This is a genomic window from Methylomonas montana, assembly GCF_030490285.1.
Lineage (GTDB): Bacteria > Pseudomonadota > Gammaproteobacteria > Methylococcales > Methylomonadaceae > Methylomonas > Methylomonas montana.
The window spans coordinates 3,159,287-3,216,957 of record NZ_CP129884.1 but is presented as its reverse complement, the minus strand read 5'-3'; the positions used below and the strand labels follow the sequence as shown (position 1 = coordinate 3,216,957).

Annotated in this window: 53 protein-coding genes (2 of these 53 running past the window's edge); 36 read left to right on the top strand and 17 right to left on the bottom strand. The window is 53.0% G+C overall.

Going from position 1 to position 57,671, the window contains the following annotated elements:
• The 5 genes from QZJ86_RS14800 to QZJ86_RS14780 all read right to left on the bottom strand — a co-directional run.
• Window positions 1-201, bottom strand: the start of a protein-coding gene (locus QZJ86_RS14800) for a VOC family protein (RefSeq protein WP_301671220.1). Its footprint begins 237 nt before the window's first position; 201 of the gene's 438 nt are visible here — the first part of the coding sequence; it begins with the start codon at window positions 199-201; its stop codon lies off the left edge, out of view.
• Window positions 202-240: 39 nt separating this feature from the next.
• Window positions 241-630: a VOC family protein gene (locus QZJ86_RS14795; RefSeq protein WP_301671217.1), complete on the bottom strand. Its 390-nt coding sequence runs from the start codon at window positions 628-630 to the stop codon at window positions 241-243.
• Window positions 631-702: 72 nt separating this feature from the next.
• The gene (locus QZJ86_RS14790; RefSeq protein ID WP_301671215.1) at window positions 703-1,143 is read right to left on the bottom strand and encodes a hypothetical protein; all 441 of its coding nucleotides are present in this window, start codon (window positions 1,141-1,143) and stop codon (window positions 703-705) included.
• 57 nt (window positions 1,144-1,200) lie between these two features.
• Entirely contained in the window at window positions 1,201-1,779 is a 579-nt protein-coding gene (locus tag QZJ86_RS14785) for a hypothetical protein (RefSeq protein ID WP_301671213.1), read from the bottom strand.
• Between the two features lie 25 nt (window positions 1,780-1,804).
• Window positions 1,805-2,950, bottom strand: a complete 1,146-nt coding sequence (locus QZJ86_RS14780) for a methyltransferase family protein (protein WP_301671211.1) — start codon at window positions 2,948-2,950, stop codon at window positions 1,805-1,807.
• A gap of 169 nt (window positions 2,951-3,119) precedes the next feature.
• On the opposite strand from QZJ86_RS14780, the gene QZJ86_RS14775 reads away from it, so the two are divergent.
• The 14 genes from QZJ86_RS14775 (at window position 3,120) to QZJ86_RS14710 (ending at window position 16,246) form a co-directional block, all read left to right on the top strand.
• Window positions 3,120-3,839, top strand: coding sequence for a response regulator (locus QZJ86_RS14775; RefSeq protein ID WP_301671209.1), 720 nt, complete (start codon window positions 3,120-3,122; stop codon window positions 3,837-3,839).
• Window positions 3,836-5,224 carry an ATP-binding protein gene (locus QZJ86_RS14770; RefSeq protein WP_301671207.1) on the top strand — a complete coding sequence of 463 codons (1,389 nt, stop codon included), beginning with the start codon at window positions 3,836-3,838 and terminating at the stop codon, window positions 5,222-5,224. Before QZJ86_RS14775 ends, QZJ86_RS14770 begins: the two co-directional genes overlap by 4 nt.
• A gap of 412 nt (window positions 5,225-5,636) precedes the next feature.
• The gene (locus QZJ86_RS14765; RefSeq protein ID WP_301671205.1) at window positions 5,637-6,332 is read left to right on the top strand and encodes a cytochrome b; all 696 of its coding nucleotides are present in this window, start codon (window positions 5,637-5,639) and stop codon (window positions 6,330-6,332) included.
• A 103-nt stretch (window positions 6,333-6,435) separates the two neighbouring features.
• Entirely contained in the window at window positions 6,436-6,798 is a 363-nt protein-coding gene (locus QZJ86_RS14760) for a c-type cytochrome (RefSeq protein ID WP_301671203.1), read from the top strand.
• A gap of 68 nt (window positions 6,799-6,866) precedes the next feature.
• Window positions 6,867-7,904: a DmsE family decaheme c-type cytochrome gene (locus QZJ86_RS14755; protein WP_301671201.1), complete on the top strand. Its 1,038-nt coding sequence runs from the start codon at window positions 6,867-6,869 to the stop codon at window positions 7,902-7,904.
• 20 nt (window positions 7,905-7,924) lie between these two features.
• Window positions 7,925-10,648 (top strand): MtrB/PioB family decaheme-associated outer membrane protein, encoded by a 2,724-nt coding sequence (locus QZJ86_RS14750; RefSeq protein WP_301671200.1) that lies wholly within the window; start codon window positions 7,925-7,927, stop codon window positions 10,646-10,648.
• Between the two features lie 447 nt (window positions 10,649-11,095).
• Window positions 11,096-11,821 carry a TorF family putative porin gene (locus QZJ86_RS14745; RefSeq protein WP_301671199.1) on the top strand — a complete coding sequence of 242 codons (726 nt, stop codon included), beginning with the start codon at window positions 11,096-11,098 and terminating at the stop codon, window positions 11,819-11,821.
• A 110-nt stretch (window positions 11,822-11,931) separates the two neighbouring features.
• Complete coding sequence (locus QZJ86_RS14740; RefSeq protein WP_301671198.1) at window positions 11,932-12,492, top strand: RNA polymerase sigma factor; 561 nt, start codon at window positions 11,932-11,934, stop codon at window positions 12,490-12,492.
• 3 nt (window positions 12,493-12,495) lie between these two features.
• Window positions 12,496-13,152, top strand: a complete 657-nt coding sequence (locus QZJ86_RS14735; protein WP_301671197.1) for a zf-HC2 domain-containing protein — start codon at window positions 12,496-12,498, stop codon at window positions 13,150-13,152.
• Window positions 13,149-14,360: a S8 family peptidase gene (locus QZJ86_RS14730; protein WP_301671196.1), complete on the top strand. Its 1,212-nt coding sequence runs from the start codon at window positions 13,149-13,151 to the stop codon at window positions 14,358-14,360. Before QZJ86_RS14735 ends, QZJ86_RS14730 begins: the two co-directional genes overlap by 4 nt.
• 24 nt (window positions 14,361-14,384) lie before the next feature.
• The gene (locus tag QZJ86_RS14725; RefSeq protein WP_301671195.1) at window positions 14,385-14,555 is read left to right on the top strand and encodes a hypothetical protein; all 171 of its coding nucleotides are present in this window, start codon (window positions 14,385-14,387) and stop codon (window positions 14,553-14,555) included.
• Between the two features lie 117 nt (window positions 14,556-14,672).
• Window positions 14,673-14,834 carry a hypothetical protein gene (locus QZJ86_RS14720; RefSeq protein ID WP_301671193.1) on the top strand — a complete coding sequence of 54 codons (162 nt, stop codon included), beginning with the start codon at window positions 14,673-14,675 and terminating at the stop codon, window positions 14,832-14,834.
• Between the two features lie 28 nt (window positions 14,835-14,862).
• Window positions 14,863-15,582: a YebC/PmpR family DNA-binding transcriptional regulator gene (locus tag QZJ86_RS14715; protein ID WP_301671191.1), complete on the top strand. Its 720-nt coding sequence runs from the start codon at window positions 14,863-14,865 to the stop codon at window positions 15,580-15,582.
• Window positions 15,583-15,655: 73 nt separating this feature from the next.
• A complete protein-coding gene (locus QZJ86_RS14710) occupies window positions 15,656-16,246 on the top strand; it encodes an LOG family protein (protein WP_301671189.1) in 591 nt (196 codons plus the stop codon).
• 481 nt (window positions 16,247-16,727) lie between these two features.
• Here QZJ86_RS14710 and ppgK read toward each other — a convergent pair whose 3' ends face one another.
• The 3 genes from ppgK to QZJ86_RS14695 form a co-directional block, all read right to left on the bottom strand.
• On the bottom strand, window positions 16,728-17,471 hold the full coding sequence (gene ppgK, locus QZJ86_RS14705; RefSeq protein ID WP_301671187.1) for a polyphosphate--glucose phosphotransferase: 744 nt from the start codon (window positions 17,469-17,471) through the stop codon (window positions 16,728-16,730).
• Window positions 17,472-17,623: 152 nt separating this feature from the next.
• Entirely contained in the window at window positions 17,624-17,824 is a 201-nt protein-coding gene (locus tag QZJ86_RS14700; RefSeq protein WP_301671186.1) for a hypothetical protein, read from the bottom strand.
• A 61-nt stretch (window positions 17,825-17,885) separates the two neighbouring features.
• Window positions 17,886-18,071, bottom strand: coding sequence for a hypothetical protein (locus tag QZJ86_RS14695; protein ID WP_301671185.1), 186 nt, complete (start codon window positions 18,069-18,071; stop codon window positions 17,886-17,888).
• A gap of 359 nt (window positions 18,072-18,430) precedes the next feature.
• On the opposite strand from QZJ86_RS14695, the gene QZJ86_RS14690 reads away from it, so the two are divergent.
• The 7 genes from QZJ86_RS14690 (at window position 18,431) to QZJ86_RS14660 (ending at window position 26,531) form a co-directional block, all read left to right on the top strand.
• Window positions 18,431-19,561: a hypothetical protein gene (locus QZJ86_RS14690; protein ID WP_301671184.1), complete on the top strand. Its 1,131-nt coding sequence runs from the start codon at window positions 18,431-18,433 to the stop codon at window positions 19,559-19,561.
• Entirely contained in the window at window positions 19,558-20,016 is a 459-nt protein-coding gene (locus QZJ86_RS14685; RefSeq protein ID WP_301671183.1) for a hypothetical protein, read from the top strand. Before QZJ86_RS14690 ends, QZJ86_RS14685 begins: the two co-directional genes overlap by 4 nt.
• On the top strand, window positions 20,013-22,661 hold the full coding sequence (locus QZJ86_RS14680) for a hybrid sensor histidine kinase/response regulator (RefSeq protein WP_301671181.1): 2,649 nt from the start codon (window positions 20,013-20,015) through the stop codon (window positions 22,659-22,661). The genes QZJ86_RS14685 and QZJ86_RS14680 overlap by 4 nt, the downstream gene beginning before the upstream one ends.
• Window positions 22,662-22,689: 28 nt before the next feature.
• Entirely contained in the window at window positions 22,690-24,474 is a 1,785-nt protein-coding gene (locus tag QZJ86_RS14675; RefSeq protein WP_301671179.1) for a sigma-54-dependent Fis family transcriptional regulator, read from the top strand.
• A 390-nt stretch (window positions 24,475-24,864) separates the two neighbouring features.
• Window positions 24,865-25,650, top strand: a complete 786-nt coding sequence (locus tag QZJ86_RS14670) for a PhzF family phenazine biosynthesis protein (protein WP_301671177.1) — start codon at window positions 24,865-24,867, stop codon at window positions 25,648-25,650.
• Window positions 25,647-26,177, top strand: a complete 531-nt coding sequence (locus QZJ86_RS14665) for a GNAT family N-acetyltransferase (protein ID WP_301671175.1) — start codon at window positions 25,647-25,649, stop codon at window positions 26,175-26,177. Before QZJ86_RS14670 ends, QZJ86_RS14665 begins: the two co-directional genes overlap by 4 nt.
• A 12-nt stretch (window positions 26,178-26,189) precedes the next feature.
• The gene (locus QZJ86_RS14660; protein WP_301671174.1) at window positions 26,190-26,531 is read left to right on the top strand and encodes a hypothetical protein; all 342 of its coding nucleotides are present in this window, start codon (window positions 26,190-26,192) and stop codon (window positions 26,529-26,531) included.
• Here the strand turns inward: QZJ86_RS14660 and dctA are convergent.
• Both dctA and QZJ86_RS14650 read right to left on the bottom strand, forming a co-directional pair.
• On the bottom strand, window positions 26,528-27,820 hold the full coding sequence (gene dctA, locus QZJ86_RS14655) for a C4-dicarboxylate transporter DctA (protein ID WP_301671173.1): 1,293 nt from the start codon (window positions 27,818-27,820) through the stop codon (window positions 26,528-26,530). The two genes, QZJ86_RS14660 and dctA, sit on opposite strands and share 4 nt — an antisense overlap.
• Before the next feature lie 226 nt (window positions 27,821-28,046).
• On the bottom strand, window positions 28,047-29,384 hold the full coding sequence (locus tag QZJ86_RS14650; RefSeq protein ID WP_301671172.1) for a peptide MFS transporter: 1,338 nt from the start codon (window positions 29,382-29,384) through the stop codon (window positions 28,047-28,049).
• A 269-nt stretch (window positions 29,385-29,653) separates the two neighbouring features.
• Here QZJ86_RS14650 and QZJ86_RS14645 point away from each other — a divergent pair, with 269 nt between their 5' ends.
• The 3 genes from QZJ86_RS14645 (at window position 29,654) to QZJ86_RS14635 (ending at window position 33,176) form a co-directional block, all read left to right on the top strand.
• The gene (locus QZJ86_RS14645; protein ID WP_301671171.1) at window positions 29,654-31,402 is read left to right on the top strand and encodes an NAD-dependent malic enzyme; all 1,749 of its coding nucleotides are present in this window, start codon (window positions 29,654-29,656) and stop codon (window positions 31,400-31,402) included.
• Window positions 31,402-31,965, top strand: coding sequence for a YgjV family protein (locus tag QZJ86_RS14640; protein ID WP_301938993.1), 564 nt, complete (start codon window positions 31,402-31,404; stop codon window positions 31,963-31,965). Before QZJ86_RS14645 ends, QZJ86_RS14640 begins: the two co-directional genes overlap by 1 nt.
• Before the next feature lie 395 nt (window positions 31,966-32,360).
• A complete protein-coding gene (locus tag QZJ86_RS14635; protein WP_301671170.1) occupies window positions 32,361-33,176 on the top strand; it encodes a hypothetical protein in 816 nt (271 codons plus the stop codon).
• 73 nt (window positions 33,177-33,249) lie between these two features.
• Here the strand turns inward: QZJ86_RS14635 and QZJ86_RS14630 are convergent, their stop codons facing one another.
• The gene (locus QZJ86_RS14630) at window positions 33,250-34,248 is read right to left on the bottom strand and encodes an MDR/zinc-dependent alcohol dehydrogenase-like family protein (RefSeq protein WP_301671169.1); all 999 of its coding nucleotides are present in this window, start codon (window positions 34,246-34,248) and stop codon (window positions 33,250-33,252) included.
• A gap of 102 nt (window positions 34,249-34,350) precedes the next feature.
• On the opposite strand from QZJ86_RS14630, the gene QZJ86_RS14625 reads away from it, so the two are divergent.
• From QZJ86_RS14625 to QZJ86_RS14615, 3 genes are all read left to right on the top strand, one after another.
• Window positions 34,351-35,859, top strand: a complete 1,509-nt coding sequence (locus QZJ86_RS14625) for a phenylacetate--CoA ligase family protein (RefSeq protein ID WP_301671168.1) — start codon at window positions 34,351-34,353, stop codon at window positions 35,857-35,859.
• 174 nt (window positions 35,860-36,033) lie between these two features.
• Complete coding sequence (locus QZJ86_RS14620; protein WP_301671167.1) at window positions 36,034-41,157, top strand: PAS domain S-box protein; 5,124 nt, start codon at window positions 36,034-36,036, stop codon at window positions 41,155-41,157.
• 164 nt (window positions 41,158-41,321) lie between these two features.
• A complete protein-coding gene (locus QZJ86_RS14615; protein WP_301671165.1) occupies window positions 41,322-42,986 on the top strand; it encodes a methyl-accepting chemotaxis protein in 1,665 nt (554 codons plus the stop codon).
• A gap of 84 nt (window positions 42,987-43,070) precedes the next feature.
• Here QZJ86_RS14615 and creD read toward each other — a convergent pair whose 3' ends face one another.
• A complete protein-coding gene (gene creD / locus QZJ86_RS14610; protein ID WP_301671164.1) occupies window positions 43,071-44,453 on the bottom strand; it encodes a cell envelope integrity protein CreD in 1,383 nt (460 codons plus the stop codon).
• A gap of 451 nt (window positions 44,454-44,904) precedes the next feature.
• On the opposite strand from creD, the gene QZJ86_RS14605 reads away from it, so the two are divergent.
• The 9 genes from QZJ86_RS14605 to QZJ86_RS14565 all read left to right on the top strand — a co-directional run bounded on the left by QZJ86_RS14605 (window position 44,905) and on the right by QZJ86_RS14565 (window position 53,613).
• Window positions 44,905-45,843 (top strand): AraC family transcriptional regulator, encoded by a 939-nt coding sequence (locus QZJ86_RS14605; RefSeq protein ID WP_301671162.1) that lies wholly within the window; start codon window positions 44,905-44,907, stop codon window positions 45,841-45,843.
• A gap of 147 nt (window positions 45,844-45,990) precedes the next feature.
• Complete coding sequence (locus QZJ86_RS14600; protein ID WP_301671160.1) at window positions 45,991-47,496, top strand: alginate export family protein; 1,506 nt, start codon at window positions 45,991-45,993, stop codon at window positions 47,494-47,496.
• 11 nt (window positions 47,497-47,507) lie between these two features.
• Window positions 47,508-48,749: an ABC transporter substrate-binding protein gene (locus QZJ86_RS14595; RefSeq protein ID WP_301671158.1), complete on the top strand. Its 1,242-nt coding sequence runs from the start codon at window positions 47,508-47,510 to the stop codon at window positions 48,747-48,749.
• The gene (locus tag QZJ86_RS14590; protein WP_301671156.1) at window positions 48,746-49,570 is read left to right on the top strand and encodes an ABC transporter permease; all 825 of its coding nucleotides are present in this window, start codon (window positions 48,746-48,748) and stop codon (window positions 49,568-49,570) included. The genes QZJ86_RS14595 and QZJ86_RS14590 overlap by 4 nt, the downstream gene beginning before the upstream one ends.
• 106 nt (window positions 49,571-49,676) lie before the next feature.
• Complete coding sequence (locus tag QZJ86_RS14585; protein ID WP_301671155.1) at window positions 49,677-50,216, top strand: OsmC family protein; 540 nt, start codon at window positions 49,677-49,679, stop codon at window positions 50,214-50,216.
• A gap of 12 nt (window positions 50,217-50,228) precedes the next feature.
• A complete protein-coding gene (locus QZJ86_RS14580; RefSeq protein WP_301671154.1) occupies window positions 50,229-51,419 on the top strand; it encodes an acyl-CoA dehydrogenase family protein in 1,191 nt (396 codons plus the stop codon).
• A gap of 20 nt (window positions 51,420-51,439) precedes the next feature.
• A complete protein-coding gene (locus QZJ86_RS14575; protein WP_301671152.1) occupies window positions 51,440-52,297 on the top strand; it encodes an ABC transporter ATP-binding protein in 858 nt (285 codons plus the stop codon).
• A 331-nt stretch (window positions 52,298-52,628) separates the two neighbouring features.
• Complete coding sequence (locus tag QZJ86_RS14570; protein WP_301671151.1) at window positions 52,629-52,964, top strand: DUF1508 domain-containing protein; 336 nt, start codon at window positions 52,629-52,631, stop codon at window positions 52,962-52,964.
• A gap of 49 nt (window positions 52,965-53,013) precedes the next feature.
• Window positions 53,014-53,613 (top strand): hypothetical protein, encoded by a 600-nt coding sequence (locus tag QZJ86_RS14565; protein ID WP_301671149.1) that lies wholly within the window; start codon window positions 53,014-53,016, stop codon window positions 53,611-53,613.
• Between the two features lie 270 nt (window positions 53,614-53,883).
• Here QZJ86_RS14565 and creC read toward each other — a convergent pair whose 3' ends face one another.
• The 5 genes in view from creC to QZJ86_RS14540 are tightly spaced (at most 4 nt apart) and all read right to left on the bottom strand, a layout consistent with a single transcriptional unit that may run on beyond the window.
• Window positions 53,884-55,320, bottom strand: coding sequence for a two-component system sensor histidine kinase CreC (gene creC, locus QZJ86_RS14560; protein WP_301671148.1), 1,437 nt, complete (start codon window positions 55,318-55,320; stop codon window positions 53,884-53,886).
• Entirely contained in the window at window positions 55,317-56,015 is a 699-nt protein-coding gene (gene creB / locus QZJ86_RS14555) for a two-component system response regulator CreB (RefSeq protein WP_301671147.1), read from the bottom strand. Before creB ends, creC begins: the two co-directional genes overlap by 4 nt.
• A 4-nt stretch (window positions 56,016-56,019) precedes the next feature.
• Window positions 56,020-56,436, bottom strand: coding sequence for a DUF350 domain-containing protein (locus QZJ86_RS14550; protein WP_301671146.1), 417 nt, complete (start codon window positions 56,434-56,436; stop codon window positions 56,020-56,022).
• 2 nt (window positions 56,437-56,438) lie between these two features.
• On the bottom strand, window positions 56,439-57,569 hold the full coding sequence (locus QZJ86_RS14545) for a glutathionylspermidine synthase family protein (RefSeq protein WP_301671145.1): 1,131 nt from the start codon (window positions 57,567-57,569) through the stop codon (window positions 56,439-56,441).
• A gap of 2 nt (window positions 57,570-57,571) precedes the next feature.
• Window positions 57,572-57,671: the 3' end of a hypothetical protein gene (locus QZJ86_RS14540; RefSeq protein ID WP_301671144.1), read on the bottom strand. The gene runs 1,100 nt beyond the window's last position; the window shows 100 of its 1,200 coding nt (coding positions 1,101-1,200); its start codon lies off the right edge, out of view; its stop codon occupies window positions 57,572-57,574.

The following is a 57,671-nucleotide window of genomic DNA, read 5'->3' as shown; positions in this document are numbered from 1 at the left end:
TTTTTCAAGAACCGACCCGAGCATGATCATGCCGTCACCCAATGTCAGTTGTGCATGAGCAATCGTACCATCGTCGTTCGGATAGACGGTTTGCTTCTCGAATCCGAAAGTCGCACAGAGCCATTCAATGGCTGCGAGCGCATCGCGATAGCGCAGACACGGGAAAATAGTTGCCTTTGTAGTGTTCATTTTTATTGACATTGGTTTTGCCTTCATTAATTTGAGAGTAAATAGTTTTTGTTACACTTGATAGAGTTGTATCAGATTGCCGCAGGTATCGGAAAAAATCGCAATCGTTACCGGTCCCGTCTGCGTGGGTTCGACCGTGAATATCACCCCCCGCCCTTTTAATCTTTCAAACTCGGCATGAATATCCTCGACTTCAAACGCGGTGATGGGTATGCCTTGTCTGAAAATCGCTTCCTGATACGTCTTGGCCACTGGATTTACATTGGGTTCGAGTACGAGTTCGACATCGACATCGTCAGGCCCATCCGGAGAAACCACTGTCAGCCATTTAAACTTGCCAGCCGAAATTTCGTTGCGCTTGATAAAACCCAAAACCTCGGTATAAAACACTAACGCCTTGTCTTGATTGTCTACAAATATACTGTTTAATTTGATTTTCATACTCTCTCCTAGCTCGTCGTACATGGTTTTCCGAGACAATTTAATTTTTCGTCAGCATCGCCATCGCCAACATCAAGTTTTATCGTTTTTTGCATCGGTTGGACAGGCGCGTTCCGAACCATCGATGTCGTTGAGAACCCGGTTGTTTACACCGCTACCTTGAACTGTCGGATGCACATCAGACGGCAGATGGATTACCGTGCCGGTCCCGGATAGACGAATAAGCTGCACTGACGCTCCGGCTAAGCCTGTAATGTGGTGGTTGACTCCAGAAACCCTTAAGTTCCTGATGGCACTTCCGCAAGGAATTTGGATGGTATTGGCGTCGCCCGAGACAATGAGATCGAACAAGCCAGGGCGAAAAGCAGAAACGCTTTGCCCGTTTCCATCTATCTTGATGAGCTCAACACCATCGGCTCCAGTCTTGTCGTGAAAGGAACAACCGGCGCAGCCCAAACCCGAGATCGTAAATGTTGCCGCAGCAACGAATCGCGTCAATCGTTGTAAATTCATTTTGTATCTCCTTGATCCATTATTTTTAAAGCAAGGTCTCGTGCTATCGCTGGCTTGTCATTTGCACTGCTCGGTCGGCTCGCGATAGGCAAATACATAGGGTTCATCGAAACAGGCGATCAAGCGATCGACCACATCCAGATTCGGCACTATTCCCTGAAATTTCGGCCCTCTGGCAATCGCCTCCCGCAATTCGGCCAGTTTCTGACGATCCCGTTCCAGGAACGCGATGGTGGCGCCGACATGCGCGTTCCATTTGACTGGCGCGTCAGGCGACTCTTGCTCGAAGAGCGCCGTCTTGAAACGAGCCCGCGCTAGGTCTTTATCACCCGCTACCGTGTAGAGCTGGCCAGCGTGGAATTGCAGATTCACTCGCTGCCATTTCGTAAGCCCTTTAGTCTCTTGTTGGTAGCGATCGATGAGTCTGGCGGCTTCCCTATACTTTCCGGTGTCGGCAATTTTCCGCCAGCCGCTGCCTGGGTGCTGGTCAAAGGCCTCATAGCCAAGCTGCAGTTCATCAGACGATTCATTTTTTTCCTGACCGCGGGAAACGGAAGGATTAAGAACCGTCGCGATAAACACAGACAATATCAGTACGCCAGGGATCGAAAGCTTGGGCAAAATCCTCAAAATCATGGCTAATATCCGTTTGTTCCAGCTTTTAAAATAACGGCGTCGAAATATCGCCCCAGCGCACATGCGCCGGCGGGGAAACGGCGGCGGTAATGGTGCCGGTTTCTATATTGACTTCTACCAGCCGCAAGGGATCTAAACCATACGCGGATCGAACGATCGCTTTTCCCGAGGCATGGGCTTCGTGGCTGCGGACCCGGCTAAAGAGCACCTTATAGCGGCGCCGGTCGAAGTCATCCGGGGTATCGTGACCACCGCGCACCGATTTGGTCTCCAGCGGCAGATCGGCCAGATGCCATGCCTTGGGCACTACATGAATCAACAGAGGCGTTTCACTGCTGCTTGATGTAATTTGCCGGATACCGGCCTCATTCAGCGCCGTTTGATAGGCCGCAAGCAATTCGTGGTCACTCAGGCGTGCGGGCGAAAGCACGGCAGCCTGGGCTTGATAATGGGCCGTAATGCTCGCCAGCGAATATTCCCGTAAACCAAAGGCGAGTGCCAGGCTAATGATGATGCCGGCGATGGCGCCCAGTGCGGCACGACGGAACGGCATCCACTGATTCGCTATCCCGACGGTCGCGAACAATTTCCAAGGCTGAAGAACAGGCAGAAATCGCTCGGTATGAATTTCGTATTCCCGGTAGCGCTCGCCGAAACCGGCTACGCAGCGGCGTTCTTCCAGGGCTGCCAGAGACCGGTATAGAAACAGCATCAGCACATAGGCGATCAACACCAAAAAGCGCGGCCAAAGCAGCAAGGCACCCAGACCAAGCAACGCCAATCCGACATATTGCGGATGCCGACTGTAGCGATAAAGGCCGGTCGTAACGAGTCCGCAACGGCGAAGTTTAGCGGTATAAATCTGAATCGCGGCGGCCAAAAACACAACTATCCCGATCAGCATACAGATTCCACCTATCCAGGGAAGCGCATTGAGTATGGCACTTCGGGTCGTGGAGATATGCGGCAGGAAAAACTGAGTAAGCCAGGCAGTGCCTGTCCATTGATCGAGGAAGTTCAATGCCGGGCCATAAAGCGCATAAAAATACAATGCTGCCGGACTGATCATGAACAGAATTTCCAAGCCAATCGCAAGATAAAACAAGCATGCCGCGGGTTTAAACAGGTTTACAATGAAATTGGTTAAATCGGATTTAGGGTTAGTCGTCATCGCTGATGTCCTCCGTTCTGGATGAGTAATAGCGTAATCGCCTTGTGTAACTGAACGGTTTCAACAGCCAAGGATTTTTGTTACGCTGAATTTCAGAATCCTGTTTTGTAATACTCTGTTACAAAATTTTTCCTCAGTATTGAGGACACGCCTATATGATGCATCCATCATGATCCAGTCTCCTCATATTCTGATTGTCGACGATGATCGCGAGCTCCGACAGTTGCTAACGGCATTCCTGACTCGGCACGAGTTTAGGGTGGATGCGGCGGCGGATGGACGCGCGATGGACAAGCTGCTGGAAACGGCGCGCTTCGACCTGATAGTGCTCGACCTGATGCTTCCCGGTGAAGACGGTCTGGGGTTGTGCCGACGGTTACGGAGTACATCGAGTGTCCCCATCATCATGTTGACGGCGCTGGCCGAAGAGATAGACCGCATCATCGGGCTGGAAATGGGTGCCGACGATTATCTCGTCAAACCGTTCAATCCACGCGAACTGCTGGCCCGCATCAGGGCCGTGTTGCGTCGCACCGGCAGCGCGTCGGGCGTATCCCGAAGTGGCGGAAAAACGCTGGTGTTCGAGGGTTGGCGGATCGATCTGTCCAAGCGTGAACTGTATTCTCCCGAAGGCGCGCTGATGCCGTTGACTGGCGGCGAATTTGATCTATTAGTCGCCTTCGCGGAACGGCCACAGCGGATATTGAATCGCGAACAGTTACTGGATTTGACGCGGGGACGTGTGGCCACTGCCTACGATCGTAGCATCGATGTCCAATTGAGCCGTTTACGGCGCAAAATCGAAGCCGATCCGAACGAGCCCGCGCTGATCAAGACCGTGCGCGGCGGCGGTTACGTATTTCAACCGAATGTCGTGCGCGAACCATGAAACGAAACGGCTGCCTTCGCCTGCTGCCCGACACCATTACCGGCAGAATCATCGGGCTGTTATTTGCCGGCCTAATTCTGACGGCGACCGGCAGTGCATCGGTTTATATGCTGGATATTTTCCATGGCAAGGGTTGGGATGAGACAGCCCACAACCTGCACCGCATCGCCGCGATCGTTTCGATCATGGACCAAGCACCGCCGGATGCCCGTCCGGCCTGGCTTTCGCCTTTGAGCGAAACCGGCTTGTCGGTGGCCTGGTCTTCAACTAAAACCCCGCCGCCGCTGCGTCAGGACAGCATGACTCGCCATCTGGCGCGGGATGTAAGGGTATTTTCGAAAATTCAAGGTGTTGATCGGGTCCAAACAGGTTACCCGGCCGACGCACCTTCATCTGCTATATCGATAATGCCCGAAACAGCGCCGGCCGAGGCATGGATAGAGTTGTCGGACCATACCTGGCTACATTTCGTGATCGAGAACGAACAGATAAGTGGACTGTGGACATTGCGGCTGGTGCTGGCCTCAGGTCTTCTGATTGGGGGCATCGCGGGACTTGGTGTGTGGGCCGCACGGAAGGTAACGGCCCCGTTGGCACAGTTTTCCCTGGCTGCGGAACGGCTCGGCGCAAACGTGGATGCGCCGCCGCTAAACGCCGAAGCAGGACCCGAGGAGATTCGCCAGGCCGCTCGCGCCTTCAACAGCATGCAAAATCGTATTCGCCGTCTGATCGAAGACCGCACTTTAATGCTGGCTGCCCTTTCCCACGATCTCAGGACCGCGCTGACGCGATTGCGGTTTCGGACGGAGTTCATCGCTGATCCGCAGCAACGCCAGAAAGCGATCGGGGATCTCGACGAGATGCAAGCGATGTTGGTTTCGAGCTTGTCGTTCGCGCGTGATGACGCGGCATCCGAAGCCGTCGCGCTGATTGATCTGGCCATGCTCGTGCAAAGTCTTTGCGACGACCTCCAGGATGCAGGAAGGGCCGTCAGTTATGACGGGCCCCTGCATATGAATTATCGCGGCCGTCCGGTGAGCATGCGTCGGGCATTGGCCAATCTCATCGATAACGCCCTGACTTACGGAAAAGAGGCCAGCGTGTCTCTCGCTGAAGATCAGGATACCGTTGAAATCACTGTCGGCGACCGAGGGCCAGGAATCCCGGCAGCGATGCGCAGCCGTGTGTTTGCCCCGTTTTACCGGCTGGAGTCCTCGCGTAGCCGCGATACCGGCGGCACGGGTCTTGGTCTCACGGTGGCACGTACCGTCATACACTGCCATGGCGGCGACATTCGATTGGAAGACCGGTCAGGCGGTGGGCTCCTGGTAAGAATCGCTCTTCCAGCTTCGACTGTTGTCAACACCCATCGCGTCGAATCTTGAGTATTATGTTCGTTTTGAGTCAGGGGTAGAGTGGCGGGCAAATTTCGTCCGTTATTGTGCGCACTTATAAAAAGAGTGGTTGTCTTTTGCAAGGGCAAACTTAATACACCTGGCTCGCTTTATGATTAGGCCCGTCGCAGGGTTACTGGATATTCGGCGCAACTTCGTGCGATCTTGTTCCTATTTCCCTAATGGTTTAGCCACACGGACTGATTAACCCTTGTTGAATACCGTCCAGCTATTTCCTTCCGCAGATTATTTTTTAAACGCTTTGAACCTTTTTGACTTTCCCGCCATTAACAGGTGACGGTTGCTCTCGGCGACTTGGCCCGAATCAATGTTCGAGTGACGGGTATCCAGGAATTAAAGCATTACGAATAACAAATAATTTGTCGAAAATGGAGATAGCCTTATGTCAAGATCAGGCAGCACAGCGGTGGAGAATGCTGGGCGAATGGGAAATACAGCTAAACGCTACACTTCAGATTCTTCCGATAAACCAGCTCAAGCCAAAAACACTGCTCATTCGCTTAAGGTTTCAGGGACAGAAGCCGTCAAACATCCTAAGGCTACCATTGCTTTACATTGGGGTACTGTGCTGGCACTTATTGTTGGTGTTAGTGCCATGTTCCTTCGTGAGTATGTAGAAAACAAGGCTTCTCGAATCGAACTGCTTGAACTGCATCGCCAGCTAGGGATGTTAGTTTTTGCGGGTGTGTTTTTGCGTTTAAGCGTCAGATATTGGATTGGTTTGGCGAAACCGGTCGAAGCCATGTCGTTCTTCATGCGATTGTGCGCGGGTTTGTGCCACTTGATGCTTTATGCCTTACTTTTGGTCTTGCCTTTGCTGGGGTGGGCGATTACCAACGCTCATAACACCGATCTTGCTCTGTTTGGTCTGTGCAACCTGCCGCGTTTGTTAGCCGATGATCCTGATCTAGCTGATGAACTAACCGATTATCATCTTTGGGCATCCTGGGCATTATTGGCTGTTTTGTTACTCCATATTGGCGGGGCTTTGTTTCACCATTACATCTTAAAAGACAAGGTATTGTTTGCCATGTTACCTGGCCGCCAAATGCATACCCAGGACGCGCGCCAGAAATAAAAACTCTTTGCGGGCTTTTCACTCCTGCAACTGATAAAGCCTGACCTGTAACTCCCCATTGTTACTTTATCGATCACGAGGAAATTTTGTGAATCTAGCTAAGTTGTTATTTTCCGCCACTTTAGTTTTCGTGGCTCATGTTTGTCCGGCATTGGCCTTTGATGAAGAAGCGGCAAAAGCATTGGCTGAAGAAAGCAAATGTTTCAAATGCCATGCCGTCGAAAAGAAGAAAGACGGTGCTGCTTACCGCGACATCGCAGCCAAATATGCGGAAAAGTATAAAGGCAAACCGTATGCCGAAGCAGAGGCCAGGGCTATCGAACACATTACTTCGGGCGAGATGGTCAAGTTTGACGATGGCCATGAAGAAAAGCACAAGAAAGTGAAATCAGAGGACGCCGAAGCGATCAAAAACCTAGTCGGTTGGATTCTGTCCTTGCCTGGCGGGACCTATAAACCAGAATAAAGAAAACGGTATTCCGGGGAAGTGTCGACGGTAAAGCTGGCCGTCGCCGAATCAAGGGGATTTAATTTATGAAATTGTCACGGCTACGATTGTCTCTGTTTTTGTGGTTGTTATTGTTGAATGTCTGCGCAGCATTTGCGGCGGAAAATGTGAATGACAATGTATTTGTCAAACCCGCTAATCAGCTAAATCTGCCGAATCTAGAGTCTGCTCAAAGTAAACCGGATCATTCTCTTGAAAGAGACAAGATATGTACCCGCTGTCATGACGAAACCGATAAGCCGAAAGTATTGCCGATTTACCAGACCCCTCACGGCGTTCGCGCCGATGTCAGAACGCCTTCGTGTCAGTCTTGCCACGGCGAAAGCGATGCTCACGTAAAGAACCAGGGCAACGGCGAGACGAGGCCAAAAACTGAAGTCGTCTTTTCCGGTGCCGACAAATCTCCTGCCGATCTGCTCAATAACACCTGCATGAGTTGCCATCAGAGTGGGCTTCGGACCCATTGGACCAGCAGCCAGCATGAAACCAACGGCGTGGTTTGCTCTTCTTGTCATAGCGCTCATACACCCAAGGACAAAGTCTTGGAGAAAACCGCCGGCACCCAATCCGAGGTTTGCTATACCTGCCATAAGACCCAACGCGCGGAGACAAGGCTTTTTTCCAAGCATCCCTTGCTGTTCGCCAAAATGGCATGCTCCTCGTGCCACAATCCACACGGCTCGAATGGGCCCAAAATGCTGGTGAAGAACTCGGTTAACGAGACTTGCTACACCTGTCATGCCGAGAAGCGCGGCCCCTTTCTTTGGGAGCATCAACCGGTCACTGAAGATTGCAGCAATTGCCATACACCGCATGGGTCGAATAATCCTCCGCTACTGAAATCCAGGTCGCCTTGGCTGTGCCAGGAATGTCATAGCGGTAATCATTCCGCGCAAATCAACAGCGGTGCCAACCTGCAAGAGGGCGATCTCACCACGATAAATGGACTCAGTCCGTTGGCCAACGCGGCTAGCCGCGCCCAGATGGCGGGGCGCAACTGTGCGAATTGTCATGTGATGGTTCACGGTTCAAATCACCCCGCGGGTTCGTCGTTCTTGCGCTAAAGGCTTGGAGTTGAGTAACCATGAAGATCAAAAATACAGCGGTTTTCACTTGGTCTGCCGTAAAAAGTATCGGCACAATCATGGCATTAGTTGGCACGCCTTTTATCATTTTGGCGGCAGAGGATGAGGATCCAGAGGTAAAAGAGCAGACTCGCCCGACTAGCAAGATAGAAGCCGGCGTACTTTATAACAGTGATGATTCTTTTAAGGCGGGCGAATATAACGGTCTTCATAAAGAAGGCGCCTATGGCATTGGCAATATCGATTTACGTGGCGGAGCCGGGTTTGACAGCGATAGTACTCGCCGCTGGCGGATCAATGGCACTAACCTGGGACAGCAAAACCGCAATGTCACCAGCGAATATGGATGGCAAGGCAAGCTGAAGCTGAAATTTGAATACGACGAGTTACTGCGTAACCGCTCGGATAGTTATCGAACGCCTTATTCCGGAGACGGGGCCGGTAACTTCATTTTGCCAGATGCTTGGCGAGTGCCATTGCTGCCGCAGCTAAACACTACTACTGGCAATGCTCGTGGTTTGTCGGCAGATGTCACTCAATCGAGTATCTTGGCGCCGACTTTGGCTAATCCGAATGCTTTACTGGCGCCAATAACAGCGCAGTCGAATGCCGCCGCCGCGATTCAAAACAACGATTTGCCGCTGTTCCGCGACGTGAACCTCTATACCAAACGGCAGAAATATGACGGCGGATTGAGTTATTTCATCACGCCGGAATTGGAATTTACGGCCAGCGCCAGACGCGATGACCGCAACGGCTACCAGCCGATGGGTTTTGACAGCAAAGCCATTACTGGCGAACGGGTTAGCATTCTCCCCGATCCCATCAACCAGACTACCGATCAGTACAACGCCAACTTGAGCTATACCGGCGAGAAGGGGTTTATGCAGATCGGCTACTACGGGTCGTTGTTCTATAACCACATAAACGCTGTACGCTGGCAGGATTGGGGGCCGTCGGCGAGCGGGCTTAGCGGCACGCCTTCGCAAACTCGCTTCGATACCATGAGTACGGCGCCGGACAATCAGTTTCATCAGTTCAATATGAATGGCGGCTACACATTCTCACCGACAACCAAGTTGGTCATGGGCGGAAGCTATGGGCGATCAACGCAAAATGATGCCTTTCTGACCGATACCAGTACCGTGCTGATGCCGGTGTCGTCTTTAAACGGGCTGGTCGAAACATCGACATTCAACCTTAAACTAACGAATAAGCCCAGCAAAGACCTGAGTTTGGCTGTTGGTTACAAGTACGATAACCGCGACAATAAAACGCCCATCAATACCTACGCTTATTACGCCGCAGGTGAGCCGGCCGCCGGTAGCGCGAATGCTGCGTTTATCAATGCGCTGGGAATCGGTGCTTTGGGCAGCAACATCAACATCAATGCCAATATGCCTTACAGCAAAATGTCCAACCAGATTACGCTGAACGGCAACTATCATTTGGCAAAAAGCCACTGGCTAAATGCCGGTTACGAGTGGGAGAACATCGATCGAAGTTGCACAGGTGCATGGTATAACTGTGTGAACGCCTCCAACTCGAATGAAAACACCGGTAAGTTGCAGTGGCGCTGGAACATGACCACAAGCCTTAATACCAAGATTGACTACGCGTTTTCCAAACGCTCGGTGAACTATGACGAAAACGCCTGGCTGGCGATGGTGCCAATGGCCAACGTGGTACCGACTGGCGCGACGGTGTTGCCAAACGGTTTACCCGCGACAGCCTATAACACCATGGCCTACTATGGCTTGACCGGTTATGGCCCTGCATCAGGATTAAACCCGCAGCCGCTTGCCGGCAGCCCGCTGGCACTGTTTTTTACCAACAACAATGCATTGTCGCCCGGCCTGTATGGTAATCGGGATCGCATCAGCGAATTGTTGGGCATGAGGCGCTTCAACATGGCAAACCGCGATCGTCATAAACTGCGCTCGGCCGTAAACTGGCAAGCTACCGAGAGGCTGTCTTTCCAGGGCAGTCTTGATTTCAGCCACGACGATTATCCCGATTCGACATACGGATTACAGAGCTCCAGGGAGTGGGATTTTAATTTTGATGCTTCATATGCCTTGAGCGATAGCTTTAGCGTCGGCCTGTTTTATAGCCATCAGAACCAACTATCCAATACGGCGGGCAATTCTTATACGGCAAACTCCAACGCTGCGAATGTCAATGGCGCAACCCAGTTGGCTGGTAGCAGCAGTTGCAATAACTACACGACGCTGTTGCAGCGCAATCTCAACAACAAAATCGATCCGTGCTTGAACTGGTTTTCAGACATGCAAAATGACGTCGATGTTTTGGGGCTTTCATTGGCTAAAAACGGCTTGTTGTCTGGCAAACTGTCCTTAACAGGAAATCTGGTATTTAGTTGGGCTCAAACCAATGTCGACATCAACGGTGGAAACTACGCCAACAATCCAGCGCTTGCGGCCGGCAGCCCCGCTTCAAGTACGGCGGCGTTTTTTATTCCGGCAACGAAACTGCCGGCGGTAAGCACCGACACAGTAGAATTGCAGTTGACCGCCCAATATGCCATCGATAAGTCCTCATCAATTCGTGCGATGTATTCATACCTCCATCTAAATTCCAGCGATTATGCCTATCAAGGCATGCAGCCGGGTGGCTTAGCCGCGGTTTTACCAACCTACGAATCGGCGCCGGCGTACTCGATACATGCGATTGGCTTGGCTTTCAACTACAGCTTCCAGTGAGTTTTCTTGAGTAGCTTACATAGAACATTAAATGTTTAGAATGAAGCGAAGCCGGTGATAGGGCAACTGCTGCCCAAGGAAAACCATAACTGCTACGTTAGTGGTATGGTGGACAATTTGACCTGTCTCTCGCTAGACATAGTGGCTGTCATTCTTGGCGAATTGTGGGTTAATCCTTCGCCAAAATGGAACGCACAAAAAACAAAATGTGACACTACACAGAATGGTCAGGCTGTTTTTCTTTCTGTTGCATACCTGAGCCTTTCCTTATTCTCTCCAGGCATCCCGCAATAAATTAACGATTTGTCATGCAGATGGGGTATGTTCTTGACAATGTCAAATAACTCTTTGCTGTTACAATTAGGAGAATACCGAACAGTAAATGCCTAAAAGGATGCATGGACAGCTATCTTTTCTGTACTCTACTTAAGCCGACTTAACCGCAAAATGAAAAATCCTGGTTATTGGCTAAGCCTTTTTTTGTTATCAGTCCCAGTTATTTCCTGCGTCGAGGCGGACTGGCATGGTGACGTCAAATTAATTAGTGAATACATTTACCGAGGCTATTCCAAAAGTCGCGGAAATCCGGTCGTTCAAGCACATTTGGAGTATCAAAACTCGGCTGGCTGGTTTAGCGGTGTGGAACTATCTCAGGTACGTTTTGACGATATTCTAAATCGCGACAGAGCCGAAATGGAATTGCAGCCTTATCTGGGCTGGAGCCAGTTACTTGCAGGTGATTGGCGTGGCGAAGTATCGGCGCGGGGCTATGTTTTCGATAACAAACTGTTCAACCATCGTGCCGAGTACGCTGAATTATACGGATCATTGCATTACCAAGACTGGTTGACTGTGCAAATAGCATTTGCGCCGGATGCGTATCAGCGCGAAGTCGATACGCTGAATTACGAGCTAAATCTACGTCACGATTTACTGGATAATCTGCAGCTATCCGCTGGAGCAGGTTACTATCGGGCTGGGGCGTTATTGGGACAAAATTATTTTTACTGGAACGCAGGGGTATCCTGGTTTGCGACCAATTACCTGGCTTTTGACTTGCGCTATGTAGATTCCAGTTTGCATGAGCATTACGAGGCTGAACCCTATCTCGACGAGTTTTATCTGCGTCAACAGGATAATCAATATCTATTTTCGATGACGCTAGGATTCTAAAAAAATTTCTTTCTCATTGAACCGGCAAAAGGATTTAAGGCATACAGTGGAACAGACAACGCAAAACTTCGCTGACTATGCTGAAACTTGTCAAATCGCAGCCTTTTTCTATGTCAACCAAAGCCGTAAGCGGAGTTGACGAATATGCATTGCTTGGCGCCATCGTCGATGGCGATGCGAAGGCCTTTGAGGCTTTTTACAAGCTTTATTATTCAAGGCTATTGCGCTTTATCCTGCGTACCACCCGCCAACCAGAATTGGTCGAAGAACTGATCCAGGAAACCTTGCTGCTGGTCTGGCAGCAACCACAACGCTTTACCTACAACAGCAAGATATCGACTTGGGTATTCGGCATTGCCTATCGTAAAGCCTTGAAAGCGATGAGTAAAAACGCAAAACGCTTCAATGATCTGGATATGGACGAATTGAGCGAAACCATCGATGACCCTATGGCTGATCTGGCGCAGAATATCGAAAATCAGGATTGGTTGAATATCGCCTTGGCGCATCTATCCGCCGACCAGCGTGCGGTAATAGAACTAACATTTTTTCACGGCATGTCCTATCAGGAGATTGCGCAGATTCTCGACTGTCCCGAAAATACGGTCAAAACCCGCATGTTTCATGCCCGCAAAAAACTGCATGCCTTTGCAACTGCAATGGAGCACTAATTCATGCCAACTACGACCGCTAGCGATCTGCATCGCGAAATTCAACAATTGTTGCCCTGGTATATTAACCAGACTTTGTCGTACGAGCAGCATCAACAGGTTGAGCAACACCTGAAGCAATGCCTGGTGTGTCGCCGTGAATGGCTGAATTTACAAAAGTTGGCAGAGCAAATTATTGCCCCCAGCGACCTTGAAGTCTCCGCAGAAGCTTCATTCGCTCGGTTACGTATGCGGTTGGGCAAACACTGCCAAGCTAAATCAGTATCAAGTACACCGATTCCGACATCTCTGCCTAGTCGACGTTATCAACGTGCCGCAATCGCCAGCCTGAGTCTGGCGGCTTCGCTGCTGTTGTTAATTGGCTTAAGTATTTGGCCTACAGAGAAAGCCATGGTCAATTTTGAGTACACCACCTTGTCGGCCAGTCAACCGATTCAGAGCGAGCACGCCCTGTTAAAAGTGGTGTTTGCCAAAGAGATGTCGAGTGAGGTGATGGATGAGTTGCTGGCACGAATTCAGGCGCAAAAAATCGGCCAAGCCAATAGTATGGGGGCTTTTACCATCAAATTGGATACAGCCAGCCACTTGACGACCGATCAGGCTTTGGCATTATTACGTAGCCACCGTGGTGTTCTACTGGCCGAACCGGTACGGCAATGAGTCGACTGTTTTCTACGTTCATTCTGTTATTGCTGGCATTGGTGGCTGGTTGTGCTGCGAGAACCGATTTAACCAAACTCGGCGATCAAGCTGACGAAGAACGCTGTCTGTTAGTAACTTTTGTAGACCGAAGTATCAATCGAGATCTGTCCGGTAACACTCAAGACTCTTACCGGGTGCACGGCCAATACAGTAATTCCAGTTGGAGCGAACGTCAGGCACAACAATTAGCCGAACGTTATCGATTGAACTATATCGTTCAGTGGCCAGTGACTGAGCTGGGCGTCAGTTGCGTGGTATATGAAGTACCGGCTAATGTATCGCTGCAGCAAACACTGGAGGCCCTGAAAGAGGATCGGAATGTTGGCTTGGTTCAACCGATGCAGAATTTTAAGGTGTTAAGCGAGCCGCAATCCAGAGCCCCTAATTACAGCGACCCCTATCTTAAACTACAAAGCGGATTTCAAGCGCTAGGCATCGCCGAACGCCATAAAACCAGCACTGGTCGAGGTGTGCGTATCGCTGTGATCGATACTGGCGTCGACTTGGAACACCCAGATTTAAAAGGCCAAATCAGCTACTCGGAAAACCAGGCGCCAGAGCCTGTGGATCACGATCTGGCCGATTGGCATGGCACTGCGGTTATAGGAGTATTATCGGCTCGGCCTGACAACGGCATCGGCATAGCCGGGATTGCGCCGGATGCCGAGATTCTGGCATTCCGCGCCTGTTGGCCGGAACAATCAGGCGCGTTAACGGCACATTGCAACAGTTTTACCCTCGCATTAGCGCTGAATCAAGCCTTGCGAATGGACAGCCAAATCATCAATCTCAGCCTGGCCGGGCCAGAAGATCCGTTACTCAAAATGTTGATTGAAAAAGCCCTCAGCAAGGGCGTGATGGTCGTCGCGGCGATATCGCCAGATGCCCAAAAAAATAGTTTTCCGGCTTCTATGCCCGATGTGATTGCCGTCGGTTGTGGTGGCGAGCAAGTGGCGAAAGCCGTGTTTGCACCGGGGCGGGACATACTGACCACGGTGCCACACCAGGCCTATGATTTCATGACGGGCAGTTCGTTTGCTACTCCGCACGTTGCCGGCATGATTGCGTTGATGTTGCAACAACACCCTGGATGGCGTAGCGCCGACATTCGTCAACAATTGCACCGCGAACTTAGCGCTGGCCTCAGCGAGCAAAAAATCAACTGAGTCCTCATCGCCAGCGCAACTGCAATGCATGCCGATAAAGTCCATAGTAAAACCTCAATGTTGAACCTTGCGTCAAGGATGGATGGAAAAATAAAGAAAAATATCGATGAGGCCGTTGTAGGTAGCGATCAGGCGATAGATTTCGTAAAAGTTTCTGCAGTGCTTCTTAAAAAAATCATCAAGCTTACTTTTTAAGCCCTATCGATGCCCTTGAAGGCCGAAATTGTCTGCGCGTTGCGATAATGGGGGCAAATATCAAACGAGATTTTTACCTGTCTTGTCCTGCAATCGTTAGATTTTGGCTTGGGCGATATGCGTCTGGCCCTGATATCCGCGGTTTCCAGTGATTACAGATGGCGTTTTGCCCATGACGCCAAAGCGGTGTTGCGCATGGCGGCCATCTTCAACGGCATCACTATCAACCAACTCATCAATTCCCTATGTAAAGACTTGTCTGTAAAATTCGCGGTTTAATCTTCGCTTTCAATGGAGCAATCAACAAATGGGTAGAGCCTATCAAAACCGTAAAGTGTCCATGGCTAAAACGGCGGACGCCAAGACAAAGGTCTATAGCAAATACGGCCGCGAAATCTATGTGGCCGCTAAAGCGGGAGGCATCGACCCGTCAGGAAACTTGGCCTTGCGCGGGTTGATTGATCGAGCCAAGAAAGACCAAGTGCCTTCCCATGTCATTGAAAAAGCCATCGACAAGGCTAAGGGCGGTGGTGGCGAAGATTTTGCGCCGGCGCGCTACGAAGGCTTTGGGCCGGGCGGTTGCATGGTGATTGTCGATTGCTTGACCGATAACCCTAACCGTACTTTCGGCGATGTGCGCCTGTGTTTTACTAAAACAAAATGCAAAATCGGTACGCAAGGTACTGTCAGCCATATGTTCGACCATGCCGCGATCCTGGCGTTTAAGCACGACGATGAGGATGCGGTGCTGGAAGCATTGCTGGCGGCCGATGTGGATGTGAACGATATCGAAAGCGACGATGGCAAAATCACCGTCTTTACCCCCCAAGCCGATTACTTTAAGGCCAAGCAAGCGCTAAGCGACTTGTTGGGCGAAATCGATTTCGAGGTGGACGAGATTCAATTTTTGCCGAAAGGCGCCACCACGATTAGCGGCGACGATGTAGCCTTGTTTGAAAAATTTCTGGACATGTTGAACGAACTGGACGATGTCCAGAGCGTTTACCACGATGTCGAGGGTGTTTAGGTAGTGGCAGGGCATTGAGCCGGATGCGTCGCTCACCACGCCTAATCGCAGAATTGGCCTTTGAATAATCATTATGCAGCCCATTAACAGTATTTGCGTCTATTGCGGTTCCAGCCCCGGACGGCGGGAAGCATACGCCACGGCGGCGTTCGGACTGGCCGAAGCGCTCGTCAGTCGCAACATCAGATTGGTGTACGGCGGCGCCGGCATCGGCATTATGGGGATGGTGGCCGATCGGGTGTTGAAGCTCGGTGGGCAAGTCATCGGCGTGATACCGAAGGCTTTGGCGCATAAAGAAGTCGCCCATCCTAATCTCACCGAACTGCATGTCACGTCATCCATGCATGAAAGAAAGATGCGGATGGCCGAGTTATCCGATGGCTTCATCGCGTTGCCCGGCGGCATCGGCACACTCGAGGAATTATTTGAGATCTGGACTTGGGCGCAGCTGGGTTTTCACGATAAGCCCTGCGGATTGCTGAACGTGGCCGGTTATTACGATGCCTTGATCCAGTTTTTAGATCACGTCCTGGCGGAGCAATTTGTTAAACCCCACCATCGCGGCATGTTGATAATGGAAACCGACCCGAATCTTTTGCTTGATCGCTATAGCAATTATCAGCCGCCTGCTGTAAAACATTGGCTTAGTGAGGATGAAACCTGATTGATGGTCGTGCCAATGACGTTTGCAAGCGTGGGAAACTGCTTTTGTAAAATCCGATTGAACGGATCGGCCAATAAACAGTGATTATTTTAGGCAGTCTAGTGGTAAACTGTCGTTCAGCGATTACCCCTCATTCGTTGCCGATGCTTTTTAGCAGTCCATCCGCACCTTGCAAAGATTGATTCCACGCTTTTTTCCCTTTCGACATAACGTTTTCAGCCAAACACATGGTGACTTAAGTCGTATGGGAGATTTTTTAAACACCTCAATTTAAGGTTTATATGACCACATTACATACCCCACCACCACCGCGTTCCGACTGGCATTACGATGCTTACTTCCTAGAACAATTGGCTAAGCTCAAAAAGAAAGATACCGTTCAAGGCTCAACCACTCGTTCTTTCGACATGGGCGAAAAACCGAATCGGCTTCTGACACTACGCCAGCGGACAGTTAATCCATAAGCGAGTTTTAACGCACCTCAACTTATTTTAGATTTTGCATACAATGCCGCGCCGACAATACCCGCCTGATTTAAAAAAGCGGCAGGTTTCACCGGGGCTTCCACTGATAATTGCTCTTTAAACTTATCGAACTTCTTACTGGCGCCACCGCCAAGAATGATTAGATCGGGCCAAAATAGTTTTTCCATCAGAGTCAGGTAAGCGTTGAAACGATTACCCCAGGATTTCCAGCCTAAGTCTTCGATTTTTCGTACGGCATCCGATGCATAGCGTTCCGCTTCCACGCCATTGTCCAGATACATGTGGCCCAGTTCCGTATTGGGCAGTAACTTGCCATCCGAAAAAAGCGCAGAGCCCAGTCCCGTACCAATGGTGATTAGTAAGACCACGCCAGCTTGACCCGCGCCCGCGCCGAAATGAATTTCCGCCATGCCGGCCGCATCTGCATCGTTTACGTTATAACAAGGGCAATTGGTAGCTGCTGAGAACAATTGGTCGATATCGGTATCTATAAACGATTTCGCTATATTGGATGCGGTTCGCGCCACGCCTTGTTGAATAGCGGCGGGGAAACCGCAGCCTACCGGCCCGCTCCAGTGAAAATGCAAGACCAATTGGGCCAGCACCGCCGCAATCGCTTCCGGCGTAGCGGGTTGTGGTGTCTCGATCCGGTGACGCTCCGTGATGAGTTTGCCGGTTTCCGTATCGACAATTGCGCCTTTTATACCCGAGCCGCCTATATCCACACCGAGAATTTGCATAATACGTCCTGAAAATGAGTTGTTTTGGCTGAGCATTTTAAGCGATGCTCATCCGAAGACTACATTTATAAGCATTAACAGGGACGATTGCTGCAGTTGAAAAAGGGATACTCTCAAGAAAGCCCTCGAACTGCCTTTATTTCGGGGCTGGATTAATGAAACTGAAAGATTGTAGGATGTTCCATAGGCGATATTCCCCGGCCATCTATTTGATTTTGAATCGGCAAAGGTGCCGCACCGGCGGCCGGTGCATTCTGGGTTGCCAGGAATAAGCCCACAATAATCAAGCACAGGCTGATGGCGCATCGCTTGAATTCGCGTGCACAGGTTTTCAAAAATGCCTGGTCAGACATGTTTGCCTCCTTTTGGGTTGGGATTAAAAATATTTTGCCAGCGTTGTTGGATTTACAACGGTTAAATCAATCTGAAACGACGCTGATCACCTTTGTCTGCATGTGTTTCCTGATAAATTTGCAGGGCTTCGCTGCGAATCTGATCGCAGAAAGCGCATAACCCTGCGCTTTCGGTGTGCCGTTTTTCGTGATGCGATAATAAGTCGCCACAGCGGCTGCAATGAGTGATTTTACGGAGTGCTTTCATGGTAGTCGCCTCACAATCGATAATTAAGTGGAAATGATGCTCTCGGTTCACGGGTGGTTTTTTGCCCTTGTCGAGAGGAGATGTGCTTTATCTTTGGCAATATCGATGCCACTTTAGAGCTTCGGACTGCATAGATTATTTAACTATTTATTTGATAAAGATTTTATGAGGTGACTTTGCGCGAGACCAGTGAAATAACGCACAAGAAATTGCGGATTTCCGCACTGTATTTCGTAGCATTTACGAAATGTCGTCATTGGGTCAAAAAAATGTGATACATTTCGCTAAATTGCATTGGGATAATCAGTTCTATTACTAGGTATTGTCCGTACCTACCGATCAAATGCTAGAGAGCAAGCATGCGGCAACCAGACTATTCAGCCATCATTCAGATACTGCGCGGCGCCGTCGCTTTTTTTTTCATTGGTCTAACGCCGATCATTCCCGCCATGGCTTTCGCCGCCGGCCACATGGGCCATATGTCGATTCATGATTCAAGCGGATTGCCGGGTGATTTTCTGCTGTTTCCGGATGTGACCGGCATCGTTCGATATGACCAGGAACCTAGAAAAAAACTGAGTAACAGTGAGGTCATTCCGGCCATCAATGTGTTTTACACTGCCGATTATCAACGCTTTCGTTTTCTGGGCGAATGGCTGGTCAGCACCAAAACCCATAATCTGGAGCGATTTCAATTGGGTGTGCATGTGGGAGAGGACGCCAGCCTTTGGCTAGGACGTTTTCATAACCCGATTGGTTATTGGAACATGCAGTTTCATCACGGCGCCTTTCTGCAAACCACCATCAGCCGGCCAGGCATCATGGCCTTCGAAACCGCCGGCGGAGTGATACCGAATCATTTAACCGGGTTTTTATGGGAAGGTGTTCGCCAATTTGGTGAGGCCGGGGTGTATTACACGGTCGGCGCGGGGGCTGGTCCGCAAATCAATAAAGGTTTGGAAGCGTTCAATCTGATCGAGCCGGGCGGCTCGCATCGGCCCAGTGCATCGTTTCGGTTGGGTTATCAACCCGTCAGCTACGGCATAGATGAGTTCGGCGTCTCCGGGGCTTACAACCAAATCCACTCTGACGAGTTGAGCGTTAAGAACGTCAATCAATTCGTCGCCAGCGCCTATGCCAACAAGCAAATCGACTCGGTGCGTCTGTTAAGCGAAGTGGTCTACGTCAATAACAGCCTGGAAAGTCCGCAGGGCGCTAAAGCCTACGATGATTTTCTCAGCGCTTACGGCCAAGTCGAATGGGCTCTACATCCGCGCTGGACCTTGGTCGGCAGGGTAGAAGGCACCTTCGGCGCCAGCAACGACCCGTATTTGGCGATGTTTCCCAAATTCGTTGAGGATAGGTTTCTGGGCGGCGTGCGCTATCAAGTCAATCACAACATGGCCTTAAAGCTTGAAGCTTCGCGAGACCATCTGCGCGACGATCACTTCGGCCAAGTGATGTTTCAATGGAGCGCGGTATTTCCATGAGAATCGTCCGCGCGTTGGGTGTCCTTGGCTTGCTGTTTTTGCTCGGTGTGCAGAGTCTGTGGGCCATCACCCGGCATTCTCTGGTATTGGCCACCAGCTCGGCGTCGTCGATACCGGCCTTGACTGTGCAAGAGGCCAGAAAGTTATTTCTCGGCGTGCCGCTGGAGAAGGGCGGCGAGCACCCGATACCGCTGTTGAATATCAGCGACCCGCTGATCTTCGAGGTATTCCTGCAAAAAGTGGCTTTTATGTCCGCCAACACCTACGAAAATCAAACCTTATCGGTGGTGTTTCGTTTGGGTGGCAAGCGGCCGGAGAGTTTTAACGATCTGAATCAGTTAGTGGCCGCGTTACAGCAACATCCCGGCACCGTCACTTATTTGTGGGAGGATCAGGTCAGGGCCGATCAAGGTATTAAAACAGTCAACATGTTATGGCAGGGAGCTCTGGAATGAATCGGTTTTTTCATAGTTTTAACGGTCGAATGATCCTGGCGGTGGTGGGCATTCATCTGCTGTTGATCCCGGTGTTGTTGTTCGGGATTTATCGGGTGATAAAGCCTAGCCTGGAGGCGCAGTTCGTCAATTACGTCCGCTCCGACGCGCTGTTGTTCAGCAATCTGGTCGCGCCTCGCCTGAATCGGGCCAACGACGCCGAACTGCAACAATTGTTGGGCGAGTTTCTGCTGAATGGCCGGCTGGCGTTTGCCGAAATCGCCACTGAACGCGGCAATATCAGCGCCGACATCGAATTGAACGCCAAGCAGCAATTTCAAGAGGACTTTTTTTTCGGCGAGCATGACGACGATATTTATTTTCTGGCAGTGCCGATCGCCAATCCCGACGATGGTTCCTTATCGATGCTGCGCTTGGGCTACGACGAACGGCAGATCCAGCAGGATATTGTCACGATCTACCAGCGTAGCGTTTATTTTGTCGCCGTTTATCTGGGCGTATCCTTGCTGGTGGTGGGGCTGTTCGGACGTAAGCTGGTCCGGCCTCTGGAACGTTTGCGCGATGAAGCGGAACAAATCGCCGCCGGCAATCACACCGGCAAATTCAGCCCCGGTACTAAAATCACCGAAGTGGCGGCCTTGGCCGAACATCTGGAGAAAATGCGCCAAGCGCTGCTCTCGGCCCGTGATGCGGCCTTGCAAGCCGCCGGCGCGAAAGGCGAGTTCCTAGCCAATATGAGCCATGAAATCCGTACGCCGATGAACGGCATCATCGGCATGATCGGGCTGACCTTGCGTACGGAACTGACCTCGCAGCAACGCGAATTCCTGGCCATGGCCAATAGTTCCGCCGATGCCTTGCTGCGCATCGTCAACGATATTCTGGACTTTTCCAAAATCGAGGCCCGTAAACTCGAACTCGATCACGCCCCTTTCAAGGTACGCGATAGCTTCGGCGATACGCTAAAACTGCTGGCGAGTCACGCCCACGAAAAGGGCCTGGAATTGATGTTGCGCATCGATCCGACCACACCGGACGATTTGGTCGGCGATATCGGTCGCTTGAATCAGGTCATCATCAATCTGGTTGGCAATGCGATCAAATTCACTCAGCATGGCGAAATCGTGGTGCAGGTTAAACCCGAAGTAATAGACGAAAATCAAGTACGCCTGAATATCGCCGTCAGCGATACCGGCATCGGTATTTCAGCCGATAAGCAACAACTGATTTTCGAAGCCTTCGCCCAAATCGACGCCTCTTCGACTCGGAAGTTTGGAGGCACGGGATTGGGCCTGTCGATTTCTGCGCGCTTAGTCGAGTTGATGGGCGGGCATTTAACGCTGGAAAGCGAAGAACATAAGGGCAGCATTTTTTCCTTTACCGCGTTGTTCGACCGCTATACCAAGAGCGAGTCGGACGTTGCCGCCTTGCCGGTGAAAGACGTCAGGGGCTTGTCGGTGTTGATCGTGGACGATAATGCCATCAATCTGCGGGTTTTTGCCGAAACCTTGAGCCATTGGGGCATGATCCCGACCACCGTGGATAGCGGCGAGGCGGCGATTGAAGCCTTGCGAGACATGGCCGCCAGCGGCGATAGCTATGCGCTGGTGTTGCTGGATGCGATGATGCCGATCATGGATGGCTTCATGGTGGCCCACAAGATTAGAGAAGATCAAGGCATAGAGCCGGTGACGATCATGATGTTGTCGTCCGCCGACCGGCCCGAGGATTCCGAACGCTGCCGGGATTTGGGGATTAATCTGTATGTGCGTAAACCGGTCAAACACTCGGAATTGTGGAACGCCATTCAATCGGCCTTGAGTAAGGCCGAAGCAAGACCGGTCGCTAGTCTGCCTTTGGCCCCGTTTGCACCGACGCGGCGATTAAAGATTTTGTTGGCGGAGGACAACCCGGTCAACCAATATATGGCCGTGGTGTTGCTGGAAGAACGCGGCCATACCGTTAGGGTCGCCAACAACGGCCAAGAGGCGCTGGATTTGCAGGCAAACGAAGCGTTCGATCTGATTTTGATGGACGTGCAAATGCCGGTGATGGATGGTTTTCAGGCGACCGGGGCCATTCGAGCCAAAGAACGTGAAACCCAACAACATATGCGGATTATCGCGATGACCGCGCATGCGCTGAAGGGCGATCGGGAACGGTGTCTGGAGGCGGGGATGGACGATTACATCGCCAAACCGTTTCAAGAGCAGGATTTATTGGCCATCGTGGAGTGCTGGAATATGACGGAACCAGATCAAGACAATAGCGACAGCGTGGCTATAGTGGAGGAGGCCGAGCCGGCCCTAGATTGGCAGCAAGCCCTGGACCGGGTGCGAGGCAGACAGCAGATGTTATGCAAAATGATGACCTTGTTTCAGGCGCAATCAGGCAAGCTATTGAATGAAGTCGACGATGCCATCCAACGCCAGGATGCCGATTTGCTGAGACTGGCCGCCCACACCTTGAAAAGCTCCGCTAACAGCATTGGCGCGTTCGCATTAGGCAATATTGCCCAGCAACTGGAAACCCTGGGCCAGCAGGCGATTTTCAGCGAAGCGGCCGCCAGTTACGACCAACTTCAGCAAGCGATTGTCCGGCTCGAGCCCGCCATTCAGGATTACTTGAACGAATTTCAAGAATGATTAGTTTCGTTTATTTTAGGGAGCAGGCATGACGCATAAGCGGCAGCGCGATAAACCGTTGATATTGATGCTGGACGATAATCCGGTCAATTTGGCAGAATTGGCCGGGCTGGTCGATGAGACCGGGTTTGAAGTGCTGTGCGCGGAAACCGGGGAAATTGCCTTGGTGCAAGCCGTGGCGCATCTGCCCGACCTGATCTTGCTGGATGTGTTGATGCCGGGCATGGACGGCTTTACGGTTTGCGAGCATTTGAAAGCCATTCCGTCGACTCGCGATATTCCGGTGTTATTCATGACCGCATTGGCGGATACCGCCGATAAATTGAAAGGCTTTCAAGTCGGGGCGGTCGATTACATCACTAAGCCGTTTCAATACGAGGAAGTGATCGCGCGCGTACAAACCCATCTGACCTTGCAAAAACTGAAACTGGAGCTGCAAGAGAAAGAAGAGCGGCTGTCGCGCATTTTCGAAAACGCCATGGATGCGATCATGACCCTGGATGAATCGGGCAAGATCATGCTGTTCAATGCGGCCGCGGAGCAGATGTTCCGTTGCAAGGCCGTGGACCGGATCGGCCGGTCGGTGGACTGCTTTCTATCGCCTGAACTCTACAAAACCCTGATCAACTTTCGCAACGGCTTTCCCGCCGACAAGGCCATTTGGGTCAGTGAAGGCTTGACGGCGGTGCGAGCCGACGACGAAAGTTTTCCGATCGAAGCGACCATTTCCCGCGTCGAAACTACCGGTCAGCAACTGTATATCTTAATACTGCGCGACATTAACGAGCGCAAGGCCCGCCAGCAAGCGGAAGCCGAATGCAATACCCTGCGCGGCATCAACCTCTATCTGCAGGAGGAAGTGCTGGCCAGCCGCGACGGCGAGGAATTGATCGGCAATTCGCCGGCATTGCATCGGGCCATGGAACTGGTCAGACAAGTGGCCGATACCGACGCCACGGTGTTGATCACCGGCGAGACCGGCACAGGCAAGGAATTGATCGCCAGGGCGATTCATAATCTCAGCACGCGCAAGGACAAAACCCTGGTCAAGTTGAATTGCGCGACGATTCCGGAGAATCTGGCCGAAAGCGAATTATTCGGTCACGAAAAAGGCTCTTTTACCGGTGCGATTGCCCGTAAGCTGGGCCGATTTGAACTGGCGAACGGCGGGACATTATTTCTGGACGAGATCGGCGAATTGCCGCTGGAGATGCAAGCCAAACTGTTGCGAGTCTTGCAGGAAGGCGAGTTCGAGAGGGTTGGCGGCACCCAGACCTTGACCTGTAATGTGCGGGTGATTGCCGCGACTCACCGGGATTTGGCGCAATTTTCTCAGCAGGGTAAATTCCGGGCCGATCTGTATTATCGCCTGAACGTGTTTCCGATCAATCTGCCGCCGCTACGCGAGCGCAAGGAAGACATTCCGTTCCTGGTCAAACATTTCATCGATAAATACGCGGCAAAGTTTGGCAAAAAAATTCAGTCGATTCCGGAACGGATGATGTCCGATCTGCAAAGCTACTTTTGGCCAGGCAATATTCGCGAGTTGCAACACATCATCGAACGCGCGGTGATTCTGACCAAGGGCTCGCAACTGGCCAGCGTCGATTGCGTCAACGTGATGAGTGCGGCCCCGCAAGCCGCGTCGCCGATCGTCACCTTGGACGAAGCCGAACGCGCGCATATTCTCAGAGCCCTGGACGCGACATCCTGGCGCATTGCCGGCAATCAGGGCGCGGCTAAAATCCTGGGAGTGCCGTCGACCACCTTGCGTTCGCGCATGGAAAAACTAGGCATCAGCAAGCCGGCGTAATCAATGGCGGCGCGTGGCCGGAATATTCGCTTGCCGAGCGGGTTTGCCGCGAGCCTGGTCAAATGCAGGATTCTTGCTCGTCTTTCGCTGGCCGCAGCGCCCGAGCGATTTGTTTCTTTTGTATTTATGAGTTTGGGAAGGCTTGGCGTAAAGTAATTGCCGAAAATATTTGTATCGATAAGCCGCTCATGACATCGACGATCACCTGATCGGACAGACGGCGGGCTAATGTCTTCCAAGCCTGGTTGGCCAACAAGCGCTTTCGCGGACCGGTAAACTTTTTCGGCGGCGTATAAATAATGTTAGAATTTCAGCCCAAAAAAGCAGCCTCTGGCAGGATGCCTTGCCTCGAAAAACAGGTTTTCGTTAAATCTTTTCTAAATCCAAACTATGAAAATTAAACAATATCAGGTCGATGCCTTCGCGGAGCGGCCGTTTACCGGCAATCCGGCGGCAGTTTGTCTGCTAGAGCAATGGCCCGAAGACGCCTTGTTGCAGGCTATCGCTGAAGAAAACAATCTGTCGGAAACCGCGTTTTTAGTGCCGTTCGCTGACGGCTTTCATCTACGTTGGTTCACGCCCGCCACGGAAGTGCCATTGTGCGGTCATGCTACGCTGGCGGCGGCGCACGTGGTTTTCCAGCATCTGAATTTTTCGGGTAGGGAAGTGGTGTTTCATACCTTGAGCGGCGTGTTGCTGGTGGTTCGCCAGGATGGCCGATTGCTGATGAATTTTCCGGTCAGCCGGCCCGAGATTTGCCTAGAACCGCCGGCGGCATTGTCCGAGGCATTGGGCTGCCAACCCTTGGAAGTCTGGGCAGCTGACGACTATCTGGTGCTATTGAGCAACGAAGACGACATCAAAAAGTTGACGCCGGATTTTGCTGCGTTGAAAACTTTGGATTTGCGCGGCGTGATAGTCACGGCGGCCGGGCGAGATTGCGATTTCGTCAGCCGTTTCTTCGGGCCGAAAGTAGGCATTAACGAGGATCCGGTGACCGGTTCGGCGCATTGCCAGCTAGCGCCGTTTTGGGCGGACAGCTTGGGGCGAGAGCACTTGATCGGTAAACAAATTTCCCGGCGTGGCGGTACGATCGAATGCCAGTTGCTTGGCGAGCGCGTTTTGCTGGCCGGCAGTGCCGTCACAGTAATCAGCGGCGAGATCGATTGCTTATGATAGACATCGTACCTTTCATTCCGGTCTACCAAGACGGCGTCGTCGATTTGATACTGCCGATCCAGCAACGGGAATTCGGCCTGGCCATCGATTTGCACGAGCAGCCGGATTTGAAAGAAATTCCGGCGTTTTATCAAAACGGGGCCGGTAATTTCTGGGTGGCGCTGGACGATGGCGTGGTGGTCGGCAGCATCGGTTTATTGGATATAGGCAACGAACAAGCCGCCTTGCGGAAAATGTTTGTCGCCGCGCCCATGCGCGGTAAACCGTATCGTGTCGCCGATAACTTGTTGGCCGAATTGCTGGCTTGGAGCCGACGCAAACGCCTGCGGGAAATTTATTTGGGAACCACCGAGAAATTTACCGCCGCTCAGCATTTTTACCGTAAGCATGCTTTTGCCGAAATTGCCAAGACCGATTTGCCGGCAAGCTTCCCGGTGATGGCGGTGGATAGCGTATTCTTCACGCGCGGGGTCGATTCCGGCAAGTTCGCCGAAAACTATGCAAATTTGTCGTCAGATCAATAAACAAAAAACAGCATGATAGATAGTATTTTCAGCCTGTCCGAGAGTATTCGTTATGTGGCGGTATATCGGAACGGCCAGCTTCAGTCGCGGGTTAAAGCCGGCTTGGCGTCGGCCAGCAGTGCCGAAAGCGACCGATACGAAGAGTTATTGGTTAACCCGACCCTGCTGAAATTGGCCGAGCAACGCGGCAACATCGACTGCGGCGGCCTGGATTATTTAGTGGTGCGCTATGGGCACTTTTTCCAGTTCGTGCTGCCCACTGACTGGGGGCATGCGTCGGTCTGCATTGCGGCGGATGCCGAGCCGATTGAGATTGGCGAGCGGGTCAAGGCTTTAGTCAATGGGGAGGGCTAAGACTTGGCAGTCAATTCGGCATGCATTTTCGTTTTATCCAGTTCTCGTTCGGAATGCGAGATTACGATGGTGGCCACCGCGTTGCCGACGATATTGGTCAGGGCCCGCGCTTCCGACATAAACCGGTCGATACCCAGGATCAACGACAATGCGGCCACCGGCACGGCTGGCACTACTGTCAAGGTTGCCGCCAAGGTGATGAAGCCGGCGCCGGTTACCCCGGATGCGCCTTTGCTGGTCAGCATCGCCACCAATAACAGCGTCAATTGCTGGCTTAGGCTTAAATCGACATTCAAAGCCTGAGCCACGAACAGCGCAGCCATGGTCAGATAGATGTTGGTGCCGTCCAGGTTGAACGAATAGCCGGACGGCACCACCAGGCCGACTACCGAGCGCGAGCAGCCCAATCTTTCCAGTTTGTTCATCAGCGGCACCAAGGCCGATTCCGACGACGAAGTGCCCAGCACGATCAACATTTCTTCCTTGATGTAGCGCAATAGCCGAAAAATATTGAAGCCGGTCAGCGCCGCGATGCTGCCCAGAATCACGATGATGAACAGCCCGCAGGTCAGATAAAAACTGCCCATCAGCGCGGCCAGCGGTTTCAGGGCGTCCACACCGTATTTGCCGATGGTAAACGCCATCGCCGCGCCGGCACCGAAGGGCGCCAGTTTCATGATCACGTTCATCATCGCAAAAAAGATATGCGAGCATTCTTCGATGAACAGATAGACCGATTTGCCGGCGTTGCCCATCTGTTGCAAAGCAAAACCGAATAGCACCGAAACCAGCAACACTTGCAATAGATCGCCGGAGCCGGTGAAGGCGTCGGTAAAGGTCTTGGGAATAATATGCAGCAGAAAATCGGCAGTGCTTTGCTGGCTGGCCTGCTTGACGTAACCTGACACCGCTTGCGCATCCAGCGTGGCCGGATCGACGTTAAAACCTTGGCCGGGCTTGGTCAGATTGGCGACCAGCACGCCCAAGGCCAGTGCGAAGGTGGATACAATTTCGAAATACAGCAAGGCTTTCACGCCGACCCGGCCGGCTTTCTTCATATCGTCGGCGCCGGCGATGCCCAGCACGATGGTACAAAACACCACCGGCCCTATCAGCATTTTGATCAGGCTGATAAAGCCGTCGCCTATGGGCTTAAGCGTCACTGCGTGTTGGGCGTCCAGATAGCCGAACAAGCCGCCGGCGACAATTGCCAGCAACACCCATAGATAGAGCCGGGCTGCGGGACTGGGTTTAGCGGATTGATGCAGGGAGCTGTTTTGCGGGTTCATGTTTATTCACGACATCGATGGGCCAAGCGAGGGCGAACTATCGTCGAAAGCCGTCGACAGGGCAAGGCTTAATACCAGGCTCCGAATTAAACGACGCCGGGTATATCCCTTTTGCAAATCGAAATTCGGTTTGTTGACGCCTTCACCACAACCCTATCCCGGAGGGCGAGGGAATTTTTAGACGTTCCCTATAGAGCAATGACAAAACTGCGCTAAAACGGACGCTTCAAACCGACCCGATCGCCTTTTTCAGCAAGGACTTCAGCATATAGATGGCCAGGCTGGTTGCAGCAGCCAACATCGCCAGCAGCATAAAAAAATCCTGTTTCGGCATGGTTTCGTAAAAACTGCCGATGTAGCCGGACAGGTAGTTGCCGAAAAACGTAGACAAAAACCAAACGCCCATCAACATGCCAGCCAGTCGCGGCGGCGAAACCTTGCTGACCAGCGATAGGCCGATGGGCGACAGATACAGCTCGCCCAAGGTGTAAATCAAGGTGCATAGCGCCAGCCATAGAAAGCTGATTTTTTCGTCGGCTTGCAGGCCATCGATCGCAAAAATCAGTATTAGAAACGAAGCGCCCAGCAAGCCGGCGCCGATGGCCATTTTGCCGATGCTGGACATCGCACCCTTGCGCCGCGCCGATAAAACGTTGATCAGCGGAACCAGGATAAAAATAAACGCCGGATTGAAGGATTGAAACCAGGTGGATGGCATTTCCCAACCGAAAACCTGCCAGTCGGTATTGTGTTCGGCAAACAGTTGCAGGGTGTTGCCTTGTTGTTCGTACACGGCCCAGAACAGAATATTGAGTACCGCCAATCCCAGCAGCCCGGTTATCGTCTGCCATTCCTTGACGGTTAGCGGCGCCGGTTCGGCGGTATCGAGCAATTTGCGGTCGAAATGATCGGCGGCCAGATATTTTTGACCGCACAGATACACCAGCAAGCCCAGCAGCATGCCGATGCCGGCGGCGCCGAAACCGTAATGCCAGCCGTAGCGTTGGCCCAGGGTGCCGCAGATCAAGGGCGAGAAAAACGCTCCCAGGTTGATGCCCATGTAGAAAATAGTGAAAGCGCCGTCGCGGCGCGGGTCGCCGGGCGGATATAAACTGCCGACTTGGGTCGAGATATTGGGTTTGAAACAGCCGTTGCCCAGAATCAAGAACAGTAGCGCCCACAGGAAAAATGCTTCCGAGGTCATCAGGAAGTGCCCGATTGCCATCAACAACGCGCCCAGTATCACGCATTGGCGTTGTCCCAATATCCGGTCGGCCAAAATGCCGCCGAATAAGGGCGTGAAATACACCAGGCCGGTGTAAAGCCCGTAGATTTGCGAGGCCAAAGCTTGAGTCGATAGTGGTCCGAACCAGCTTTCCAAACCGCTTTGGAGCGCTCTAAAGCCAAACACGCTGGTGTCGGTTTGCGCCGCTTGAATCAGGTGCTGAGTCAGATAGAGCACCAGTAAGGCGCGCATGCCGTAATAAGAAAAGCGCTCCCACATTTCGGTGAAAAACAGCACGAACAGGCCAACGGGGTGGCCAAACAGGTTTTTTTGATTCACGTTGAACAGCGTTGTTAAGTTGGCGGGACTGGTTTTAAACCATCATCTCATAAGCGCCACGCTGGGGCATTTTGACTGTAAACCCTCGATAAACGCACCGACTTGTAACACCTTATGCATGAGTGCCAAAAAAATTGTCTGTTCAGGGCTTTGCCGGCTATCGATTCGCCGGATTGGCTGTTATAAAGAAGCTTGGCGCCGTGTGCGGCGCTATTCGGCATCGTTCGTTCGGAAAAACGATGTCGATTCAAATTATTCAAGGAACCTCTATGACAACGCTAAGCGATTATTTCGATTACCGGTTCGATGCGGACGGGAATAACTATGTGGAGGTTTCGATTCGAGGCGTGACGCTGCTCAGGTTGCCGGCGACCAATAAAGGTACCGCGTTTACCGAGCAGGAGCGCATCGAACTGGGTCTTGACGGTTTATTGCCACCCTATGTGACCGATCTGGAGCATCAGCTGGTTAGACTGTATGCCAATTACCAAAAACAACCCGACGATATTGCCAAATATCAGTTTCTGCGCGCGGCACAGGATCGTTCCGAGGTGTTGTTTTATGCATTATTGGAAAGGCATTTGCAAGAAATGGTGCCCATCGTCTATACCCCGACCATCGGTTTGGCGGTGCAGCAATTCAGCTCAAATTTTACCAGTAGCCGCGGCCTGACTTTTTCGTCGGCCAATATCGATAGCGCCGAAACCATACTGAAAAATTATCCCTGGCACGATATTCGGATGATCGTGGTCACGGATTCGTCGTCGATTCTCGGTATCGGCGATCAGGGCATGGGCGGCCTGGCGATTTGTATCGGCAAGCTGGGGCTGTACACAGTCGGCGGCGGTTTGTGTCCGTTTCAAACCTTGCCGGTCAATCTAGATGTGGGTACCGATCGCGCCGAATTGTTGGATGATCCGTTCTATCTGGGAGCGCGGCATAAGCGTTTGCATGGCCAAGCCTATTTCGAATTGGTCGATAAATTCGTCAATGCGGTCAAGGCCACCTGGCCCAAAGCCATTATTCAATGGGAAGACTTTGCCAAGCATGTGGCTTTTGATTTGCTGGCGAAATATCAAGACCAGTTGCCTTGTTTCAACGACGATATTCAAGGCACGGGCGCGGTAGCGTTGGCCGGTTTGCTGTCGGCTTGCCGGCAAAAGGGCGAAACCCTTGCCGAGCAAACCGTGGTGGTAGTCGGCGCCGGCGCCGGCGGCTTTGGCGTGGCCAGCGCGATCAAGAAAGGCATGCTGCGCGAAGGTTTAACGATGGAACAGATCCTGCAACGGATTTTCATCATCGATGCCCACGGTTTGGTGGTGAAGGAAGCCACCATCGAAACCTACAAATTGCCGCTCGCGCATACCCAGCAGAGTTATCACGATTGGGATATTCCGGACGACAGGGTGCCCAATCTGTTGGAGGTGGTTAGCCACGCCAAGCCCGGCGTGTTGTTGGGATTGACCGGCGTGGCCGGATTATTCGACGAAGCGATCGTCAAAACCATGGCCGAAAATCATCCGCGTCCGATCATTTTCCCTTTATCCAATCCCACCGCCAATTGCGAAGCAAGGCCGGAAGACATCTTGAAATGGACACAGGGCAGGGCCATCGTCGCCACCGGCAGTCCATCGGCCGATGTGCTCTATCAAGGCCGGTCTTATCCGATAGGCCAGGGCAATAATGCCTTTGTCTTTCCGGGACTGGGGGTGGCGGCGGTACTGGGCGAATGCTGCCGCATCAGCGATGCAATGGTCTTGGAAGCGGCTTATGCCTTGGCCGATTACATAGCGCAAAATTGTTTCGAAGCCGGTTTGATCTTCCCGCCCATCGCCGATCTGAAAGCCGTCAGTTTGCAGGTTGCTACCAGGGTGTTGGCGAAAGCGCTGAAGGATGGCTCCGCTACCCGTCAGGATTTGCAAGGCGTCGATTTGCAGGCTTATGTCAAAGCCCATCTCTGGCAGGCCCGGCATTTGCCGTTCAAATATGCGGCGGCGCTCGAGGATGTTAGGGCTTGATGGAGTCAGTGTGGTTCGCTTTACAACAGGCCGGGGGATTGATCGGGTCTGTGGATGCACAAACCCTGGCTTATCTGATCGGCGGGGTCGGCATCCTGGTGGAATGGCGCGCGTATTGTCTGCCCAGTGGCCGGGCGTTTCGGCGCTGGTCGGCGGCCGGCGCGGTATTGTGGGCGGCCCAATACCTATTGTTGGCTGCGTGGACCGCCGGTTTGACAATGGCGAGCACCGCCGTGCGGACTTTGCTTTCCGGCCACTTGGTAAAAGGACTGTACAAACATTGGGCGGCGGCCGGATTTTTGGCGTTGTTTAGCACGTTGACCCTGGTTTCCTGGCAAGGCTGGATTTCGCTGCTGCCGGCCTTTGCGGTGATCAATACTACCTTGGCATTGTTTTATCTGGGGAATCGGAACATGCGCATCGCGTTGCTGGTGTCCAGCGTGGCCTGGATTGCCAACGACTATTACTGGCAAGCCTGGCCGGCCTTGTTGGCGGAAAGTGTGGCGATGGGGATTAATTTGCGGACGATTCGCAAGCTGTTTACCGACCGGGGTTTAGGTTGAGCGGCATGCGTGTTGGTCAATTTGGAAATCGGCATCAATATATCAAATCCGGTTTCGATGATGGAAGGGCCAATTGATGTGCGAAAGGGAATAAAAGCCGGCAAGCGATAATTTGCTTTTTTCGGGGTGATACGGCCATATCTCGCCGGATTCAATGAAGCTGCGAATGGCAAACGCCGCCCAAAACCAGGGGTAAGGTGTGGTGAATTTACTAACTGCGTCGGTGGCATTTAATATTACAGTCACACAACAGTCATATCTCCGTGATATTTTGGTAACAAAACAGATAGCTGTTTCGCGTGTGTTTTTATGGACGCCGTTTTTATGGCGTCCAGCCGCTGCTCATGCCCTTGGCTCAAAATGAGCGCTAATCCTGTGTTTTTGGAGTATTAACGATGGCGATAAGAAAAAAATTGTTTATCCTGGTTTTTCTGGGAATGACGACAGGCAATGCCGAGGCGACTGTGGTTGGGCCTTACGCCAGTGCCGAGGCAACGTTTGATTGGAGTTCATTTTCGGTTCAGGCTTATGCGTTGGGTCCAGGCGCCGCGCCCAGTGTGACTTGGAGCAACCAGTTCTCGTCGGTAATAGCTATGACTCAAGCGGCCAATGTTTACCAGAGCAGCGCCGACTGGAGCACTTCATTGCACAAGACGGCGGGAAATACCGCCACACAGGCACTGGCTGGTGCCGATGCCACCACATTACATGCGTCGGCGCTGGTCACTAATTCCGCCGATTACGCCGGGGCAACCAGTTACCGTTCCGGCGGCCTTAACGTAACCGGCAACGGCTTGCTGGTTTTTTCGATGCACTACAGCCTTGATGCCGCACTAGTGCCCGACGCTAGCTCAACCTTCAATAATTCAGCAACGGCTGGTGTCGATTTCTTCGCACAAAGAACCGGTTCGAACGCACATTCTGAATTTTTCTCTGCCAACAGCTCCCTCAATCTCAACAGCGGAAATACCGGTACTTCGCCCGTCCATCTGGCCGGGGTGCTGAATCTGGCCCTGCTAGTCAGCCACGGTGACCAGTTTGATTTTTTGGCGGATAGCCGCGCTAGCGCCTCACTCGGTACCATGCAACCCATCATGCCAATCGGTATCCCAGTCTCCTCGGTGCCTTTGCCGGGCGCAGTCTGGCTGTTTCTGTCGGCAGGCGCATGCCTATTGAGTTTGACTCGCCGCAAATCGACACTAAGCGCTTAAAAGTAAACAATCCTCAGCCCAGGCATTTCAGCCCGCATTTCTCCGATTGGCGATAGCGTAATCGGAGAAATGTTTATTGACCTATTTCCGGCATGCTGCTGGCAGCCAGTTTTTCTGGCTGTAACAGGATTTTCCTGACGCCGGTTCGCGCGGCGTGCTCGAATGCCGCCGGTCCGTCTTCCAGGGCATAACAGCCGTCTATCATGGTTTCCACAGGCAGTTTGTTCGCTCCCAGCAACGCTAACGCGTCCGCGAACGGGCCGCAGCGCGAGCCGATGATATTAATTTCGTACACCACCACTTTGCTCATATCGACCGCTTCGTTTGCCGCGAAGGTGCTTTTCAGCACCAAGGTGCCGCGTGGTTTGACGATGCGCAAGGCTTGGGCAAAGCCGGCGGCTTGGCCGCTGGCATCGACGACGCAGTCGAAACGGTTATCGGCTATATCGGCAACCAGGCCGGTCGCCAGCTGCCATTGCTGCGGCAATGCCAAGGACGCTGCCGAGCGCCCCAACACGGTTACTCGGTATCCGGCCAGACTAAGTACCTTGGCGATCAATAAACCCAAGCGGCCCGGCCCCACCACGGCAATATCAACGATAGGCAGTGTTTCGATTTGGGCGATGATCCGCACGGCGGCGGCCAGCGGTTCGGTAAACACCGCCGCTTGATCGGATACGTCATCCGGCACCGCGTACAAATTGCGCACCGGCAGGCTAAAGTAATCGGCGAACACGCCGTCGCGGTTGCGAATGCCTAGCACTGTTCGGTTCAAACAATGCGCCGGGCCATCGCGGCGGCAGATATCGCAGACATTGCAGCCGATGTTGATCGAGCCCACCACGCGCCGATTCAACCAGTCGTTGTGCTTGTCGTCGGCAACGGTAACTACCGTGCCGACGAATTCATGGCCGGGGATGCCGGAAAATCCGGCATAACCTTTCACTAACTCCAGATCGGTCGAGCAGATTCCGGCCAAATGCAGTTTTATCAAGGCTTCGCCGTCGGCCAGCTCCGGGAGTGGCATATCGCTGCGATAGGCTAAAACATGGTTTAAAGTCAGGGCTTGCATGGGCAGACTGGGAAAGCGTCAGGTTAAGATTATTTGTTTACAACAAATCCGGCGTCAGAGTATACCTTTAATCATTTCCAAGCATTTTTCAGGTGGCTTGCCATGACACATTCGACGATACCTGCTAGTCCGGCGGACGCTTTTCAGCACTTTCTTGCCACACCATTGGATGCGCTATTGGTCCCGCAGCAAGACGTTAGTGCCGAAGAAAAATTTCTGGCCTTATTTCAACGCTGCGCGGTGGAGGTCCCGGCTTACCGGCAATTTTTGCAAGCCCACGGGATCGATCCTGCCCGGATTGATAGCTACCAGGATTTTCAAAACCTGCCGTTGATGGGTAAGGCGGATTATATGCAGGCCTACCTCTTGCCGGCGCGTTGTTTCGGCGGCAGTCTAAGCGGTGCGGATCGGGTCGCGGTATCGTCGGGTTCTACCGGGCAGCCGACTTTTTGGCCGCGGTCTGCGGCTTACGAGCTGGATGTGGCGGTGCGCTTCGAGCAAGTGTTTAAAGACAGTTTCCAAGCCGACAAGCGCAGCACCTTGGCAGTGGTGTGCTTCGCGTTGGGCAATTGGGTGGGCGGCTTGTTTACCACGTCTTGTTGCTGGCATTTGACCCGAAAGGGCTATCCGTTGATGGTAGCGACGCCGGGTAACAATAAAGCCGAAATCTTTCGGGTAGTGCGCGAGTTGGCGCCGCATTTCGAGCAGACGGTGCTGTTGGGGTATCCGCCGTTTATCAAGGATGTGATCGATGCCGGTACCGGCGAAGGCATCGTCTGGTCCGATTTTAAGCCTAAGCTGGTGTTCGCCGGTGAAGTCTTCAGCGAGGAATGGCGAGCTCTATTGGCGCAACGCATCGGCTCGCAAGCGGTGTGTTTCGATTCGGCATCGTTATACGGTACAGCCGACGGCGGGGTATTGGGCAACGAAACGCCTTTCAGCATCGCGATTCGGCGTTGGCTGGCGCAACGGCCGGAGGCCGCGCGGGAGCTGTTCGGCGAATCGCGTTTGCCGACCCTGGTGCAATACGACCCTCGCAGCCGTTTCTTTGAAATGCACGACGATACTTTGGTGGTGTCCGGCGAAAATAGCGTGCCGTTGCTGCGCTATCATATTGCCGATAAGGGCGGAGTGCTCAGCTTCGGGCAAATCTGGGATTTCCTGAAACAACATGGTGTGGAATCGCTTAGTCAGTTAGGCTTGGATAGCGATTTTCAAGCGCGCCAGCTGCCGTTTGTTTACGTGTTCGGCCGGGCGGATTTCACCGTTTCCTATTACGGCGCCAATATTTATCCGGAAAACGTGACGGTAGGTTTGGAGCAGCCGGAATTTTCGGCTTGGGTGACCGGTAAGTTCGTGCTGCAAATCCAGGAAACCGAAGACCGCGATAAATATCTGCATATTGCCGTGGAACTGTTGCCGGGCGTCGCGGCGAACGATTCGATGGCGCCGGCGCTTGCGGCATCTATCCGCGAACAACTGCTACGCTTAAACAGCGAATTCGCCCATTACACGCCAGCCGAGCGGCAATTGCCAAAAATTAGCTTGCATGCGTTTGCGGATAGTGAATATTTTCCGGTGGGTGTGAAGCATCGATATACTCGGCGATGACAGGCACGGGAGGAATAATGCTAGAGATTTTTTCGTTAAGGAAAGCGCTGAAAATGATTTTGCCGTTTCCGCAAACTAGAGTCATTGCCGGTCTGTATGGTAAGGACTTTGTAACCCGTGTCGTTCGAATATTTGGAAAGCCTTAAAAATATGGGTAATCACTAGGAATCGATCATGCAGTCGCGACACTCGACAGGCAAGGATTATTTTAGCGTCGCTAAATCGCTGCCATCATGGCTGCTAGGGATAGCTGTCGCCGGACTTTACGCATTGACCGCCAGATTGGCACTGTTGTATTTCGCGCCAGACGGCAGCGCCAGTGTGTTTTTCATTGCCAGTGGCTTGGCTTTGGCGGCCATCTTGCAAGGCGGGCGAACTTACGTTTGGGCTATTTTACTGGGTGCTCTGACGTTGAATTTGTGGCAAGGCAAGGCATGGCTGGCCGCGATAACGATTTCGGCCGGCAGTACCGCGGGCGCGTGGTTGGGCGGCTGGCTGTTGCATGGCGTTCGGAATTTCGATCGATCCTTGCAAACGCTGCGCGATTATTTGTTGTTGATAAGTTTGGGCGGGGTGCTGGCCTGTTCGCTGACGGCGCTGATCGGCACCGCGACTTTACTCAACGCCGGGATTATCGGCCAGGAAAAATTCCTTTCCAGCCTGCTGTATTGGTGGATGGGCGATACCCTCGGCGTCATTTTAATCACGCCGTTGATTTTGGTTTGGATCAACAATTCGTGCAAATTTAAAAGCGTTCAACAATTCGGCGAAGCCCTACTGATTATCGCGATGAATTTTCTAGTCGGTCAGTTGGTGTTCGTCGATTGGTTTCACGACAGCATCGGCAGTTACGCTAAAAGTTATTGGATATTTTTGTTTGTCAGTTGGGCCGCTGTCCGCCTGGGTAGTCGCGCCACCACCTTGATTTTAGTGATGACTGCCGCTCAGGCGATGTTCGGATTGGTGCACCAGCGCCTGGGATTCATCGACCCCAGCCTGGGAGACAATCATGAGATCAACTACTGGTTTTTCATGGTGACATTGTCGGTGGTCGGCATGGCCTTGGCCTGTTATTTTTCGGAACGCCAGCAGGCGCTGGAAACCTTGCGAGACCGGGAAGAGTTGTTGCGGACCTTGTTGGAGGCCATGCCGGATAAGGTCTGGTTAAAAGATCCCCAGGGCGTGTATTTGCTGTGCAATCCAAGCTTCGAATCATTGCGCGGCACCACGGAGGCGCATATCGTCGGCAACACCGATTATGATTTTGTTGCAACCAAACAGGCCGATGCCGACCGCGAACATGATTTGAGGGCCATGGCCGAAGGCAGACCCATTAGTCGGCAAGAATGGTTAAGCCATGCCGACGGCAGCCATACCGCGCTTTACGAAACGATCAAAACGCCGGTGAATACCCAAGACGGCAAGCTGATCGGCGTACTGAGCATGGCCCGCGACATTACCCAGCTACGCGAAGTACAGATCGCCTTGGGCGAGCGTATCAAGCAACAGAAATGCCTGCATGCGGTATTCCGTGCGACCGAAGATTTGCAAAAACCATTGTCCGATGTGATGCAGGCAGTCGTGGAGTTGTTGCCGCTGGGCTGGGTTGACCCGGATACAACCGTCGCCCGGATTGAATGGGATGGTCGTCACTATAGTAGTCGCACCGGTTACTTGCTCGATACGGATGGGCTGCAAAGCGAACCCATTTTTAGCGAGGGTGTTGCGCTCGGTCTCGTGACAGTCGCCTATCGGCAAGCGCCTGGGGGGCAGAGGATAGAGCCGTCTCCGAGTACGGAACGCATGCTGCTGGAAGCGGTGGCCGAGCGGCTGAGTAGTTTCGTCTCACGCCGGACCACCGAAGAAAGAGCCAGGAATCGCGAGCGGATTTTCAGCTCAATTGTTTCGCAGGCAACCGATGCCATTACCTTAATCGATGCGGAAACCTTGGAATTCATCGAATTCAACGACGCCGCTTGTCAACATTTGGGGTACAGCCGCGCAGAATTCGCGCATTTGCGTTTACCAGACATTCAAGGCGAATTCGATGCCGGTACGATCGCCAGCATGATAGCGCGCTTTATGCGGGTCGGTTCCGCGCAATTCGATACCTTGCGCCGGCATAAGGACGGTTCGTTGCGTAACGTTCATGTCAGTTTACAGCTGATCGAGATTCGGGGGCGCAAGCACCTTTCGCTGATTTGGTCGGATATCACCGAACGTAAGCAGATCGAGCAGCAGTTCCGGCATCTTTTCGCCCAAAATCCGGCGCCGATGCTGATCTATGAGTGCGGCTCGCTGGCGCTGGTGGCGGTCAACGATGCCTTTACTGCCTTATATGGCTACAGTCAGGACGAAGCGCTGGCGCTGCGATTAACCGACCTTTATCCGGAACAGCAGCGCGACGCGATTACGATGTTGGCGGCTAGACTGCAGGGCTATGCCAATGTCGGCGAATGGCGACACATCCTGAAAAACGGCTCGGTTATCGACATCATTGGCCGGTCGCACGACATCAGGTTTTCCGATCGCAGTTGCCGGGTGGCGGTGATCACCGACATTACCGAACTCAAACAGGCCGAAGTCGAATTGCGCAAACTTTGGCTGGCCGTGGAGCAAAGCCCCAACAGCATCGTCATTACCAACTTGAATGCCGAGATCGAATATATCAATCAACAGTTTAGTCTGGTCACCGGTTACAGCCGCGAGGAAGTCATCGGCAAGAATCCGAGTATTCTGAAATCGGGAAAAACCAGTCGAACTTGTTTTGACGAGATGTGGGCGGCGCTGAATCAGGGCAATAGTTGGTCCGGCGAGCTGGTCAACCGCCGTAAGGACGGCAGCGAATACATAGAATGGGCCTGCATCACGCCGGTACGGCAGTCCGACGGCACGATCAGCCATTATCTGGCCATCAAAGAAGACATCACCGAGAAAAAACGCGCGGCGGCGGAACTGGATTCCTATCGCCATCATCTCGAGGAACTGGTAGCGGCGCGTACCCAGGAACTGGAGCGCGCCCGTCAAGACGCCGAAGCGGCCACCGTGGCGAAGAGCCAGTTCTTGGCGAATATGAGCCATGAAATTCGCACGCCGATGAATGCAATCTTGGGCATGTTGTATCTGGCGCTGAAGCAAGAGCTGCCGGCCACCTTATACAATCATTTAAGCAAGGCCCAGAGTGCTGCACATTCCTTGCTGGGCATCATTAACGACATCTTGGACTTCTCTAAGATCGAGGCGGGTAAGCTGGAATTCGAAGCCACGGAGTTTACCCTGGATGGTGTGATAGAGCAGCTCACCGATACGATAGGCCTGCAGGCCGATCAAAAAGGCGTGGAGTTTTTAATTCGTTACGACGTCAATATCCCCTCGACGTTGTTGGGCGATCCGTTGCGCCTAAAGCAAATCTTGCTGAATCTTTGCGGCAACGCCATTAAATTTACCGAGCAGGGCGAGGTCGAATTGGCGCTGAGGATGCTAGGCGAACAGGATGGCGTGGCGACTTTGCAGATTTCGATCCGCGATACCGGCCTGGGCATGGATGAGGAACTGCGCGGCCGTTTGTTCCAGAAGTTCACCCAAGCCGATCAATCGATGACGCGGCGCTTTGGTGGCACCGGGCTGGGGCTGGCTATCAGCAAACATTTGGTGGAACTGATGGGCGGGCATATTTGGATCGAAGATTCGCAGCCCGGCAAAGGCACGACGATTTGTTGCACGCTGCAACTGCAAATTGCCCAGCATGCCGAGGCGCATCGGCGCGAATTGTATGCGCAAACCGGATCGCTGCTGAAAGGCGTTCGGGTACTGATAGTCGACGACAACGAGGTGTCGCGGGAAATCCTGGCCGAAATGTTGCGCTTTTTCCAGCTGGAGGTCGGTGTTGTCGCCGATGGCGCGTCCGCCATTCATCTGCTGGAAACCACGGCCGAGCCGGCCTTCGATCTGGTATTGATGGATTGGCGCATGCCAGGCATGAACGGCGACGAAGCGACCTTGCGTATCCATGCCAATCGCTCGATTGTGCCGCAACCGAAGGTGATCATGGTCACCGCTTACGGGCGTGAAGATGTGATGCTGGCGGCGAAACAGGCAGAGGTGGACGGCTTCCTGATCAAACCCGTGTCGCCGTCTGCGTTGCTGGATACCATGCTGTCGGTATTGGGACGTGGGCGGATACTTGACAAGCAAGCTGGCGAGCCGTTGCTGGCTCAGTTAACCTCCGCGCCTAATTTTGCCGGCAAACGGCTATTGCTGGTGGAAGATAATGCCATCAATCGCGAGTTTGCCATCGAGTTATTGCACAGCGTCGAGATCGACGCGGACGAGGCGGTGAACGGCGAAGAGGCGCTGGCCATGATTCAGCGCCAATCCTACGACGGTGTGTTGATGGATATTCAGATGCCGGTGATGGATGGCCTGGAAGCGTCGCGGCGGATTCGCGCCTTGGCCGAAAAACCCGGCGGCGAGCGCTATGCCAGTTTACCGATTATCGCGATGACCGCGCTGGCGATGGCTAGCGATGCGGAGGAAAGCCAGGCGGCCGGCATGAATGACCATGTGACCAAACCGGTCGAGCCGGAGCGATTGTTTTCCTGTCTAGCCAAATGGTTGTTGCCCGTGTCGGCCACCGAATTAAATCAACACGGCCTTGTGAAATCCCGGCAAGTGGCCGATCGGCGCTATTCGCCGGAACTGTTACAGCTGCAAAGCCTGCAAGTTAAAGACGGTTTGCGCCGGATCGGCGGCGAGGAGGCGGCTTATCGTAAACAGCTCAAGCGCTTTCGGGAGCACTATGCCAATGCCGCCGGCGAATTGCAGCAGTTATTGCAGGCGGACGCGTTAGTGGCTGCGGAACATTTTTGTCATTCGTTGAAGGGCGTAGCGGGTAATCTCGGCGCGCATGCGCTTTACGAATGCGTCGCTAATATCGATGGATTGCTAAAGCAGCAGCAACCGCCTGATTCTGAGGCGCTCGAGCAGTTTGGCGAGTTATTGAGGCAAGTGATTAGCGACATCGATAGTCTGTTACCGGCACCCAAAGTCCAGGCTTGCGGACCGTTATCTCGTGAAACGGCGCTCAGTAAGGTGACATTGTTGATAGCGGCATTGGCAACCGATTTGGGCGCCGCCGATTCCTTGGTGACCGAATTATGCACCGGACTGGCGGGTGGGGAATTCGAAATAGGTATGAACGAGATCGCCGCCCAGATCGATGTGTTTAACATCGATCGAGCCGTGACACTATTAACCGCCTTGCAACAGCGTTTGGCTGGAATATCGTCAAACGGGTAAGTCTTCGTTCAGGCGCGGGCAGCTAAAAAGTCGAAAATACTTTTTCCGTTTGGAATTTGCAGTGGGGAATCTTTTGGGCTGTTAGCTTGCTGGAGTCGCATGCGGTGCGCTTAAATATACTCAAGTCACGCGTTTATTTTTTTGTCTATTGTAAGGGACAGTACATGAAGCATCTTAGCATTCGTTCCAAGCTTTTCCTGCTAGCCTCCATTGCGCTAGTCACCGTGCTGGGCGTCGGCGGATTTTCAGCTTGGCAGGCCAGTCGTCTTGATTCACAACTGGCCAGTGCCATTAGCACCCATCAAAAACTGTTGGAGACGGTCAACTTGGCGCGAGGAGCCCAAGTTAGCTTTAAGATCCAGGTTCAGGAATGGAAGAATGTGCTGCTGCGCGGCAAGGAACCGGCCAGTTATGACAAATATCTGGCCGGTTTTGATAAGGAGGAGAAAGCAGTGATGGACGGGTTGAATAAGCTCAAGGGCGTCATCGTTGCGTTGGAGGTGGCCGACCGGGTGAAAGTCGACGAGACCATTGCCGAGTTCCAGAAACTCGGTCCCGCCTACCGTTTGGCGCTGCAGTCTTATGACCGCAATCAAGCCGATCCGGCCAGTGTGGTGGATAAACTGGTCAAAGGCATCGATCGTAATCCTACCCAGATGATTGATGCGCTGGTGGCTGAAATCGGCAAGATAGCGGCGGAAACCGCAGAGCGCGAACAGCGTGCGGCAGAAGCGATCTACGATGCGGTCCGCATGGGGCTGGCTGCCTTTTTAGCCGTGGCGATGGTGGCGCTGATTATTTTGGCCAGGATTGTGATCGGATCGATTACTAAGCCCGTCCAGCATCTCGAAAAAACCATGACCATGATCGCCAGTTCAAGTGATTTGACGCGTCGAGCGGCATTGGATCACGAGGACGAGATCGGCAATATGGCCCAAGCCTTCGACGCGATGATCGGTAAGATGCAGGTGTTGGTCGGTCAGGTGGCAAATTCCGCACAGATGGTGAATTTGACGGCCAGCGACATGGCCGATACCGCCCAAGTGTTACATTCCACGGCGGATGAGCAGTCGGAATCGGTCGCCAGCAACGCCGTGGCGGTCGAGCAATTGACTGTTTCGATCGCAACCGTAGCGGACACCGCCGATGATGTCCGGACCAAATCTCATCAAAGTGTCGCCAATACCCATGAAGGCAGCCGGAAGGTGGCCGAACTGGTCGCGGAAATCCGTCAAATTGAAGCCAGAGTGTCCGATATGGCGACTGCCGTCGAACAGTTCGTGCGCAGTGCCAGTGCGATTACGTCGATGACCAAGGAAGTGCGGGAGATAGCCGACCAAACCAATCTGCTGGCGCTGAATGCGGCGATAGAAGCGGCTCGCGCCGGGGAGCAAGGCCGTGGTTTTGCCGTCGTGGCCGACGAAGTGCGCAAACTGGCCGAGAAATCGGGCGGCTCCGCATTGGAGATCGACAGTGTGGCCAAATCCATCATGCAACAAACTGCCCAAGTTCGCTTCGCCATCGACGCCGGTTTGACCTCAATAGCGGTGAGTTCGGGCTTGGCGGGTGAAGTCGAGCAAACGTTGAACCAGGCGCGCGATTCGGTCGAACAGTCGAGCCAGGGCGTCGAAGACATCGCTTGGTCGGTCAATGCGCAAAAAGCGGCCAGTACCGAGATCGCCCAGCATATGGAACGTATCTCGGTATCCGCAGAAGAAACCAGTGGCGCCGCGCGGCACATGAACGAATCTGCCGGCCAGTTGCGCGATGCGGCCCAGGAACTGAGCCGTTCTATCGCCGGTTTTCGAGTATCGCCGGCTGCAGCCTGATTGGATATGAGCCGGCGGCGTATCGATCGTTTCAATTGAATGGTGAAGCAGCGGGGCGATCCGCTGCTTCCGGCTGACGGCGGCTTATGACGTTGTCGTTGCCGCTTGATCGTTGGCATCGGCCGCTGCCGGTTGGTTAAGGCCGTACCAATCCAGTTTGCGGGTGCTCAGCATCGCGACACCCAGCAATACAAACATCAACAGCGAACCCAACATCAACGCGTTGTCTTCCGATTCCAGCAGCACGTAAAGGCTGGCGAACAAGCCGGCTAGCAAGCCGCAGGCGCTGAAACCGCGTTTGCTGCTATGCAACACCGCGCTCAGATAAACGCCGATCAAACTCACGCAGGCGGCGGTTGCCAACAGATAGGCGACCAAAAAATCCAGATGTTCGGATAAGCTCAACAACAGCAGGAAGAACATTGCCAAGGCCAGTCCGACCAAGGCATATTGGGCCGGATGAATCGCCAGATTTTTCAGGATTTCGAACAAAAAGATTGCGGCGAAAGTCAGGCAGACGAATAAAAAGCCATATTTTGTGGCGCGGTCGGACAGCGAGTAAATATTGATCGGCTCCATCAGGCGGATGCCGAAGCTGTCGAATGCGGCGATAGTGCGGCACTTGTTCAGGGATTGGGCGACGTTGGATGCCAGCGCATCGACCGTCCACAGCGCATGAAAACCTTCCGCACCGATTTGCTGGCTTTGCGGATCGGGTAGGAAGCGGCCGTAAAAACTGGGATGTTGCCAAGCGGAGCTAATTTCGACGCTGGTTTGCTTGCCGGCCGGCACAAAATCCAGCGACTCGATGCCGCGCAGTTTCAGGTTGAAGGCGAACGGCAAGCTGATCGCGCCGAATTCGACCGGCATTTCCTCCAGCGTGGCGTGCATGCCGTTGACATCTTCCAGCGGCAACGCCGAACCTTGTTCAAACGCATAAGTCTTGCCGGCCCATTCCAGCCCCGGCGCTTGCAGCACGCCGCGCATATCCGACAGCGCCACGCCGACGTAAGGCGCGCCAAACTCGATTTGACCGCCGTGCAGCGGCTGAGGCTTGCCGTAACCGCCCGGTAATTTGATGTCGCCCTTGACGCTGACGTTCAGCACATAGGAGCGCACCTCGAACAAGCCTCGCTGCTTGGTCTCGGTCGCCAGTTCGCCGGCCATGTTCAGATGTTCCGGCAGGAAATACAAATAACGGTTCTCGACGCGTTGCACCGACTCGCGTATCGGCGCGTTATCGCGGCGAGTTTCGGCGATTTCGGTCCATTGCTCGCTATACGGTACCACCAGTAGCGGGCCGAATAATTTCTGTGGCCCGGCGGAACTGGCGGCAATGTCGTTGACGACCTGCAACTGGCGGTTTTCCCGCTCGCCGGCCAGATTATTGATCATATTGATCGGGATCAGCAGCGCCACGGTCAGCGCCAGCATGATCAGGATTTTGTGCCACAGTTTGCTTTGCATCGTGTTTCTCCAGGAAGGTTAACGAACGCGGCATAGCTTGCGCCCTCCCGGTGAGCGGACGATGAGGGGAATGTGAAGCGGGGGTGAAGTTTGCGGAAAACGAGGAGGGAAGAAATTTAATTACACTGAGGCTTTCTATCTAGGATGGGGTTAAATTCTTTTGTAAGGCTCAGTTCGGCCAAATCCGGTCATATGCATGGGGTAAATGCGCGACCGTTACGAAAGCAACAGCGGTCATTAGCGCTATAAATAGCAATGGTAAAAAATGAAAATAAGATAATAACCACCTAATTATGCCGCAATTTAGAAAACTGATTTGTTTTCACTTCGCGCTCTTGGTTATGCAAAAAATAGATAAAGCTATGCTTAATAAGCATTTTTAGGCAACTTAATTGGCCTTTATACTGAGCCTCCTTGATGTAAATTTTTAAAGGCGGTGGAGATTGGCTCAATGAATCCCGTGACAGATCAATTGGCTCATTGGTTGTTAGCCAGTCTGGAGCTTGATACGACTCTTTTTCATATCGGTCAGTATTGCGGCACATGGCGGGCCGCTCCCTCCGATGTGATGCGATCTGGATTTCATTTGGTATTGAATGGCCAATGCTGGCTGCATTTACCTGAAAAGGCCGAAGCCCTAGCCTTGCAAAAAGGCGATGCGGTGTTTTTTATCCGCGAGACCACACATTATCTAAGCCCAACTGCGTCTCCCGACGATCCTGCTCTGTGTCGGGTCAAATCCGGGGAAATGCTGCCGATTGACGAAAACGTGCCGGATTCGGTAGCGCTGGCCTGCGGCTTCTTCGATTTCAAATCGGGCTTAAGCGCGATGCTGCTGAGCTCTTTCCCCGACTATTTAATTATTCGCGGTAGCCAAACCGAACTGCTGGCAGCCAAAACCATCTTCGATCTGATCCTGACGGAAGCCAGACAATCCGGTGAAACTGCGTCGCCCTTGATTGTCCGGCTGACCGATGTGTTGTTTTTTTACGCGATTAGGCAATTGGCAACCACCCAGGAAATTTCCGCCGGTCTCTGGGCAGTTGTGCAAAGCCCTGAATTTGCCAAGCTGGTGGAAGCGGTGATCAACGAGCCTGAGAAAGATTGGCCGGTCGAGAAAATGGCGGATTATAGTCATATGTCCCGCGCCACTTTTTTCAAACGTTTCAGCCAGGTGGCAGGACAAACGCCGAATTTATTTTTGGTGATGGTGCGGATGAAGATGGCCGCGCAATTGTTGAGACAAGGCAGAACGATTTCGCAAGTTGCCGAAAAAGTGGGGTATCAATCGGAATCGGCATTTTCGAAAGCTTTTAAGAAAGTCATAGGCCAACAACCTGGCGCTTATCAGAAAAAATCCCATTATTTCAATAAAGTGCAAACCAATTAATATATTAATAGCCATTTATACAAAGGAGACGATTTAGCAGAAGTTAGCGACGCCTGCGCATTTTAAATATTCTCGTATCCAATAAAATCTCAGTCATATTGTTTTTTAATTATTTGATATTGAGATATGGATATAACCAAATTAGATATGCACGTAAAAAATATAAAAGCCGATATTGCGCTGCCAATTTTTATATTGGGCATCATCAATATGAGTTTTCATGAAAACGCTATCGCCGCCGACAAACCGTTAGGGCAAATCAATGAGAACTTAAGGATTACCGGCGAATTCAGAGGGCGCTACGAAGCCTACGACTTTTTCAAACCGGGGCCTGCCGCCAACAATAACAACGAATACGATTTCTGGGCCTTGCGCGCGCGCCTTGGCGTACTGGCGACCAGTCGTTACGTGGATGGCTTCGTTCAGGGCGAATACAGTGGTGTCTACGGTTTGCCCAATGATGCCTTTGCTACGCCGGGCGGCGCATTGGGCTTGGGCGCACTGTATTTCACCGAGAACCAGCGGTATACCTCGCCCAGCGATGTACATTTGAAACAGGCTTATCTGAACTTCAAATTCGATCCGCTTGGTTTGAATGGATTGTCGCTGAAGGCCGGACGCTTCGAAGTCAAGGAAGGCCTGGAATATCAAACCGGCGACGCCAAATTCGATGGCTTGAAAACCACCCGCGTTTCCCAACGTTTGCTGGGCACTTTCGACTTTGCCCATGCCTCGCGCAACTTCGACGGCATCTCGACGGTTTACGATCAACCTAAATACAACATTAGTATCAGCGCCACGCATCCGACGCAGGGCGGTTTCAACCTGCAGGCGCAGGAAGAGATCAGCGACATCGATTTGTTTTATACCGCCATCACCAGTAAGAAAGATGCATTGCTGCCCGGCACCGAGGCCAGGCTGTTTTATCTGTACTACGGCGACGATCGCAAAACTCAGGCCTTGGATAACCGCGCTGCGGGCCAACGGCCTTTGCTCAGCAATGCCGATTTACGCATCCACACTGTCGGTACGCATTTATTGACCGTTCAAAAACTTGGGTCAGGCGCGGCGGACGCCTTGTTTTGGGGGGCTTACCAGTTCGGCGATTGGACTAATCAAACGCATCAGGCTTGGGCTTACGATGCCGAAGCAGGTTATCAATGGACCAACTTGCCGCTAAAGCCCTGGGTGAGAGGCGGTTTTTTCCAAAGTTCCGGCGATGCCAATGCCAATGACGGCAAGCACGGCACATTTTTTCAGGTGCTGCCGACCGTGCGGCTGTACGCGAAATTTCCGTTCTTTAATCTGATGAACATTAACGATACCTTCGCCCAGTTCATTGTCAATCCGACCGCCAACACTCGGGTCGGCATCGACGTCCACCATTTGACCCTGTCGGAACGCAACGATCTGTTTTACGCCGGCGCCGGTGCCAGTTCTCGGGATAACAGCTTCGGTTTTCTGGGGCGCCCCAGTAACGGCAACAGTACCATCGGCGAACTGGTCGACATCAGCTTTACCCACAACATCAATAAGGAACTGTCCTGGAACGCCTATTACGCGCATGCCTTCGGCGGCAGTTACGCGGACAATTTTTATAGGCAGAAGCAGGACGCCGATTTTGCCTACGTGGAATTTAATTACGCTTTTTAACGGAGACGACCATGACGCATAACAAACCATACGATGCCGGCAAGGATTTAGACGAACTGCATGCGGCCGGTTGCTCCTGCTGCGGTGGATTCAGCCGCCGCGACTTCATCAAACTGACCTCGATACTGGCCGCCGCATCTGCGCTGCCGGGCGGTTTTGCCAGAGCGTTTGAAGCAGACCCAAAGCGCCCCTTACGTATCGGCTATTTGCCGATCACCGATGCAGCGCCGTTGCTAGTCGCTCATGCCAAAGGCTTTTATCAGGAACACGGCATCGAGGCAGAGCAACCGAAGCTGTTTCGCGCCTGGCCGCAACTGGTGGAAGCGTTCATTGCCGGCCAGATCGACGTGATTCATCTGTTGGCGCCAACGGCCTTGCTGATGCGTTATGGCAGTAAGTTTCCAGCCAAAATCGTGGCCTGGAATCACGTTAACGGCTCGGCGCTAACCGTGGCGCCAAGTATCAATCAGATCGGCGATCTGGCAGGCAAGACTGTGGCGATTCCGTTCTGGTTTTCGATTCACAACGTGATTTTGCAACATTTGTTAAGACAGCAAGGGCTGGTCGCAGTCTCGAAACCAGCCGGCACGACCTTGAGCGCCAACGAAGTGAATCTGGTAATCATGCCGCCGCCCGACATGATTTCGGCCTTGGCGAACGGTAGCATCGCCGGCTATATCGTCGCCGAACCGTTTAATGCCGCGGCGGAAAACCTGAAAGCGGGCAAGATTCTGCGCTTTACCGGCGACGTCTGGAAATCACATGCTTGTTGCGTAGTGTTCATGCGCGAAGCCGATCTTGAGCAACGGCCCGAATGGTCGCAAGCGGTAGTCAATGGCATCGTCAACGCTCAATCCTGGATACGCGATAACCGCCAGGGTACGGCGCAATTGTTGGCCAAGGAGAGCGGCAGCAACTATACCCCACATGCTCAAGCCGTGCTGGAGCGCGCCTTGTCGTATTACGATGGTGCTAGTTACGGTGCGCAGGGTGCGTTGCAACACGCCGATTGGCAACAATCGCGGATCGATTTTCAACCCTACCCGTTCCCATCCTATACCAAGCAACTGGTGCAGTTGCTGAAACAGACTCATGTCGAAGGCGACAATGGTTTGCTGGCGACGCTTGATCCCGATTTCGTCGCCGGCGACTTGGTCGATGACCGTTTTGTTAAAGTGGCGATAGCCAAACTGGGTGGGCCGAAAGTATTTGGTTTGCCCGATAGTTTGAGCCGTGAAGAGGTTCTGGCGTGAGCGCGATTCCTGAATCGTTAACTCGGCAAGCATTGCCGACAATGCGCCTGAAGGCTATTCGGCTGAGCACTTGGAGTTTGCTACCGTTTGCCGGGCTTTCAATAGCTTTGCTGGTTTGGTGGGCGACGACCAGTCCTGTGTTCTATCCAGATAGTGTGCCAGCCAAATTCGCGCCGGAAGCCTGCTTCGACGCGCTATGGACTCTGTTCGCCAGCGCCGAAATTTTTCCGCATATCCTCGTTAGTCTGAAGCGGGTGTTGTTGAGTCTGCTATTTGCTTTATTGGCAGGCATTCCGCTGGGCGTGCTGGTGGGTTTGTCACGCTCGGTAGAGCGAGCGACCGGCCCCTTGTTTCAGTTTGTACGGATGATTTCGCCGTTGTCGTGGATGCCTTTGGCGGTGATGGTATTCGGCATCGGCGATGCGCCGGTATATTTCCTGCTGAGCGTCGCCGCCATCTGGCCGATCATGCTCAACGTATCGGCCGGAGTGCATGCCATCGACCCACGCTGGCTGACCCTGGCACGCAGCCTGTGCGCTAATCGCCGGGAAACCCTGTTTCGCATCATCGCGCCGGCCATCGTCGCCCATATTCTGACCGGTATTCGATTAGCAATCGGCATCGTCTGGATCGTACTGGTACCGGCCGAAATGCTTGGGGTCAGCCAGGGCTTGGGTTATTTCATACTCGATACTCGCGACCGTTTAGCGTATTCGGAATTAATGGCGGTGATATTAATTATCGGCCTGTTGGGATACTTGTTGGATCTAAGCGTGCGTTTAATTACCCAAAAATGGACACATCGCCGCCAGGACAACTAATCAATACAACTCAGACGAATGAGCAGAAACTCGCGAGTTTCGGACATTTAATGTTGTTTAAACTATTCATAAAATGAAGCCGTATTTAAATTAACCCGAGGATTTTATGTCTCAAGCAAAAGTAAATTGTTTTTATCCGGATTTATTAAGACCTATCGATAAAACCGGCCTGGAAAACCTCGCCGAAAAAGGCAAGGCCAATCCCGACTTCAAAGTCACGTTAAAAGCCAAAACCGTCTGCGAAGGCCAGTTCCGCAACCTGACTTATATTCGAGATTTGGCGCCTTATGTGATCGACGAGCCGCCCCATCTGTTAGGCGAGGACACCGCGCCGAATCCATCCGAAGCCTTGTTGGCGGCATTGGGTGCCTGTTTGTCGGTCGGCATCCACGCCAATGCCACCGCACGCGGCATTGCCTTGAGCAAACTGGAGCTGGCTTTGGAAGGCGACATCAACGTCACTGCTGTCTGGGGCGTGGGTGATTTGGCGGATGACAAGCCGCTGGGCTTTACCGCCGTGAGGGTCAACATCGACGTCGAAGGCGACGCCGATGCTGCCACGCTGGCGGACATCATCGCCCACGCCAACCGGTGGTCGCCGGTAGCCAATACCTTGCGCAATGCGGTGCCGGTAACCGTCAACTAAGGCGGACAGCTCATGTACCAAGCAGCCCAACAAGCACAAATTAGATCAAACCTGCATGCCATAGATTCCGCAGAGCCAGTGATTAACGGCGGCGAGTTGCCGGGCGTGGCGGAATTGATCGCCAAACAATTGCAGCCTAATGTCGTCGCTATAGATCAGGATGGATATTATCCTCGGCAGTTTTTGCAGGATCTGGGTGCGTTGGGCGGCTATGCCGGTGTCGTCGCGCCGGCTTTTGGCGGCAACGGTTTCGGTTTGACACACACTGTGCAGGTGATGTCTGAGGTTTCCAAAACCTGTCTTTCCACCGGGTTTGCGATCTGGTGTCAAACCGCCTGTCTGCGTTATCTGCAACTGTCCGATAACGAAAACCTCAAAAGCCGATTTTTGCCGGCATTAGTCGAAGGACGTTTGCTTGGCGGCACCGGCTTGTCGAACACCTTGAAATTCAAATGCGGTATCGAGCGTTCATTGCTGAAGGCTCGACGGGTTAGTGGCGGCTATGAAATCAATGGCAATCTGCCTTGGGTATCCAATTTGGGGGCAGGACATGTATTTGTCACCGGTTGTCCGGTCGAAAACGACGGCCGTTTGCTGTTTTTTCTGGTCGAAACCCAGCGCACCGGTTTTCGTTTGGTAGACGGCGCCCATTTTGCGGCGATGGAAGGTACTGGCACGCTGGCATGCCAATTTCGGGATTATTTTGTTAATGATCAGCATGTGCTGGCTCAACCGGAAACGTCGGAAAGCTATCTGGCGAAAATCAAACCCGGCATGATTTTGGCGCAGATGGGCATGGGATTGGGCTTAGTGCGAAGTTGCATAGACTTGATCGAATCTGCCAACAAATCATCGGCGTTAACCAATCAATACCTGGACGATCAAGCCGATGAATTGGCGGGTGAATTGGCGATTGCCGAACGGGAGACCTACAGGCTGACTCGGTTGCTGGATGACGATCCGGCAGCCGATGTGATTGCCGACGTGTTGAAAGTCAGATTGGCGGGTAGCGAATTATCGCTGCGCGCATCGCAGTCTGCCTTGTTGCATCAGGGTGCCAAGGGGTTTCTGACTCATTCCGCGGCTCAGCGTAAAGTCCGCGAAGCCTACTTTGTCGCTATTGTTACGCCGGCTATCAAACAGTTGCGCCGGGAACTGGCGAATCTAAAAAGCGCTGAGATTTGTGCCTTGTCTTCATCTTAAACATGACTGGAGCATCGAGCGTGTACATCGAATTCAACCATACCGAAGCCGTCTTTCAGCAGCCGGTAAACGACTTCTCTTCGTCGGAAGATACCTTGCTTGAGGTGCGGGGCTTAGCCAAGCAATACCTCAGTAAAAACCGAACGGTTGCTGTGTTCGAAAATATCGATCTGCAGGTGCGACCACACGAAGTGGTTTGCCTGTTGGGCGCTAGCGGTTGCGGCAAGTCGTCGTTGCTGACCACTTTGGCTGGCTTGCAAACTGCCAATGCCGGTGAGATTCGCTTTGCTGGCGAAGCGTTGCATAAGCCAGACCCGCGCTTGGGCATGATGTTTCAAGACCCGTGCTTGTTACCGTGGCTCAACGTGCGGCAAAACATCAGTTTTGGCCTGACCTTGGATGCCGGGCCGAAGCTTGGCAAGGCAGAGCTTAAGCAAAAAATCGAAACTGCGATGCAATGGGTAGGCCTGCAAAACTCGGCCGACGCTTATCCCAGTCACTTGTCAGGCGGCATGGCGCAACGAGTATCCTTGGCAAGAGCTTTGGTGCGTAATCCCGATATTCTGTTGATGGACGAACCCTTCAGCGCCCTGGATGCGATTACCCGTTTAGGCATGCAAGAGCTGTTGTTGAAGCTGATTGCCGATCGCCGCAGCGCGGTAGTGCTGGTCACACATGACATCGACGAAGCCTTGATTTTGGCTGATCGCATACTGCTGATGGGTGGTTCGCCTGGGCGTATCGTTAAAGAGTGGATAGCGCCAATTCGGCAACCGCGCGTAAAACAGCTGCATCGCTTGATTGATTTACGTATGGAAATACTAGAGACCTTGTCGTCCAGTTCTGCTGATGCTCACGACAGTGAGGCGATTTTTTAGCGACTTTCTGCCAACAAATCCCGGGCAATATCGCCAAGCTTTTTTAATGCTTGAACGTTAGTGGGCCCTTGCTTGATGAGGACGGGGCAACGGCTATCGGATCGCCGTCAATGTTGTGTGGCAAAGCTGACAATTGGAAAAGTGGATAAACGTTTCCTATTGATTATAAATGGTTTTTTACTGGCACAATGCTTGCTTTTGGATTTATAGCGTCTGTCAGTCACACTTGGTTTTCTCTTCCGTCGAACTTTTCCTGTAGTTTGTCAGGAAGCGGGGCCTGAAATTTGATCGGCGATAAACCTACTCCAACCGATAACTTCCGGAACAGAACATGCCAGCGACTTTTCAACTTAAAACCAATGACGAAAATCAGTATTCTTTTAATTTTCTGAACAGTAAGGGCGAACTCATTCTGATGAGCGGCGATTACGGCAACAAGGAAGATGCCATGCAGGCTATTAAAGAAGTCAGGACCGGTTCCTTAATGACCAATCAAATTGCCGCCAGCAAGGTCCCCGAGGGCGACACTTTTTTTGTCATCAAGGATGCGGCCGGCACCATCATTGTAAAAAGCGTTTTATTTAACTCGAACATGGTGTTCGACAATGCGCTGCACATTGTTAAAGACAATGCCTGCGTTGCCGAAATCGTCGATCTGACTGTGTAAAACAGACTTCTTAAATTTTTTCTCCAGATAACGAAAAGGTGTCGGCGATATGGGTGTCGAACTCAAAATTGTTCGGGAATTGGCCACGGTTTGCGTCACTGCAGGCGAGCTGGCTGCGATTGAAAGTCTGATAAAAGGCGAACTGACCAAGCCGGCATTTGTCGAGCAATTCGACAAAATGGCAGGAGCGATTCGCGAGTGCTATGGCGTGACGGTCGCGAATCTTCAGCCTTGGCTGGCAATGACTAACGAAACCGAATTTTGCAATAAATTCGATATCGACTATGCCGACTACAAAGCCAATTACCTGAGTATTACCAATCGGCCGCGGGTGGCATCCGAGCAGGCTTACCTCGAGTATATGCTGCTCCGGGAATACAAGGAAACGCAAACCGCTTACCCGCTGTTGAAACTGACTTTCGCGCGTTTGGATGAGTTTATCGACAAATGGATCACCAACGACGCCTGGCTGGCGATGACGATCGAGAATTTCGTAAAAATGTTGTATCGGTTTCTGACCGAGGTCGCTGAGCTTAAACAGAAAGACCCGACCGATGCATTTGCTATTTATCAGGCATTGATGGTCGCGTTGCGTCCTTATTACGCCTTGCTTGAAAATGACTGGAAAGTCTTGGAAGAACCGGCGTGAGGGCCGCGCCCGCTACGAAACAGCTTCCAGCAACCCCTTATCAAGCCTCGCGCCAACAGGCCGGGATTCTTGAACACAGGATTGAAACGTCCCTTGGGATCGTCTCAATCCTAATTGCTTAGGCGGCGCTTGTACTGTGTTGCAGAAGCTCGACTAACTGTGGCACTGCCTCATAGGCTTTCTTGACTGAAAGCTCATGCCGTTCATCGCCGAACTCTTGATAGTCGATTCATGATGCGCACCTACTTGTTTATGGAGGCTGACCGTTGTTTATTGGTTGCCGAGACTAGGTAAACTCAGTATCGCCTCCGCCCCACCGCCGATGGCATTGCCGACCTTAATTTCCCCACCATGCAACACAGCCACTTCCCGAACGAAGGGCAAACCCAAACCGGTGCTTTTACGGCCATTATTGGGGCGAGGCAGAGAGTAGAAGCGTTCGAACAGGCGATCCAATGCGTAATCCGGGATGCCGGGACCGTGGTCGCGGATGCGAAGAAAGATATGGTTGCCGTCGCGGCGGCCCTTGATTTCTATGGCAGACTCGGCGGGGGCGAAGGCCAATGCATTGTCCAGCAGGTTGGACAACGCCTGACGCAACAAAAAATCCTCGCCCAACACAGGCAGTTCGCCGCTCAGCGACACGGCTGATTGTAAATGTTGTTGTGCCAATTGCGGCGCTTTTTCGGCCAGTAGATTCGTCAACAACTCGCCCAAATCCAAAATCTGCGGTTCCGATAGTTGCTGACGTTGCTCCAGTGCGGCCAAACCCAGCAAGCGTTCGATCAATTGATCCAGTCGCTCGGCTTGTTCGCGGGCGTTGCCGGCGAAGCGATGGCGTTCGGCGTCCGGCAGCGGTTCTTCCAACAATTCGGCTGCGCCGCGGATTGCCGCCAGTGGGCTTTTCATTTCGTGAGTCAGGGTCTGCACGTAACGTTCGACATATTGCTTGCCTTCCAGCTCCTGGCGCATGCTTTCCAGGGCTTGTGCCAGGGTAGCCAACTCGACGCTACGCAGTTTGGGCGGACTGGCCTTGCCGCCGGAGGTCACGGTGCGGGCATAAGCGACCAGCAAATCGATGGCGCGGGTCAGTTGCCAGGTGAACAGGGCGCCAAAGGCCAGCGCGCCGCCGAACAGCCATAAGGCGCCGCGCTGCACGACGGCCTTGCTGGCTTCGACGATGGGTTGCAGCAATGCGGTTGGGTAAGCGACCGTCACCACGCCGATCATACGTTCGCCGTCGCGCACCGGCGCGGCGACATGCATCGTCGAGCTGCGTTTGTCGCCGGGGTCGGCTTGAGTCGAGCGGGCGCCGTAGCGACCTTGCAAGGTTAAATACACATCGTTCCAGCGGGCGTAATTTTCGCCGACTGCCGTGCCGGCCGAGTCGAAGCGGACGATCCCGGCGGCGTCGGTGACGTAAACCCGGTAATCCAGGCTTTGTTTGGGGAAGCCGAAGATGGTCGCCGATACCGGTCGCTTGCTGTAGCGCTGTACGGCCTGGGCGAAATGGCCGTCGGCGATATGCCCTGCGAGCAAGTCCGGCGCTGCCAGTTCGGCCAGCAAATTGGCGGTATCGACCAGGCTGGCTTCCAACGCGGTGCGCACACCGGGGCTAATCTGTTTGACGACCAGCATCAATACCAGGGCGCCGGCCACCGCCACCAACAGGAAATAGCCCAGAAACAAGCGCACCGACAATTTCATCGGCTTTGCAGGCTGTAGCCCAGGCCGCGATGGGTGCGAATAGGGTCTCGATCGGCAACGGCCGCGCGCAGTTTGGCGCGCAGAGTCTTGATGTGGGTATCGACGGTGCGATCGAACACCTCGCCGGGATCTTGCCAGATTCGTTCCAGCAGTTGTTCGCGGGAGAAAATGCGCTCGGGGTGTTCGATTAACAGTTTCAGCAATAGATATTCATAACGGGTCAAGTCCAGCATTTGGCCGCGATAACGAATACGGCAGGCCAGGCTATCCAATTCGAAATGGCCGGTAATCGCTGACGGCTGGCCGTTTGTGCTGGATGCGCCGAGCCGGCGCAAGATCACGCCGACCCTTGCCGCCACTTCGCGCGGACTGAACGGTTTAGTGACGTAATCGTCGCCGCCTATTTCCAAGCCGACGATGCGGTCGATTTCGTCGCCGTGCGCAGTCAGAAAAATTACCGGAACCTCGGAGAAGCGCCGCAACTGACGGCACAAGTCAAAACCGTTGCCGTCCGGCAGACCGACATCGAGGATGACGAGATCGAACGGTTCGGCTCGCAGTTGGGTCAACGCAGTTTGCGCCAGCCCAACGTGCTCGGTTTGATAGCCGCTGTTGTTCAACACATAGATCAGCGTGTCGGCGATGGCCGGTTCGTCTTCGACGACTAAAATACGTTTGGCTGACGGCGAATTCACGGCATCAATAGCTCATGCAAGCCGCATTCAACAAGCCTGCCGCCAACGACAAGCCGGCTAGTAAAATCGCCGGGCCTAGTTGGTCGTCGGCGATGCGCCGGCATAGATCGGCGAACGCCAGCCGCAAGCCGACAAAGACCAGTACTTGCACGAACAGGGCAATAGCCGCCCAGGCCAGCATATCGGCAAACGAGACGCTGTTGGCGATGGCGCCTGCCAAAGCCAGAGTAAAACCCAGCAGTGCCGCGCTGAAAGCCACCGCCGGCGCGGTTTTGCCTTCGCGGATCAGTTTGAATTCGGCGTACTGCGTAATCCATAGATAACAGAGTGCGAACAGGCCGGTCAGCACGGCGGCTGCGACGAAATGCAGAAAAAAGCCGTTGGCGCCAGCCAACAGTTCGGTCAGGTTGATGGATTCCATAGTCAATTCTCGACGAAATAATGCGGGATGAAGCGGCTATTGTTGCCGGTGATTTCGATTTTATCTTCACGGATGCCGATGCCGGCCGCTTGATCGGCGATGATCCATGAGCCGATCACTGGAAAATTGCCGGCAAAATTTGGTAGTTGCACGTGGCGCTGATAGATATAGCCTTCGCTGCCGTAACTGCCGCCGGTTTCGATGGTGCTGCAGCCTCGGCGAATCTCGATGTTAGCACCCTCGCGGGAATACAACGGTTTGCGGACATAGTCGCCCTGTAGCGGTTTGTCCTCGAAACTGGCCGGCAGCAGGTTGGGGTGGTCTGGAAACAATTCCCACAAGATCGGCAATATGCCTTTGTTGCTGAGCAACAGCTTCCACGGCGGTTCCAGAATACTGATGCGGGCTTGCGGTAGATAGCGGCCAAACTCGTCTTGCAACAGCCATTCCCAAGGATAAAGCTTGAACAGCGCCCGGATCGGCTGGTTGCGAAGGTCGACGAAACGGTGTGCGGATGGCTCCCAACCGATTTGTTCGATAGCCAGCCAGTGGCTGGTTAAACCGGCCTGGATGGCGGTGTCGCGCAAGTATTCGAGATTGCCCAAATCTTCGTCGCTTTCGGCGACGCAGGCAAAATGCAGGTTAGGCTGGTTTTGCCGGTAACGCTGCCAGAAGGCGATCAGTTTTTCGTGGATGGAGTTGAACTGATCGGCATCCGGGAAGCGATCCCGCAGCCAGAACCATTGCGCCACACCGGCTTCCAGTAAAGCGGTCGGCGTGTCGGCGTTGTATTCCAACAGTTTGGGCGCGCCCTGACCGTCCCAGGCCAGATCGAAGCGGCCGTATATGCTGGGTTCATGCCGTTCCCATGAAGCAACGATATAGGGGATGGCCCATGCCGGAATCCGCAGCTTGTTGAATAAGCGGCGGCTGATAATGGTTTCGATGGCTTGCAGACACAGCGAATGTAGCTCAGCTGTCGCATCGTCGAGTATGTCGATCTGGCTGGCGCTGAACCGGTAACAGGCCGATTCGTCCCAATAAGGTTCGCCGTTTGGCGTGTGGTAGTTCATACCGACGGCTTCCAGCTGTTGTTGCCAGTCGTCACGTGGGTCGAGTTCCAGGCGCTGCATGTTTAGCCGCCGAAAGAGCCGTGCGACCCGCCGAAGAAACCAAAGCCGCCGCGCCTGACCGGGCCTGGATGGTCTGAGGTGCTATTGCCGCGATAACTGGAA

Coding starts and splice junctions, on each gene's coding strand:
- QZJ86_RS14795 (WP_301671217.1), bottom strand. CDS start 630: ATGAAAATCAAATTAAACAGTATATTTGTAGACAATCAAGACAAGGCG.
- QZJ86_RS14790 (WP_301671215.1), bottom strand. CDS start 1,143: ATGAATTTACAACGATTGACGCGATTCGTTGCTGCGGCAACATTTACG.
- QZJ86_RS14785 (WP_301671213.1), bottom strand. CDS start 1,779: ATGATTTTGAGGATTTTGCCCAAGCTTTCGATCCCTGGCGTACTGATA.
- QZJ86_RS14780 (WP_301671211.1), bottom strand. CDS start 2,950: ATGACGACTAACCCTAAATCCGATTTAACCAATTTCATTGTAAACCTG.
- QZJ86_RS14775 (WP_301671209.1), top strand. CDS start 3,120: ATGATCCAGTCTCCTCATATTCTGATTGTCGACGATGATCGCGAGCTC.
- QZJ86_RS14770 (WP_301671207.1), top strand. CDS start 3,836: ATGAAACGAAACGGCTGCCTTCGCCTGCTGCCCGACACCATTACCGGC.
- QZJ86_RS14765 (WP_301671205.1), top strand. CDS start 5,637: ATGTCAAGATCAGGCAGCACAGCGGTGGAGAATGCTGGGCGAATGGGA.
- QZJ86_RS14755 (WP_301671201.1), top strand. CDS start 6,867: ATGAAATTGTCACGGCTACGATTGTCTCTGTTTTTGTGGTTGTTATTG.
- QZJ86_RS14750 (WP_301671200.1), top strand. CDS start 7,925: ATGAAGATCAAAAATACAGCGGTTTTCACTTGGTCTGCCGTAAAAAGT.
- QZJ86_RS14745 (WP_301671199.1), top strand. CDS start 11,096: ATGAAAAATCCTGGTTATTGGCTAAGCCTTTTTTTGTTATCAGTCCCA.
- QZJ86_RS14740 (WP_301671198.1), top strand. CDS start 11,932: ATGTCAACCAAAGCCGTAAGCGGAGTTGACGAATATGCATTGCTTGGC.
- QZJ86_RS14735 (WP_301671197.1), top strand. CDS start 12,496: ATGCCAACTACGACCGCTAGCGATCTGCATCGCGAAATTCAACAATTG.
- QZJ86_RS14730 (WP_301671196.1), top strand. CDS start 13,149: ATGAGTCGACTGTTTTCTACGTTCATTCTGTTATTGCTGGCATTGGTG.
- QZJ86_RS14725 (WP_301671195.1), top strand. CDS start 14,385: ATGCATGCCGATAAAGTCCATAGTAAAACCTCAATGTTGAACCTTGCG.
- QZJ86_RS14720 (WP_301671193.1), top strand. CDS start 14,673: ATGCGTCTGGCCCTGATATCCGCGGTTTCCAGTGATTACAGATGGCGT.
- QZJ86_RS14715 (WP_301671191.1), top strand. CDS start 14,863: ATGGGTAGAGCCTATCAAAACCGTAAAGTGTCCATGGCTAAAACGGCG.
- QZJ86_RS14710 (WP_301671189.1), top strand. CDS start 15,656: ATGCAGCCCATTAACAGTATTTGCGTCTATTGCGGTTCCAGCCCCGGA.
- ppgK (WP_301671187.1), bottom strand. CDS start 17,471: ATGCAAATTCTCGGTGTGGATATAGGCGGCTCGGGTATAAAAGGCGCA.
- QZJ86_RS14700 (WP_301671186.1), bottom strand. CDS start 17,824: ATGTCTGACCAGGCATTTTTGAAAACCTGTGCACGCGAATTCAAGCGA.
- QZJ86_RS14695 (WP_301671185.1), bottom strand. CDS start 18,071: ATGAAAGCACTCCGTAAAATCACTCATTGCAGCCGCTGTGGCGACTTA.
- QZJ86_RS14690 (WP_301671184.1), top strand. CDS start 18,431: ATGCGGCAACCAGACTATTCAGCCATCATTCAGATACTGCGCGGCGCC.
- QZJ86_RS14685 (WP_301671183.1), top strand. CDS start 19,558: ATGAGAATCGTCCGCGCGTTGGGTGTCCTTGGCTTGCTGTTTTTGCTC.
- QZJ86_RS14680 (WP_301671181.1), top strand. CDS start 20,013: ATGAATCGGTTTTTTCATAGTTTTAACGGTCGAATGATCCTGGCGGTG.
- QZJ86_RS14675 (WP_301671179.1), top strand. CDS start 22,690: ATGACGCATAAGCGGCAGCGCGATAAACCGTTGATATTGATGCTGGAC.
- QZJ86_RS14670 (WP_301671177.1), top strand. CDS start 24,865: ATGAAAATTAAACAATATCAGGTCGATGCCTTCGCGGAGCGGCCGTTT.
- QZJ86_RS14665 (WP_301671175.1), top strand. CDS start 25,647: ATGATAGACATCGTACCTTTCATTCCGGTCTACCAAGACGGCGTCGTC.
- QZJ86_RS14660 (WP_301671174.1), top strand. CDS start 26,190: ATGATAGATAGTATTTTCAGCCTGTCCGAGAGTATTCGTTATGTGGCG.
- dctA (WP_301671173.1), bottom strand. CDS start 27,820: ATGAACCCGCAAAACAGCTCCCTGCATCAATCCGCTAAACCCAGTCCC.
- QZJ86_RS14645 (WP_301671171.1), top strand. CDS start 29,654: ATGACAACGCTAAGCGATTATTTCGATTACCGGTTCGATGCGGACGGG.
- QZJ86_RS14640 (WP_301938993.1), top strand. CDS start 31,402: ATGGAGTCAGTGTGGTTCGCTTTACAACAGGCCGGGGGATTGATCGGG.
- QZJ86_RS14635 (WP_301671170.1), top strand. CDS start 32,361: ATGGCGATAAGAAAAAAATTGTTTATCCTGGTTTTTCTGGGAATGACG.
- QZJ86_RS14630 (WP_301671169.1), bottom strand. CDS start 34,248: ATGCAAGCCCTGACTTTAAACCATGTTTTAGCCTATCGCAGCGATATG.
- QZJ86_RS14625 (WP_301671168.1), top strand. CDS start 34,351: ATGACACATTCGACGATACCTGCTAGTCCGGCGGACGCTTTTCAGCAC.
- QZJ86_RS14620 (WP_301671167.1), top strand. CDS start 36,034: ATGCAGTCGCGACACTCGACAGGCAAGGATTATTTTAGCGTCGCTAAA.
- QZJ86_RS14615 (WP_301671165.1), top strand. CDS start 41,322: ATGAAGCATCTTAGCATTCGTTCCAAGCTTTTCCTGCTAGCCTCCATT.
- creD (WP_301671164.1), bottom strand. CDS start 44,453: ATGCAAAGCAAACTGTGGCACAAAATCCTGATCATGCTGGCGCTGACC.
- QZJ86_RS14605 (WP_301671162.1), top strand. CDS start 44,905: ATGAATCCCGTGACAGATCAATTGGCTCATTGGTTGTTAGCCAGTCTG.
- QZJ86_RS14600 (WP_301671160.1), top strand. CDS start 45,991: ATGCACGTAAAAAATATAAAAGCCGATATTGCGCTGCCAATTTTTATA.
- QZJ86_RS14595 (WP_301671158.1), top strand. CDS start 47,508: ATGACGCATAACAAACCATACGATGCCGGCAAGGATTTAGACGAACTG.
- QZJ86_RS14585 (WP_301671155.1), top strand. CDS start 49,677: ATGTCTCAAGCAAAAGTAAATTGTTTTTATCCGGATTTATTAAGACCT.
- QZJ86_RS14580 (WP_301671154.1), top strand. CDS start 50,229: ATGTACCAAGCAGCCCAACAAGCACAAATTAGATCAAACCTGCATGCC.
- QZJ86_RS14570 (WP_301671151.1), top strand. CDS start 52,629: ATGCCAGCGACTTTTCAACTTAAAACCAATGACGAAAATCAGTATTCT.
- QZJ86_RS14565 (WP_301671149.1), top strand. CDS start 53,014: ATGGGTGTCGAACTCAAAATTGTTCGGGAATTGGCCACGGTTTGCGTC.
- creC (WP_301671148.1), bottom strand. CDS start 55,320: ATGAAATTGTCGGTGCGCTTGTTTCTGGGCTATTTCCTGTTGGTGGCG.
- QZJ86_RS14550 (WP_301671146.1), bottom strand. CDS start 56,436: ATGGAATCCATCAACCTGACCGAACTGTTGGCTGGCGCCAACGGCTTT.
- QZJ86_RS14545 (WP_301671145.1), bottom strand. CDS start 57,569: ATGCAGCGCCTGGAACTCGACCCACGTGACGACTGGCAACAACAGCTG.